The following is a 57,671-nucleotide window of genomic DNA, read 5'->3' on the forward strand; positions in this document are numbered from 1 at the left end:
GTGTCGGGGCGGGTTGCGGCGGGGCCAGAAGAGGCTGACATCGGGGCTTGTCTCGCGGAGGTCCGGTCGCGTCGAGGCGCCGGCTTTTTATGAGCGGATGGACTGAGCCGCTATCGTAGAGTTGTATTATTTTGCAGGCAACTGTTGTGCCGCGCGGTTTCGCAGCTCCGTGTGGGCTAGCGCGTCTTGCGGAAGGTCAGGTTGATGCGTTCGCTGCCAGTGAGTGCGTGATCACCTGCGGCCAGCGGTGCAATGCCATGGAATACCAGCCGCGACGGCCCGCCCCAGACCACCACATCGCCATGCGCCAGCCGCACGCGGTCGGGCCGGTCGGCACGGCGCAAGCCACCCCACAAAAAGATGGCCGGCAACCCCAGCGACACCGACACGATCGGCGCGCGCAGATCCAGTTCATCGCGATCCTGATGCAGGGACAGGCGCGTACCGGGCAGGTAGCGGTTGATCAGGCAGGCATCGGGTGCAAAGCCGGGATACCCTGCCGCCGCCGCCGCACTGGCGGCGAGCTTGCGGAACACCTCCGGCATGGCCGGCCACGGTAGCCCGGAGTCAGGATCGAGCGGGTCATACCGATATCCCGTGCGATCCGACACCCAGCCGCGCTCACCACAGTTGGTCATGGCTACCGACATGCGCAGCCCGCCCGGCGTAATCAGGTGCCGAAACGGTGAGCCGGCACTGACGTCGGCCACCGATGCCAACAACTGGGGGCCGAGGTCGCGGGCAATGCCACGCAACACCATGGCACCGGGCGCCAATGTTTCAGTGGCAAAAGAGGCATCGGGGTCGGCGGGGAGGGCGTCGAAGAGATCGAAGGTCATGGTTGCCGACCGATGATACAAGGTCTGCCTGATTTCGAGGTAATGGCTCGGCGTAAGACCTTGATTTCGTTTATTGCGATTTTCGTTTATTTCGTTTACGCTCGGCGAATCAATCTCGGAGCTTCATCATGAACAACCAGGTTCAGTCCCAGTTTGCGCTCCCGGTGGAGCAGGAAGTCCAGGCTGCGATGCGCGGTCAGCGCGACCTGGCCGCTTATCTTCGGACACACACTGACACACAACGCATCCAGATTTTCGATGAGAAGGATGAGGCGCATCAAATAGAGTTGCCGACCACTGCCCTACGCTTGCTGCTCGATATCCTGGCGGAACTGGCAGCCGGCAATGCCGTGCAGGTCGTGCCGGTCCACGCCGAACTGACGACCCAGGAAGCTGCGGACTTGCTTAACGTGTCAAGACCCTATCTTGTCAAACTGCTCGAAGACGGTGAGTTGCCGTTCCACAAGACCGGCAAGCATCGGCGTGTGCGCGTCGTGGACCTGATGGCCTACAAGGCCGCGCGCGACAAACTCAGCGAGCAGGCGATGGAAGAGTTGGCACGCCAGGCCCAGGCACTGGGCATGGGCTACGAATGAGATGTGGCCCGAGACGCCGAACTACCGCACCTTCCCCATCCCCTCCAGCAACGCCTTGTGAAATCCCTGTGGATCCTGCATCTGCGGCGCGTGGCCCAGTTCCGGGAATTCCACCAGCGTCGTGTTCGGGATGGCCTTGGCCGTGAGTTTGGCCAGCTCGGGGTAATGGCCGAGCTTGGGCTGGATGTCGGCCGGCGCGGCATCCTTGCCGATTGCCGTGGTGTCCTTGTCACCGATCATTAGCAGCGTCGGGGCCTGGATGGCGCCCATTTCGTAGACCACGGGCTGCGTGTAGATCATGTCGTAGAGCAGGGCCGAGTTCCAGGCCACGATCTGCTTGCCCGGGCCGCGATACATGCCGGCCAGCATCTGGACCCATGGCTCGTAGTCGGGCTTCCACTGGTTCACGTAATACGTGGACTTTTCGTAGTTGCGAATCCTGTCGGCGGTGGTATTCAGCTCACGCGCGTACCACTGGTCCACCGAGAGTGATGGCACGCCTTTGGCCTTCCAGTCCTCAAGCCCGATCGGATTCACCAGCACCAGCTGCTTTGTTTCCTGCGGATACATCAGTGCGTAGCGCATGGCCAGCATGCCACCCGTGGAGTGGCCCATCACGGTCACGTCCGTGATGCCGATCGATGCCAGCAGCGCGTGCGTATTGCGGGCCAACTGCTGGAACGTGTACTGGTAATGCGCGGGTTTGGTCGACTTGCAGAAACCGACCTGGTCCGGCGCCACCACGCGGTAGCCGGCGCCGGTGAGCTGGCGGATGGTTTCCTGCCAGGTGGCGCCGCAGAAGTTCTTGCCGTGCAACAGCACCACGGCGCGGCCATTCGGCTTTTCGGGTTTGATATCCATGAAGGCCATGTCGAGCGGTTGGCCTTGCGAAGAGAACTTGTAGCGCTGAACCGGGTAGGGGTAGTCGAAGCCTTCGAGCTCGGGGCCGTAGGCCGGGCCATCATCGGCCGCATGGGCAAGCGAAGTGGTCAGCGCAAGCGCGGTGAAAAGCAGGCGGGAAAGTTTGGGCATGGTCGGGGCGGAGGTGGACGGCGGTGGAAATCGTCCCACAGATGACCGATCCGCGTACGGGAGAGTTCCGGAGCCCGTACGCCCAATATTTCCTCCGCGGCGTTCTACTCGGCCGCCGCCGCGGCGTTTGCGGCCGCGGTAGAACTGCCCCGCAAGGTGGTTTCCTTCAGGCGGATCACAAAGAACGGCGCGATCAGCGATACACCGGCGCTCAGCAGGAACAGGATCCTGAACGCACGCTCGGCGGCCACGCGCACGGCGACGGCATCGGCCTGGTCACCAGCCGAGATGGCGCGACGGAACATGCTCATGAGTACATCTTCGCCGCCACCGGCATTGGCCAGCGACACGCCGCTATGGCGCAACAGCGCGATCAGCACCGTGGTCAGGACGGCTACACCCACCGCGCCACCAAGCATGCGCGAGAACGCGGTCAGTGCAGTGGCAATGCCCACTTGCTGATGCGGTACGGCATTCTGTGTTGCCACCAGGCCGCTAGGCAGTTGCAGGCCGATTGCCAGACCCAGCACGATCATAACCAGCGCTGCCAGCGTCACCGCGTGCGGCGGCGTGAACGCCAACGCCACGATGGCCACCGGTGCCACCAGGCAGCCGATCATCTGCAGTGGCTTGTAGCGGCCACTCCATGTCATCAAGCGGCCCGAGATATAGGCGCCAAACGGAATTGCCAGCGTCAGCGGCACAAGCCGCAGTGCGGCGGTATCGGCATGCGCGCCACCCACTACCTGGAAACGCAGCGGCAGCAGCACCGACATCGCAATCAACTGGAAGAAGCACAGGAACAGCGTCAGGCAGCAGATTGCCACGGTAGGTACGCCGAGCATGCTCAACGGAATCACCGGATCGCTGGCGCGGCGTTCCTGCCAGATAAACAGCACCAGACCCACCAGGCCAGCCACCAGCAGGCCAATCGTCTGGGGCTCCAGCGGCGAGTGGCCCTGGCCCAGTCGTGTCAGGAACACCAGCACGCCCGACAGCCCGCCGCCAAACAGCAGCGAGCCCAGGTAGTCGATCTTGTGCCGACGGCCGCTGACCGGCAGATGCCGCAGCGCGCGTCGCACCACCACCAAGGCAATCAGCGACAGCGGGATGTTGATCCAGAAAATCCAGCGCCATGACAGGAAGTGCGCCAGGTAGCCGCCGATCACCGGACCCGCCATGCTGGCCACGGCCCAGACGCCGCTCACGTAGCCCTGGTACTTGCCGCGCTCGCGCAGCGGCACCACATCGGCAATGGTGGCCTGCGATACCGAGATCAGGCCACCGCCGCCCAGTCCCTGCAGGATGCGGGCAACGATCAGCATCGGCATCGTGGTGGCCATCGCGCACGCAATCGATGCCAGCAGGAACAGCACGATCGAGAATGTCAGCACCGAGCGGCGCCCGAGCACGTCGGACAGCTTGCCGTAGATTGGCGTGACTACGGTGGAGGCCACCAGATAGGCGGAGATCACCCACGCCATGTCTTCGAAGCCGTTGAGCTGTAGCGCGATATCGGGCAGCACCACGGCCACGATCGATTGTTCAAGCGCGCCAAGCAGGATGGCCAGCATCAGGCCAAAGATGACCTGCATGACCGGCACGTCGGCTGGTGCCGCGTCGGGGGAACGCTGGGAGGAGGGCGCTACGGACATGGAGTGGCCTGCATGGCAGATGAAGGCCCCGGACGGGGCTTCGCTGCTCTTTATCGGACAAGGAGAGCCGCCATTTTAGGCGAGCGCTGAAAACCGTGCTTGTCCGATCGCGTCCTGTGCTGCAGGCCACTGCGGGGATGTTACGTTTTGTCTACATGCTCGAACGACGCGGAGGGGGCATGCAGTCGCCGCACTGGGTGCGGCGTCAGCTTAGAACGTCTCCCAATCGCCGGTGTCGGCCATGGCCGGTGCCGGTGCGGCCGAGGGGCGCTTGCGCGCAGGCGTGGCCAGCACGGGCTCCTTGCGCTGATGTGCCACTGGCGCACGCGGCTTTGCAGCTTGGGCTGGCTGCCGCGACAGCAAGGGTTCGGCCTGGGTGCGGCGCTGTACGGGTGGGCGCGCCGCGGCGGGCACTGCCGCCACGCGTGTCTTTGCTGGGGCTGCCACTGCGGTCCTGGCAGGTTTTGCAGCAGGCTTCGGCAGAGCCGGTGCAGGTTTGGCGGTGATCTGGCGCACCGGTTGCGGTGCCGCCAACCTGCCTGCCGGCGCTACGCGGGCCACGGGCATGGCGCGCTCGCTGCTCCCGGCCGCGGTGCCACGGCCAAGGTCGAAACGCGCCACTTCGGTTACCAGTCCGCTGGCCTGTTGCATCAGGCTTTCGGCGGCAGCGCTGGCCTCTTCCACCAGTGCGGCATTCTGTTGCGTCACGCTTTCCATTTGCGTGATGGCCAGGCTTACCTGTTCGATGCCGGCCGTCTGTTCCTCGCTGGCACTCGAGATCTCGCCCATGATGTCCGTCACGCGACGCACTGCGCCAACGATATCGTCCATGGTCTTGCCAGCCACTTCCACCTGCTTGGCGCCGTCCTGTACCTGACGCACGGAACCGTTGATCAGCTCGCCGATTTCCTTGGCCGCCGACGACGAGCGCTGCGCGAGGCTACGCACCTCCGCCGCCACCACGCTGAAGCCGCGACCCTGTTCGCCTGCGCGTGCCGCTTCCACTGCGGCATTCAGCGCCAGGATATTGGTCTGGAATGCGATGCCTTCGATCACGCCAATGATTTCCGCCACGCGTGCCGACGACTTCGAGATGCCGTCCATGGTATCCACCACGCTGCGCACCACGCGGCCGCCTTCGGTAGCCACGTCCGACGCATTGACTGCCAACTGATTGGCCTGGCGTGCATTCTCGGCGTTCTGGCGTACCGTGGACGTCAGTTGCTCCATCGATGCAGCGGTTTGTTCAAGCGAAGCGGCCTGTTCTTCGGTGCGTTGCGAGAGATCGGTGTTGCCAGTGGAGATTTCGCGTGCGGCGGTATCGATCGAACCTGCCGCCTGCTGGATGCCTCGCACCAGCATGCCCAGTTGCCCGAAAGCCCGTTCCAGGGCGCCAAGCATGCGGCCCATCTCGTCCTGGCTGTGCACCTCGATGGCATGACCCAGTTGCCCTTGCGCCAGCGCTTCCGCTGCATCGAGCGCCTGGGTAGCTGGGCGAGTCACCGAGCGCGTCAGGCCGATACCGAGCAGCGACGCGATGATTGCCGCCACGATCGACAGGCCAATCAGCAGGTTACGCGTGAACTGATACTGCTGGCTCGCCGCGTCAACGGCTTCGGTAGCCATCTTGCGGCCCATGTCGGCCATGGCATCGAGCTTGTCGAAATACGCGGCCTGCGCCGCCGGCAAGGTCACCACGAGCCCGGCGCGTGCGCCGTCGAATTCGCCGCCACGCAGTTGCTGCATGACCAGGTCGAGTTGGCCGTTGTAAGCCGCACGCGCCTGCATCAGGTCATCGAAGCTGGTCTTCGCCGCCGGATTGGTGGATGCGCGCATCACCTTGCCAAGATCTTCGAGCGTGGCGCTGACCTTCTCGCGGATCTTGCCAATTTTTTCGGCGTTCTGTGTGGCCAACGCCGGATCCTCGGTCAGGGCCGCGTCGCGGACCATGATGCCGATCGTCAGCACCTGTTCCTTGGCCAGCTTCAGGTCCAGCACGCGCAGCAGACGTTGCTCCACGGCCGAGTGCAACGCGTCGTTCATGCTGCCGAGCGATTTCACGCCCACGGCGGCCACGGCCGCCAGCAGCACGACCACCACAAAAAACGCCAACGACATCCGCGCGCCGATACCCATTTTTCGCAAGCCCATCACTTCGTACCTTTCTTTCGGTCGGTTGTGTTTGTACGACTGGCAACCGCCCGAATCCGGGCGTCGCACGGACCGGCTATCGGCGGGCATTTGCCGGCCTTGAGCGAAAAAATGAAATAGGGGGGAAAGTCGCTGCTCTTTCACAAATTGCCGGGGCAGCGCAAGGTTTCTAATCTGTCCCGTGCACTTTGACCTCGCCAGAACTGGCGGGCGCGGCGGAGCAGTTTGCCGCGAAGGACGCGGGCTCAAAAAAAAGAAGCCCACGCGCGGGGTGCTCGTAGGCTTTCAGGACTGCTGTGAAAGGTCCGGCTGTACCCGGACCCGAATCGCGAAGATAAACCCGCTTACATGAGGTGTAAATCCCGCTTCTATCAGGGGTTACCCTTATGGCGGGTGTAACGATTGCACTACATGAATAACAAAAGTGATCGCAGGCGACACTTTTGTTCTTACCGACGAATAACGGACGATTGCCGGAAACCTTTAGCTGGCGCGGGTTCCAGGGCATGAGCAGAATTTCGTCGGTCACCCGCAGAGGCTATGTGCTACACGAAGCACAAATTCATGGCAATAAAATGAGTAGAGCAATTCCTCTAGCCCAGCCATGCGGTGGACTCGTCAATGCTTGTAAAACTTTGTTACTCTCCCGCCTGAAGTATTCCCCTTCTCTCCTGCGGATGCCAACCACAGTGGCCAGCCGGGCAGCGTCCTTCACTTTTGTGAAGCGCCTGTTTGCTGCAATCATGTGGAGCCACCGCGCCGGTTCCGAGAGCGAATGTTTCAAGTCTCGCCGCGATCAGTTCGCGCTATACGTCACTTTTAGTGCGACACCAACCGAAGTACCTGATCATCGGACCGTTGTCAGCCGCCAGAACCCTCGCGGGCTCTTCCGGAGAAGTTGTGAAGAAGGAAATCAAGGCTCCCAGACCCAGTCGGAAGCTGCAGCACTTGCAGTTCGCCGCGCACAACGCCAGTCGCGTTGCCGTCATTGTTCACCTGTCGAATGGCACGCGGCTGAACGGCATCGTGCTGGCCGCGGACAACTACATGATCCTGCTCGGCCGCGATGCCGACGATCCAACCCCCACGCTGATCTACAAGCGCGCCATTACGGTGGTCACGCCCGCGCACGCATCCGAGGACACAACCGCAATGCTCGACGCGGAAGCCTCGCCGGATTTCGTGCGGCTCTATATTCCGCGCACACGCAAGCGCCGCTGAGCCATGCCAGGTGCGGCGCCCCCGGGGCCCGCGCCGCTATATATAAGGGCGGCCTGGACGCGCCAGGCGCGCGTGATATACCAGATCGCACTGCGCCCGCAACTCTCGCAAAGATCACTCTAAAGTCTTCCTTCCCGAGGTCGATAACCCTTGCAACGGAGGCACTCTCGCCCTGCAAAGCAGGCAGCCAACGTTACGGCACCCGCCGGAATGCCTAAAACATTGCAAATAGGAGTCGTACCATGGCGCAAGTCATTAATACCAATTCGTTGTCGCTGATGACGCAGAACAACCTGACGGCGTCGCAATCGTCGTTGAACACGGCGATTCAGCGCCTGTCGTCGGGTCTGCGTATCAACAGCGCAAAGGACGATGCAGCCGGCCAGGCCATCGCCAACCGCTTCACCGCCAACATCCGCGGCCTGACCCAGGCTCAACGTAACGCCAACGACGGTATCTCGCTGGCGCAAACGACTGAAGGCGCGCTGACCGAAGTCAACAACAACCTGCAACGTATCCGTGAACTGTCGGTGCAGTCGGCAAACGGCTCGAACTCGTCGTCGGACCTGCAATCGATCCAGGACGAAATCGCACAACGTCTGGCAGAAATCGACCGTACGTCGGCCCAGACCGACTTCAACGGCGTGAAGGTCCTGTCGGGCGCCGCCAAGCCGCTGACGATTCAAGTGGGTGCCAACGACGGCGAAACGATCTCGATCAACCTGTCGGAAATCTCCTCGAAGACCCTGGGCCTGAGCGGCTTCAGCGTTGCCGGCAAGGTGAACACGGCTGCTACGCTGACCGACGTGCAGAACTCGCAAACGGCCGCTGACAAGGCTGTTGCCACGCTGCCGGCCAACACGTATCAAGTGACGACGTCGAACACGGCCGCCACGAGCAAGCAAGTGCTGTCGAAGCTGAGCGACGGCGACACCGTTGCAGTCGGCGGCGGCTCCACCTACACGTACGACGCCAAGGCTGGCAACTTCAAGTACACCGCCAACGTCGCTGCTGCTGGCGTTGCTGCTGAAGCTGCCAAGCTGACCCCGGCCTCGGGCAAGAACACGGCTGTCTACACGAACCTGTCGGCTTCTTCGGCTTCGACCAGCTTCGAAATCGATACGGCAGGCAAGATCACCATCGGTGGCCAGGCAGCTTACCTGGATGCAGGTGGCAACCTGACGACGAACAACGCCGGTGGCCTGACGCAGACCACGGTTAGCGCCGTTATGGGTGCAGCCGCTGGTGCAGCCGCTGGTGCAGCCAGCGTTGCAGTGGGTAGCACGACGTACAAGTCGGACGGCGCTGGTGGCTTGAACTACAACGCCACGGCCACCTCTGACCAAGTGGAAACCGCCCTGGCAGCTGCTGCCTCGAACAGCACGGTGACGTTTGCTCCGGGTTCGCTGATGACCGGTACGGCCACGCTGACGCAAGCCACGCAAACGTGGGACGTGTTCACCGATTCGACCGGTTCGCTGACCAAGACCGCCAGCTACACCACGAACTACGCTGTTGACACGACCACCGGCAAGGTGACCGTGGCTGCCGGCGGTACGGCTGCCAACAACGCCGCCAACGTCGGCAAGACGGCCAACATCGATGCCAACGGCAAGCTGACGACCGACGCGATCAGCGCCGGTTCGTCGACGACCGACCCGCTGGCCGTGCTGGACAAGGCCCTGTCGACGGTTGACAAGCTGCGTTCGTCGCTGGGTGCTGTGCAGAACCGTCTGGATTCGACGATCTCGAACCTGGGCACCACGATCACCAACCTGTCCTCGTCGCGTTCGCGCATCCAGGACGCAGACTACGCAACGGAAGTGTCGAACATGACCCGCGCCAACATTCTGCAACAGGCTGGTACGTCGGTTCTGGCTCAAGCCAACCAATCGACGCAAAACGTGCTGTCGCTGCTGCGTTAATCACGCCGCAAGCTCCGCAGGAAACCGGGCCCTCGGGCCCGGTTTTTTGCCGGAGTGCTACGCAAGCGGACACGCCGCTTGCATAGCACTTCTCATATAGAGAGACCGGATCATGAGCATTTCCGCTGCCGCCGCCTCCACCGTTGCCGCTTCCGCGGTGCTTCAGCACGACCCCGTCGTGCCGACCCCGGTCGCGCCCAGGGCCGTGTCCGCTGCCTATGGCACCGGTGCGCCGGCCGACGAGGCGGGCCGCGATGCGCTGCCACAGGATATGACCACGGCGGTACAGGAACTTCGCGATGTGTTGCGTACCACGCCATTCGGTCTCCAGTTCGACATCGACGACGTCACGCACAAGGTCATCACCAAGGTGGTGGACCGCGAAACCGGCGAGATCATCCGCCAGTTGCCGTCGGAGGAAATGGTGCGCATCGCGCATGCCATGAACAAGCTGCAAGGGCTGCTGGTACGGCAGTCCGCCTGACAACAAGACACAAAGTCTCTCCCGTCTGGTACGTAATCCAGCACGTAACTAGTACGCAAAACACAATAAACGAGGTAACAGCATGGCATCCGTCTCCTCTCTCGGCATCGGTTCCGGCATGGACCTGAACACGCTGCTCGACCAGCTGACCACGGCCGAAAGCGCGCCGCTCACGCTGCTGCAGAACCAGCAGACCGCCTACCAGGCCAAGTTGTCGGCCTATGGCACGGTGCAAAGCGTGCTGTCGTCGTTCCAGTCGACCGCCACCAAGCTGGCCAATGCGGACACGTTCTCGGCGGTCAAGGCCAGCGTGAGCAACACGGCGGTGATGAGCGTGGCCACCGGTACCAATGCCGTTGCCGGTACGTATTCGGTCAACGTGACGAGCATGGCGCAAGCCCAGTCCCTGGTCAGCGGTGGCCAGGCCGCACAGGATTCCGCGGTGGTCCACGGCACGCTGCCCGCCACGCTGACCTTCAATTTCGGCACCATTGGCGGCTATGACAGCAGCACGGGCCAGTACAGCAACCCGACCTTCTCGACCTCGTCGGATTCGGCCAAGACGGTCACGATCGACAGCAGCAACAACACGCTGCAAGGCATGCGCGACGCGATCAACAAGGCCAATATCGGCGTGACCGCGAGCATCGTCAACGACGGTGGCACCAAGCCGTACCGCCTGGTGCTGACGTCGAACAGCACGGGCGAGACCAACAGCATGCAGGTGTCGAGCTCCGACTCTGACCTGCAGGCACTGGTTGGTTTCGATCCGGCCAGCATGGACGCTACCGGATCCACGTCGAACGGCGTGCGCGAAGCAGTGCGCGGCACCAACGCCAACCTGACGGTGAACGGCATTTCCATCACCAGCGCCAGCAACACGGTCAAGGACGCCGTGCAGGGCCTGACCATGACGTTGTCGCAGACCGGCACCACCAGCCTCAGCGTGACGCGCGACACCGATTCGATGAAGTCGGCCATCACCTCGTTCGTGTCCGCCTACAACAATATCCAGTCGGCGGCCTCGACGCTGACCGCTTTCGATGCATCGGCCGGTACCAGCTCGGCACTGACCGGCGACGCCGTGCTGCGCAATATCCAGACGCGCTTGCGCAGCGTGCTTACCACGCCTGAGAGCGGCTCGGCCTACAGCACGCTGTCGGCAATCGGCGTGTCGTTCCAGAAGGACGGCACGATCGCCGTGGACGATACCAAGCTGACCAAGGCGCTGAACGACAACCCGGCCGCGGTAAGCCAACTGTTCGGTGGCGATGGCACCACGGGTGGCGTTGCGCGCTCGATCGCCAGCACGATCGACGGTTTCAATGCCACCAGCGGTTCGCTGAAATCCGCCCAGGACGGCCTGACCCAGACGCTGAAGGACCTGAGCACGCAATTCACCGACGAGCAGAGCCGCATCAACGACACGATTGCACGTTACCGCACGCAGTTCACAAACCTTGACCTGATGGTGTCGCAGATGAACTCGACCAGTTCATACCTGACGCAGCAGTTCAATGCACTGAACAGCTCCAGCAGCTCGAAGTAAAGAGAAGGAATTCCACCATGTTCGCGCGCCAAGCCATCAATGCCTATGCCCAGGTCGGTGTTCACACCGGCGCCATGAGCGCCAGCCCGCACAAGCTGATCGTCATGCTCTATGACGGTGCGCGTGGCGCGATTGCGCGCGCGAAGTTCTGCATGGAAGCTGGCGATATCGCCGGCAAGGGCAAGGCCATCTCGAAAGCGATCGACATCGTCGACAACGGTCTGCGCGCGGTGCTGGACCATACCGCGGGCGGAGACATTGCCGCCGATCTCGAACGCCTCTACGAATACATGACGCGCCAACTGATGCTGGCCAACCTGCGCAATAGCGCCGAGATGCTCGGCGAAGTGGACGGCCTGCTGGAAAACCTGTCGTCGGCCTGGGCGTCGATCGATCCGGATGCCCCGGCGGCGCAGGCCGACGCATTCACCGCACAACCCGCCTGAAGCCCACAGGAAACCACTGGAATCCCGCGATGTTTGCCATGTCTCCGATTGTCAGAAGCTACGAGGAACTGCTGGTTCTGTCCGAGCAGATGCTTGAGGCCGCCCGTGCATCAAACTGGGATGCGCTCGCCGACCTGCAGAAGGTCTATATGGCCGAGGTGGACCGCCTGCGCCAGCTCGATCACAGCGCGCAGTTCTCCGATGATGAACGCCTGCGCCGCTTCCATCTGCTGGAACGCATCCTGGCCTTCGATGCACGCATTCGCGACCTGACCATGCCGCGCCTGGCCGAGCTGGGCAACCTGATCAGCAACTCGCGTCGCAAACAGGAACTGTCGGCTGCCTACGGCGCAGCATACTGAATCTACGCAGCTTCCCGTCATGGCGGGACTTCACGCGTATCACGTCCGACCCTTTCCGCTGACACGCGCCCATGACCGGCATCCAGATTCCCTCGGCGCTGATTCCGCATCAGACGCCGGACCCGCAACTCAGCCGCCCCGCGCTGGCCATCGACAAGCTTGCCGCGCTGATGCCGGTGCCCGAGGTCAGCCAGGGCGACGTCCAGTCGTCCACCGGCGGTACCGTACAGGCACGCCAGCCGAACAGCATCTTGCCCGGCGGTGCCGACCCACGGCTGGCCGGCCAGACCGGCTCCACGCGCGAGACGCTGAGCTTTGCGGCACGAGCCATCCTTGACCTGTTCGATGGTGGCGACGCACAGCCGCTGCGCGGCAACACGCCGCTGCTGCCCGGCGCACCCGGTGCGGGCAGCAACGCCACCACGGCGCTGTCGAATGCGCTCGCGTCGCTGGTGGACCAGAGCGGCATGTTCTACGAATCCCATGTGGCCCAGTGGGTCATGGGCCAGCGCCCGCTGAGCAGCCTGCTGCAGGAGCCCCAGGCTACCCTGCGCATGCCGGCACAGGGTACGCCACAGTCGTCAGGCAACCCATCGGCGCCCACACAGACGGCTGGTGCGCCGGTGGCATTGTTGCCCTATGGCGGTCCTGCGGCACAGCCGTCGTCCGCGCCGCCTAGCGCCACGCTGCTGGCCGAACTGACGCGACCGGTCATCTATCCGCTCAGCACCGGTGTACCGGCACCTTCAGCGCAGGCAGGGCAGGGCGCCCAGCCGCATGGCGCGCCGGGCAATCCGCAAACGAACAATGCGCAGTCGAATCATGCGGCGGCGCAAGGCAACGCAGTGCCGGCCACGCCCGCCGAGCAGCGCCGCGCAGCCCACGCCAATGCCGCGGCACATGCCTACCAGGTAACGGCCGAGGTGTCGCAGGACGGCCATCACATCGCGCAAGCCCAGCGCGCGGCCATCATCGCCACCTGGAACGCGCCCGACGCTACCGCGGCACAGACCCGACCGGATGCCGGACCGCCCGTGCATCCGGCCAGCGAAGGGGTGGTGCGCCAGCAGCTGGAATTGCTGGCAACCCAGCAGTTCCGTGCCACGCTCGAAGCGTGGCCGGGTATGCCGTTCGATTGGGAAGTGTCGCGCGATGCCGGCCATGCCGAGACACCGGACGCGGCAGCGCAGTGGAGCACGCGCGTACGGCTGGAACTGCCGCGTCTGGGTAATATCGACGCCGTGCTGACGCTGGGTCCCCAGGGGCTTGACGTGCGCATGGTGGCCGGAGATACCGATACGGCTGCGCAACTGATTCAGGGGCGGATGGATTTTCGCGGCCAGCTCGATGCGCGTGGTATCGCGCTACTCAATGTGTCCGTGCAAACACGCGATGAAGACGGGGGAGCATCGGCATGAGCGACAGCAGCAACGATCGCGGCGTGGCCGTCGCGCTTTCCTACCAGGCCGCCGACAAGGCGCCACGCGTGGTGGCCAAGGGCTATGGCATGTCCGCCGACGCCATCATCACGCGCGCCCGTGAAGCGGGAGTCTATGTGCACGGGTCGCCGGCACTGGTGAACCTGTTGATGCAGGTAGACATGGACAGCCAGATCCCGCCGCAGCTCTATGTTGCGGTGGCCGAATTGCTGGCCTGGCTGCATGCGGTAGAGACGGGCGAGAACACCCAGCTGGCGACGATCTAACTCCCCTCTCCCGCCAGGCGGGAGAGGGGAGCAAATCCAAACATCAAACCGGCATGTTCATCATTTCCTGATACGCGGCGGCCAGGCGATTGCGCACCTGTACTGCGGTCTGGAACGAGATGTTGGCCTTCTGCATGTCGATCATCACGTCATTGAGTGCCACGCCAGGCTTGCCCATTTCAAAGGCCTCGGCCTTGCCGTAGGCACGGTCCTGCGTGGCATTCAGGCGTTGCAGCGAACGCTGCAGTTCACCGGCAAAGCCTTCGGTCGCGGCCGAAGGCGTCTGGGGGGCAGTACCGCCGCCAGCTACCTGCGCGAGGCCGCGCATTTGCTGGAGCATGCCCTCGATGGAAGAAATAGTCATCGCACGTACAGGTTGGTAAGTCGGAGATCAGGGCGAACGCGGCGCAAGCGCCACTTTCGATCCTGTTTCAGCCCTCGCACTGTACTGATCCTCCCGCATCCCCCAAAGCACGAAATCGGCGGGAAAACCTCGCCTATTCAGCCGATTGTTCTTCCACCTTCTGGCTGATCATCGCTACCGTGCCGAATCTGGCGGTCGGTAGCGCGTTGCACCAACCGCCCACGGCTCATGAAATATCAACTATCGCGGGGAGTGCGCGTGTTTTTTCAGCAGCGTAGTGTGAGCCGTGCCGAGATGAATAACGGCAGCAAAGGCCAGAGTGGCAAGGGCAGGGTTTACCCGGCCAAGCCGGAGATGCGCGCATGAACGCGGCCGCCACCCTGCCGAACGGCGCGGCCCTGGTCGACAAACTGAAGGCCAATCCGCGTCTGCCCCTGATGTTGGGCGGCGCGGCGCTGGTTGCCGCGATTGCCGTGGGCGTGATGTGGTCGCGCCAGCCGGACTACAAGGTCCTGTACACGAACCTGTCCGAGCGCGACGGCGGCGCGGTGATCCAGTCGCTGCAGCAGATGAACGTGCCGTACAAGTTCGCCGAAGGTGGCGGTGCGGTGATGGTGCCGTCGGAGAAGGTCCACGAGACCCGCCTGCGCCTGGCCAGCCAGGGCCTGCCCAAGAGCGGTACCACGGGCATGGAACTGATGGACAACCAGAAGTTCGGCATCAGCCAGTTTGCCGAGCAGGTGAACTACCAGCGCGGGCTGGAAGGCGAGCTGGCCCGGTCGATCGAGTCGATCGGGGCCGTGCAGTCGGCACGCGTGCACCTGGCCATCCCCAAGCCCACGCTGTTCGTACGCGAACGCCAGAAGCCGACCGCGTCGGTGGTGCTGCAGCTTTACCCGGGCCGTGCCATCGATGAAGGCCAGGTTGCCGCGATCACGCACCTGGTGTCGTCGAGCGTGCCGGAACTGACCCCGAAGTCGATCTCGATCGTGGACCAGCACGGCAACCTGCTGTCGGGTTCCAGCGACCGCTCGATGGACGCCACGCAGCTCAAGTACGTCCAGCAGGTCGAACAGAATTACGTCAAGCGTGTGGAATCGATCCTCACGCCGATCCTTGGCAAGGACAACGTCCACGCCCAGGTCACTGCCGATGTGGACTTCGCGTCGGTAGAGCACACCGACGAGAGCTTCAAGCCCAACCAGGACCCAACCAAGGCGGCCATCCGCAGCCAGCAGACCAGCGAATCGAACCAGCAAGGTTCGTCGCCGGTGGGCGGCGTGCCGGGCGCGCTGTCGAACCAGCCGCCGGCCGCCGCCGTGGCTCCGGTCACCACGCCGCAGCCGCCGCGCCAGCCCGGCCAGCCGAATCCGCCGGCCCAGGCCAACCAGGCTACGCAGACCGCCGAGAAGACCGGCCCGAGCAGCAACCGCCGCGATGCCACCACCAACTACGAGCTCGATCGTACGGTGCGTCACGTGCAGCAGGCCCCGGGCGGTGTCAAGCGCCTGTCGGTGGCCGTGGTGGTGAACTACCGCAGCAAGGTCGACGCCAAGGGCAAGCCGGTCACTGAAGCGCTGTCGGCCAAGGAACTGGCCCAGATCGAGAACCTGACAAAGGAAGCAATGGGCTTCTCCGCAGATCGCGGCGATTCGCTGAACGTGGTCAACAGCCCGTTCACGGCCGAAAACGAAAAGGAACCGGAACTGCCGCTGTGGAAGCAGCCGCAGATGATCGACCTGGCCAAGACCGGTGTCGGCTACCTGCTGCTGGCCATCCTGGGCATCTTCCTGTGGTTCAAGGTGGCGCGTCCGGTGCTGCGCAAGTACACCGCGCCGCCGCTGCCCGCACCAACGGACGCATCGGAAGCCACCGCGGAAGCCGTCCTGCTGCCGCCGGAAGAGGAAACCAATCCGGAAGTGCTGCGCCTTGCCGCGAAGTACGAAAGCGACCTCGCGCTGGTGCGCGACGCCGCGCAACGCGACCCGCGCCTGGTTGCCAGCGTAATCAAGACTTGGATGGCAAATGACGAAGGCTAACAAGGGAGCCCCCGAGAAGGGCCTGCAGAAGAGCGCCATCCTGATGATGGCGGTTGGCGAAGACGCAGCCGCCGAAGTCTTCAAGCATCTGTCGCCGCGCGAAGTGCAGCAGCTGGGTTCGGCCATGGCCGGCCTGTCGGCGGTGACCCGCGAGGAAATGGCCGAGGTGCTGTCGGAATTCCGTGGCGAGACCGAACAGTACCTGGCACTGAACGTCGATTCGAGCTCGTTCATCAAGAGCGTGCTGAACAAGGCGCTGGGCGAGGAGCGTGCGCTGTCGGTGATCGAGGACATCCTCGAATCGCGCGATCCGGGCGGTGGCATCGATTCGCTGAACTGGATGGATGCAACGTCGGTGGCCGAGCTGATCAAGGACGAACACCCGCAGATCATCGCCACGATCCTGATCCACCTGGACCGCCAGAAGTCTTCGGAAGTGCTGGGCTTCTTCACGGAACGCCTGCGCAACGACGTGATCCTGCGTATCGCCACGTTCGGCGGCGTACAGCCGGGCGCGCTGCAGGAACTGACCGATGTGCTGACCAAGCTGCTGGCAGGCCAGAGCCTGAAGCGCAGCCGCATGGGCGGTGTCCGCACGGCGGCCGAGATCATCAACCTGATGAGCACGGCCCACGAGGAAGCGGTCATCGACGGCGTGCGCACGCACGACGCGGACCTGGCGCAGAAGATCATCGACGAGATGTTCCTGTTCGAGAACCTGCTGGAGATCGACGACCGCGGCATCCAGCGCGTGCTCAAGGAAGTTGCTACCGAATCGCTCATCGTCGCGCTCAAGGGCGCGCAGCAGGAACTGCGCGACAAGTTCATCCGCAACATGTCGACGCGTGCCGGCGAGATGCTGCGCGAAGACCTGGATGCACTGGGTCCGGTACGTGTATCGCAGGTCGAGGCCGAGCAGAAGGCCATCCTGCAGGTGGTGAGACGCCTGGCCGAGGCCGGCGAAATCCAGATTGGCGGAGGAGACGATGCCTACGTTTGAGCGCGGCCTTGCCGCAGGCCGCGGCCCGGGCCGCGGCGATCCCGGGTTCTTTGGTGCGCCCAGCGCGCCTGGCAGCACGCAAGGATCCGGCGGTCTCACGAACCTGCATCAAAGCGACGAAGGCTTCCAGGGCTTCGAGCCCCCTGCGCGCAGCCGCATGGGTGGCGATGCCTGGAAGCGCTGGCAGATGGATTCGCTCGATCCGCGCGAGGCACTGCGCAAGGTACTCGAGGCACAACTGCCGGTCGAGCCGCCGCCCCCGCCGCCAGTCGATTTCGCAGCCCTCGATGCGATGCGCGAAGGCGCACGCAAGGAAGGTTATGCGCAAGGCTATACCCAGGGCCAGACCCAGGGCTACGGTGACGGTCACCGTGAAGGCTATGCGCGCGGTCTGGAATCCGCACGCAATGAAGCCGCTCGCCTGCAGGAACTGGCCGGCAATTTCCGCGAAGCGCTGGGCCGCGTCGATACCGAAATCTCCGAGGCCTTGATCGCGCTGGCACTCGACGTGGCGCGCCAGTTGGTGCGCAAGACGATGGAAATCGATCCGGCCGCGCTGATCCCGGCGGCACGCGAACTGATCAATGCCGAGCCGCCGCTGTCCGGCGCGCCCTGCCTGCTGCTCAATCCCGAAGACATGACGCTGGTGGAAACCCACCTGCAAGGCGAACTCGAAGGCGCCGGCTGGACCCTGCGCGCGGATGCCACCGTGGCACGCGGCGGCTGCATTGCCAGCGCTGCCAGTGGTGAACTCGATGCCACGCTGGGTACGCGCTGGGAACGCGTGATCAAGGCGCTGGGCCGCAACGATCCGTGGGAGCCCCCGCATGCATGAACCCCAGGCCACGGCGCATGACGCCGCATCGGCACATACCGGGCGCTGGCGCGATGCGTTGGCATCGGCGTCGACCAGCATCGCCGAAATCGACAGCAAGCGAACCTGTGGCCGCCTGACCCGCGCCGCTGGCCTGGTGCTGGAAGCCGTGGGCCTGCGCATGCCGGTAGGCAGCGACTGTCTCATCGAACTGCCGGCCGGCCAGCATTCGCATGGCGGTCCGCGCACCGCGGAGGCCGAAGTGGTCGGCTTCGGCGCCGACCGCCTCTACCTGATGCCGCAATCGGACGTGGCCGGCCTGGTGCCCGGCGCGCGTGTTTATCCGCTGGAACCGTCGCCGTTGCCCAAGGGCGTCAGTGCACCGCGCGAGCCAGGTTCGAAGCGATTGCCGGTGGGCGATGGACTGCTGGGCCGCGTGCTCGATGCCGCCGGCCGTCCGCTTGACGGGCTTGGGCCGATCACGGCCGCCAGCGAAGTACCGCTGGCCGGTACGCAGATCAACCCGCTGATGCGTGCCCCGATCGAAACCGTGCTGGACACCGGTGTGCGTGCCATCAACGGCATGCTGACCGTGGGCCGCGGCCAGCGCATGGGCTTGTTCGCAGGCTCCGGCGTGGGTAAATCGGTGCTGCTGGGCATGATGGCCCGCTACACCAACGCCGACGTGATCGTGGTGGGCCTGATTGGCGAGCGCGGTCGCGAAGTGAAGGAATTCATCGAGAACATTCTCGGCGAGGAAGGTCGCAAACGCTCGGTCGTGGTGGCCGCGCCGGCCGACTGCTCGCCGCTGTTGCGCATGCAGGGCGCAGCGTATGCCACGCGCCTGGCCGAGTACTTCCGCGACAAGGGCCAGCACGTGCTGCTGATCATGGATTCGCTGACCCGTTACGCGATGGCCCAGCGTGAAATCGCGCTGGCCATCGGCGAGCCTCCGGCCACCAAGGGCTATCCGCCTTCGGTATTCGCCAAGTTGCCGACGCTGGTGGAACGTACCGGCAATGGTCCGGAAGGCGGTGGCTCGATTACCGCGTTCTACACGGTGCTGACCGAGGGCGACGACCAGCAGGATCCGATCGCCGATTCAGCGCGCGCCATTCTGGACGGCCACATCGTGCTGTCACGCAGTCTTGCCGAGGCTGGTCACTATCCGGCCATCGACGTGGAAGCTTCGATCAGCCGCGCGATGACCGCGCTGATCGAGCCGTCGCAGTTTGCCTCCGTGCGGCGGTTCAAGCAGTTGATGTCGCGCTACCAGCGCAACCGCGACCTGATCAGCGTCGGTGCCTATGTGCCCGGCAACGATCCGGAGCTTGATCTCGCGATTCGCCTGCATCCGCGCATGGAGGCATTCCTGCAGCAGGACATCCACGAACGCGCCGACTATGAGGTGTCGATCGCCCAGTTGCACGCGACCATCGGAGTCACAAACCATGGCTAAGACTTCACCGCTCACCACGCTGGCCGACCTGGCCCAGGACAACACGGAAAAGGCCACGCGCGAACTGGGCCGCCTGCAGGGTCTGCGCACGCAGGCCGAGCAGCAGCTCAACGCGCTGACCGAATACCGTCACGAGTATCGCGCGCGCATGCAGGCGATTGCCGCCGAGGGCATGACGTCGAGCCGCTGGCACGATTTCTCGCGTTTCCTGGATTCGCTCGACCATGCGATTCGCCAGCAGACCAGCGCGCTGGCCAAGGCCGAAGCCGACTTGCTGGCCGGCCGTGCCAACTGGCAGCAACAGAAGCGCCGCCAGAACTCGTTTGAAACACTGATTACCCGCGCCGAAGTGCGCGAGCAGCAGGTTGCCACGCGCCGCGACCAGCGCGCCAACGATGAATATGCAGCCCGTATCGCCCGCCAGCCGGTGAACGGCCAGAACTGACCTGCCAGAACCCACAATGATCGATATCAGCCAGCTAGTCGGCAATGCCGCCGCCCTGAACAACCTGAAATCGCCGGACGCATCGTCCAGCAAGGGCGCCGACGCCAACCTGTTCCACGACGTGCTGTCGCGTGCGCGCGAGGACAACCAGCAGGGCGCGCCGGCCGCCGCCTCGCAAGTCAAGGTCCCGCCGAAAGACAACGGCAAGCAGGCCGATGCCTCGAAGGACACTGCCGCGCAGAAGCCCCAGCAGCCGGCGGCGAACAACGCGCTGCCGCAGAAGGATTCGGCAAAGGTCGCCGCCAAGACGGATAGCGGAGACAGCGACACCAAGGATTGCCCGGACGACGATACCGCATCGAGCGATGCCGCCGCCGTTGCGGCCGCACTGGCCGCTGCCGCATTGCTGCCCCAGTTGCCGGTGAACCCGCAGCAGGCCAACGCCGCCAACGCCGTCAACACCGCTGGCGTGGATCCGCTCAATGGCGGCGCGATCGCCGGCCTGCCCACGCTGCCGACGCAGGCAGCCGCATCGGCGGCAGCCACGACCGCTGCCAGCACCACTACGGACGACGCCGCAGCACTCCAGGCGCAGGTCGACGCCCAACTGCCGGCCGCGACGGTTGCTACGGCCGCCAAGGGCACTACGCCGAGCCCCACCGACACACTGGCGCTGATCGCCCAGCAACGCGCCGCGCTGCAGAACAACACGCCGACCACCGCGGACAAGATCGCCGCCGCGGTGACCACGCCGGCCCAGGCCGCCGCGCAGGATACGCGCGGGCAGGGCAGTGCTGGCCAGCAGCACGCAAATCTCGGCCAATCAAACCAGCCGGCGCTGACCCAGACCGACAACACCCAGGCTGCGCAGACCGCGCAACCGGTCACGCCATTCGCCGCCGCGCAAGCCAGCGCGCGTACTGGCGAGGCCGTGGATACCGGCGCCACCAATTCCAGCAGCGCCGCGACGCTGGCATCGGCAATGGCCGCGCAAGCGCCGATTCATACCGCGCAGGCTACCGCTGCTGCAGCGGCAGCCCGCCCGGTCATCGCGCCTAACGTCAATGACAGCCAATGGTCGCAGGCCCTGGGCCAGCAGATGGTGCGCATGTCCACGCAAGGCAACCAGACTGCCGAGCTGGATTTGAACCCGCCCAACCTGGGTCCGCTGAAGGTCGTGCTGAATGTGGTCAACGACCAGGCGCAAGCCCAGTTCGTGTCACCACACCAGGCCGTACGCGCCGCCGTGGAAGCCGCACTGCCGCATCTGCGCACGTCGATGGCCGAAGCCGGCATCCAGCTGGGCCAGACCTCGGTGGGCGCCGACAGCTTTGCCCAGGCCGGCAACGGTGGCCAACAGCAACAGCAACGTCAGGCCAGCAACGGCAACAGCTTCGGCCAGTCGACGGGCTTCGGCAACGATACGGCAGCTCCGGCCGCTCCCGCCACGCCACGCGCACCACGCACGCTGGCACGCGGCGAAGTAGACACGTTTGCGTAACGCGTGAGTGTCTTTGTTCCCCTCTCCCGCTGTGCGGGAGAGGGGCTGGGGGAGAGGGCGTGAGGTTCAAATTGCGACTTGTTCCAGCTTGAACCGCTGGCCCTCTCCCCCGCCCCTCTCCCGCCAGCGGGCGAGGGGAGACCACCGACAGCTTTTCTAAGGCTTGTCGTTCGCCGGAACAGCCGCCACCCTGCGCCGCGCACGCGCCGCCAGGCCTGGTCCAAGTGCCCAGCGCAACGTTGGTGCAAGACCACGCATGCCGGCAAGCGCCAGTGAACGGCGCAAGGATGGACGGTGCAGCCCAAGCATCTGGCGCGCCCAGGGCGGCAATAGCGCCACACCCGCATCTGCCATGGTCCTGACCGCTGGCACCAGCAGTGGATTGGCTACAGGCATTGTCATCACCAGCCGTACGACTTCGCGCGTGCGTTCGCTATTGACCAGACCAGGTCGCTGCGCATCCAGATAGGCATCCACCTGGGCACGTGAGCGCGGCACGTCGGGTGCGCCCAGCAATGCGGCCACGCGCGCTTCTTCCTCGAAATACCGATCCTGCTCCGCCACGGATAGCGGCCCTACATAGCGCAGATACCCGGCCATGAAGCTCGATACCTCCGCCACATGTACCCATGTCAGCAGGTCAGGATCATCGGCCGCGTACGGTTGTCCATCGGGCGCAGTGCCCTTGATCGATGCATGAATGCGACGCACGCGTTCGATCAGCTGCATGGCGTCGGCGCGGCTGCCATAGGTGGTGCCGGCGATGAACTGCGCGGTACGGCCCAGGCGGCCCTGCATGTCGGTTCGGAAAGAAGAGTGGTCCCACACGCCAGCCAGCGCGCGCGGATGAAGCGCCTGCAAGAGCAAGGCGCTGACGCCGCCGGCCAGCATGGCCGGGAAATCGGCGTGGACGCGCCAGCAAACTGCGTCCGGGCCGAACAACCCAGGGTCGCCGGGTGGGTTGTCGTAGTCGAGCGTCAGCCCGGAGTTGCTGCGGGTCAGCGCGCGTACGTGCGCGCCGGCGTGGCTTCGCAGACGCTGCAGCAGCGGGCCGGAGGCGGTAGAAGACGTTTTGTTGGGAGATTCCGGAGCAGCGGACAAGGTCGGTTACAGGGCGATAACTGGCTTCCGCCAGCATACACCCTGATGCACTCCAGGCCGCACTGCTGCGTCAGGCTCCGACGACGGCTTCTGCCTTGCGCACGGTACGGCGCACGCGCGGCTTGGGCGTGGCAACCACTTCCAGTGGCACAGCACTTTCCTCGGCGCTTGCCTCGGCGACTGCCTTGGGCTTGCGCACGGTGCGGCGTGCCTTGGGTTTGGCGGCAGGCGCGGCGACAAACTGGGCCGGGGGCGGCGCCAGCTGTGCAACCTGCCACGTGAATGCCTCGCTGTTGATGCCGCGCTTCTGCGCAATATTGACGGCGATCCAGGCCGATGCCGAGTGGCCCAGCAAGTCCAGCGCGCGAATATAGTTGACCCAGCAATCCGCATTGTCCGGATTCACGTCCAGTGCAGCTTCGAAGTGCGGCAGCGCTTCAGTCGGCTGGTCCATCTGCACCAGCAGCATGGCCAGGCCGAAGCGGGCGTCCGCCTGTTCCGGAGCGGCGTTGACGATGACCTCGTACAGCGCCTGGGCGTCGGCATGGGCGCCGGTCGCGTGCTGGGCAATGGCAGCCTGCAGGACCAGCGCGATATCCTGCTCGCGCTGCTGGGCTTCGGTAAGAGGTTTTGAGGCGGCTTGGGTGGACTTTGGCATGGTGGCTCGTCAGTGCAAGATACTCCAGCATCATGCATGACCCGCCACCACGCCAATTTCGTGAGTAGACGCCCAAAGCCGAGCCTATTCGGCGGCAAGCGCAGGCGTCCGACGCCGGATGGTTAGTCGTACCGCAGGTCCGTGGCCTTGCCCCAGAACACCCGGTAGGCGTACGCCGTATAGCCCAGGATGGTGGGCAGCACGATCACCGCGCCCACCAAAATCGCCATCAGCGACTCCGGTGCGCTGGCCGCCTGCCAGATATCGATCCGATCCACTACCAGGTACGGGAACAGGCTATAGGCCAGGCCATTGAATGCCATCAGGAAGATCACGGCCGTACCCGCAAACGGCACCCAGCACCAGCGATCGTTACCGCTCGCATGCAGGTCGCGCATGCGGCGCAGGAATCGCTCGATGACCACGAACAGCCCCATCGTCAATAGCGGAATCGGTGCCAGCAGGATGATGTTCGGCAGTTCGAACCACTTGTCGAAGATGCGCTGGCTGACCAGCGGGGTGGCCACCGAGATGGCGGCCACGCCGATCGCGGTCAGCCACAGGCTGCGCCGTGCCCAGTAGATCGCGCGCAACTGCAGGGAGCCGGTGGTCTTCATGATCAGCCAGGAGGCACCCAGCAGGCAGTAGCCGGCCACCAGGCACAAACCTACCGCCACGGCGAACAGCAGGTTGGGCAGGTCATAGCGGAAGCCCGTGATGTACAGCCCCAGCATCAGCCCTTGCGAGAAACTCGCCAGCAGCGAACCGGCATAGAACGCGAAGTTCCACCATGGCTTGTGCGGATCGCGCGCCTTGACACGGAAGTCGAACGCCACGCCACGAATGATCAGCCCTGCCAACATCATTGCCACGGGCAAGTACAGGTTGGTCAGGATCACGCCGTGCGCCAGCGGGAATGCCGTAAGCAACAGCCCCACGCCAAGCACCAGCCAGGTTTCATTGGCATCCCAGAACGGCCCGATCGACGCGATCATGGTGTCCTTGTCCGCATCGTCGGCACGGCGCAGCAGCACGCCAACGCCGAGGTCATAGCCATCGAGGATCACGTAGATCAGCATCGACAGGCCCATCAACGCCAGGAACACCAGCGGCATCCAGCCGGCCGGCTGGGTCAGGTCATGAATCGTGGCCGGGTTCATTGTGCGCTCCTGGGTGCGCCGGCAAGGGCGGGTTGCATGTCGTGGTCCTTGTTCTTGCCGGCCTTGCGTGCCAGATGGAATACCACCGAGATATACGCCACGATCAGCAGCAGATAGAGCGACAGGTACATCGCCAGCGTGGTGCCGATCATCGTGGCCGGCACCTTCGATGCAGCCTGCGCGGTGGTCAGTACGCCGTAGACCAGATAGGGCTGCCGGCCGATCTCGGTGACATACCAGCCGGCCACCAGCGCGATCCAGCCCGAGAACGTCATCGCCACCAGCACACGTGCCAGCCACGGCGATGGCGCACCGTTCCTGCGCAACTGCCATGTGCCGAGCCACGAGACGGCCAGCATCAGCAGGCCCACGCCCACCATGATGCGGAACGCGAAAAACAGCGGCGCCACGGGCGGATGACGATCACCGAATGCGTCGATACCCTTGATCTCGCCATCGATCTCGTGGGTCAGGTAGAGCGAGGCCAGCTTCGGGATCGCGATCTCGAAATCGTTCGATTGCGTGGTTGCATTGGGCAGGCCGAACAGCACGGCAGGCGCACCTTTTTCGGTCTTCCAGATGCCTTCCATCGCCGCGATCTTGGCGGGCTGATGATGCAGCGTATTGAGACCATGCAGGTCGCCGGCCACGATCTGCAGCGGGATCAGCATTGCCGCCAGCATCACGCCGGTACGCAGCGAATGCATGACCTCGCGGCTGCGGTCGTTGTTCAGCCACCGATAGGCCGAGATACCCGCAAGCAGGAACGACACGGTCAGGCCCGAAGCCAGCAGCATATGCACCAGCCGGTACGGGAACGACGGATTGAAGATGACCGCGATCCAGCTGACCACATGCGCGCGGCCGTCGATCATCTCGAAGCCTGCCGGGGTTTGCATCCACGAGTTCAAAGCCAGGATCCAGAACGCCGACAACGTGGTACCGCCGGCCACCAGCAGCGTGGCGATGGTGTGCGTGCGATTGCTGACGCGACGCATGCCGAACAGCATGATGCCCAGGAACGTGGCCTCCAGGAAGAATGCCGTCAGCACTTCATAGGCCAGCAACGGGCCGGCGATATTGCCAACGGTCTCCATATAGCCGGGCCAGTTGGTACCGAACTGGAAGCTCATGGTGATGCCGCTGACCACACCTAGCGCGAACGTCAGCGCAAAGATCTTGACCCAGACGCGATATGCATCCATCCAGCTTTCGTCGCCGGTCTTGTTGTAGCGCAGCTTGAAGAACAGCAACACCCACGCCAGCGAGATGCTGATGGTGGGGAACAGGATATGGAACGTGATATTCGCGGCGAACTGGATGCGCGCCAGTATCACCGGATCGACACTTGCAAACACGGATTACTCCTTGCGGGGGCGGGCAGACTTTGCGGGGGCTTTGCTGGTGGCGGTCTTGGCGGGGGCCTTGGCGGCCTTGACGGACTTGTCTCCGCCCAAGCCAATGGCTGACGTGAGCCGGTCCTTGACATCCAGCAGCTTGGTGACGCGCGAGCCCAGGCGCATCAACTTTTCCAGTGTGGCGACGTCAAGCTTCTGCATGTCGCCAAACCATGTAGTCACCAGCAGGATCAGCCCGTACATTTCCTTCATGCGGGCTTGCGCGTGCCGGTCCTCGTCGGACAGCGGCGTTTCCAGCTGGACTTCGCGCAGCATCGACAAGGTCGGATCGATCTCGCGCCGGCGCCGTTCCTCGGCCAGCGTGCGGAAGATCGCCCAGACATCGTCCGGCGCAGAGAAGTATTCGCGACGATCGCCCGGCTGGTGCGACAGCTTCACCAGGTTCCAGGACTCCAGTTCCTTGAGCCCGATGCTGACGTTCGAGCGCGAAAAGCCCAGTGACTCGGCAATCTCGTCGGCGTTCAGCGGACGTGCCGCAGTGAAGAGCAGGGCATAGATCTGACCAACCGTTCGGTTGATCCCCCAGCGGCTGCCCATCTCACCGAAGTGGAGGACAAAGCGCTGGATCAGGGGCGAGAGCTGCATTGTCTGTTTTGAATTTTCAAGAATTTCTGAAAGTTTAAAACAAAACGCAGGGTTTTGCTGGGGTGCGGGTGCGGCGTGTTGTCTCAGGTGGTGTTGTCACGTTTCCAAGTCGGTCGTGGTGCATGCGCCATGAGTTTTCGAGATACCGGCAGCTTGAATTACTGATTGTGCGTTGGCCGACGGATTCATACAGTGGTCGGACACCAGGCCATTCAGAGCCAGACAGTCAGGAGACAACATGCACCGCACCCAACGATGCCACCGGTTCGCCTCTGCGGTCCTAGGCATCCTATTGTCCATAACCATGCACGGGACACGCGCGGAAGCGCACGATACTCCGATGAAGCTAGTCGTCATCGTTTCGCCTGGGGGCAGTGGCGACGCAGTCGCCCGACTGGTTGCCGCGAAACTGACCGGACAATTGGGACGGTCTGTGATTGTGGAGAACAAGCCGGGCGCAGGAGGCAACCTGGCGACGCAAGCCGTTGCGCGCTCTGCTCCGGATGGGGCATCTCTGCTCGTTACGTCGAATAACCATACGATCAATCCGACGCTATATCCGGACGCTGGTTACAAGCTCGAGGACTTGAAGCCCGTTGCAATCCTCATGCGCGGACCTTCGGTCATCGTCGTCCCCGCAAACTCACCTTACACGTCGCTCCAGGCACTGATAGAGGCGGCAAAGGCCAAGCCTGAGTCAATAGCGTATGGCAGCGCAGGCATTGGAACGCCCAGCCATATCTCGGGTGAGCTATTTGCACGAGCAGCGGGAATCAAGCTCGTACATGCGCCTTATCGCGGCTCTGGCCCCTCGCTGAGCGACGTGGCAGGGGGGCAGATTCCCGTAGCCATTGCGACGCTCGTTGCTGCGACCCCACTCATCAAAGCGGGCAAAGTCAGAGCGCTCGCCGTGACCTCGAAGCAGAGATGGCCAAGCGCGGAAGGCATTCCAGCTGCCGCAGAGTTTGGCATACCCGGATACGAGCATCTCACATGGCTCGCGCTGTTCGCTCCGAAGGGCACCCCCAATGACGTCGTCAATCGGTTGAACAAGGCCACCAACGAGGCGCTCACCGATGCGGAGGTGCGGCGCAAGATCGCGGACCTCGGCGGCCAGGTTGACCCCGTCGATACAAAGGCCATGAAAGCCTTCATCGATGCAGATTACGCAGTGTCCACTCAACTGGTTCGCAGTGCTGGACTGCGGGCAGACTAAATCAAGAAGGAGTTAGTGATGTCGAATGCAAGCGCCATGGCCGTTGAAACGAACGTCAAGTCGACTGGAGGGCTGCCCTCGCTTGAGATCTTCGGGCCCCGAGCAGAAATCCGCTTCCGTCGCCCGGACGTCCACAATCGTGTTCAGCCAGAGGATATCGCGGAGTTGCACCGGCACTTCGACCGTATCGAAGCGGATCCGTCTGTCCGAGTGGTGGTGTTCTCTGGCTCCGAGAAAGCATTCAGCTCCGGTTTCCATCTTGGAATTCTGCGAGGGTCCGCTGATGGTGCAAGGCAGTTTGAAGTCCTCACCGACCGCTTGGAAAGTCTTCGCGCCATCACCATTGCAAAGGTGAATGGTCCCGTCTACGGTGGTGCGACCGACCTGGTCATGTCTTGCGATTTCCGCTTGGCACGCGTGGGCGTTCAGATGTTCATGCCCGCGGCGAAGCTCGGACTTCACTACTATCCCCACGGAATCCGGCGCTGGGTAAGCCGTCTTGGTTTGGCAGGCGCGAAGAAGCTCTTCTTGACGTCGAGCACGATCGGCTATGCCGAAATGCTGGAAATTGGCTACCTCGACGAGGTGCATGATGGCGAACGCCTGGACCACGCGGTAGACACGCTTGTTGAGAAGCTCCTGGCCCAAGCGCCCACGGTGTCCGCGCGAATGAAGCAAGTGCTCAACGCCGCCGCTCGCGCGGAGTACGACGACGTCTATGCCAGGGAAGGCTTTGACATGAGCCTCCAGAGCCAGGACCTGCGCGAAGGTCTCTCGGCTTGGGCCGAAAAACGCGCACCGAACTTCAAGGGTGCATGATGATGGAGAATCTTCAGTTGACTGCGCAGCGCCCGCTCGCGGGCGTCAGAGTTCTCGAACTGTCGCAGATCATGGCCGGTCCAATCTGCGGCCTCATGCTCGCGGATCTTGGAGCTGAGGTCATCAAGATCGAGAAGATCAAAGGTGGCGATGATGCGCGTGCCTTTAATAACTCGGGTAAGCCGAACGAGATGCCGGCATCTTTCCAGATGATTAATCGAGGAAAGAAGTCAGTCGCGATGGATATTCGAACAAAAAAGGGGCGAGAGCTGCTGCTGAAGCTGGTAGAGGCCGCGGACATTCTGACCGAGAACTTCAGGCCTGGTACGCTGCAACGCCTTGGACTGGGACCGGAGGTCCTCAGAAAGGCGAATCCACAGCTCATCTGCTTGTCTGTGAGCGGATACGGGCTCAAGGGCCCTATGTCCGACCATGGGGGCTTCGACCTCGTGCTGCAAGCTTTCGCAGGACTAATCAGCGTTACCGGGGAGGCAGACCGACCGCCGGTGAAGCCAGGTGTACCCATCGCGGACATCAATGCGGGCGTCATGGCGGCCCTGGGTGCGCTGGCGGCATACGTTCATCGACTGCGGACAGGGAAGGGGCAGTGGGTCCAGACGTCACTGTTGCAGGTTTCTATCCAACAGCTGTACTGGTATGCCGCACTCTTCTTTTCGGCAGGGAAGCTGCCCGAACGTTTGGGCACGGCTCATCCAATCATCGCGCCTTACCAAACTTATCGATGTTCGGATGGCGACCTTGCCATCGGGGGTGGTAACGACACGAACTGGAAGAGAATCTGCAAGGTTGTGGGAAAGCCAGAGTGGGAGGTGGACGACCGGTTTGCGACGCCGAAGTCTCGATTGGAAAATCGTGGTGCGTTGGAAAGGGTGCTTAACGGCGCTCTTGCTGAGCGCACTCGCGCCGAGTGGGAGGAGGCCTTTATCGCGGCGGGCGTACCTGCTGGCCCGGTGCAAACCGTCGATGAGGCTCTGAATCATGAGCAGACCCGAGCCGTTGACATGGTAATCGACGTGGCTGATTCCAACGGTGGGAAGGCAAAGGCGATCGGACTGCCCTTGCACTTCGACGGGGAAAACGAGCCGGCGCGTACAGCGGCCCCGTTCCTCGGTGAACACACCAAGGAACTGCTTGGCAGCATCGGGGTAGAGTCAGACGACTATGCCGCCCTTTGTGCTGAAGGCGTATGCCTGGGATACGACGGCACTTTAACGGTGGCGGACCATGCCCGCGACGAATGCGCGGCGGGTCTCACCGCGCAAACCGCCTGACGCCAGGCCAGGCGCCCCCTTCAACGAGGTCATCGATTACCTCCACGATCAGGTCGCGGATGGCAAGTTGAAGGGGTTCTTGAGGAACGTCCACCGCTCGACATAAAGCGAGCTTGCGCGAGAGCGGAGGATTGATGTGAACTGCCGGCGTCGTATCGATGTCATTGGGCAGGAGCACTGAGAGCGGAAGGACGGTTCCGCCCAGACCCGCGCGTACCAATCTCAACAATGTCTGCGGGTTCGAGCCCTCAGCGACGATGTTTGGCCGAATGCCTGCTTCTTCGCAAGCCTTCTCCACAATCGTTCGAACATTGTTTGGGAGTGCCGGCATGACCATCGGATGGTCATGCATAAGCGTGATGCTGCTCGCGCCTCCCTCCGGCGATCCCGGGATACCAACCAGGTAGAAATCCTCAATGAGCAAAGGCATTGCTTCGATGCCGCGCGCGAGGTCTTCCATGAACAGAAGCGCCTGGTCGAGACGATGGTTGACCAATAGCTCGGCGAGGTATGAGCTTGGATACTCGAAGATGCAAGGTGTAACCGCAGGGTGGCGAGTCTTGGCCCGAGTGATGAACTCCACTGAGATCGCCTGGGCAACGCTGGCGGGAAGTCCAATGGTTACGGTGCCTCTCAATCCAGTGGCACTGTGAGGCGCCTTCTCCTTCATCAGACTGATCTGCTGCAGGACGCCGCGTGCTCGGCGGCAGAAATCCGTTCCCGCTTCGGTTGGCACCACTCCGCGCGAACTGCGAGCCAATAGTTGCGTCCCAAGCTCGTCCTCCAGCCTGGCGATCTGAAGGCTTAGAGCCGACTGGGAGACGTGTACGGCATCCGCCGCCTTGGACAAGCTGCCCAGTTCGACGACGGCGACGAAGTAGCGCAATTGCCGAAGTTCCATTCCTGTATGAGATCGGTTTTCGGGAAATATTGCCCGGTTTCGACGCACCGCGCTACTCGGGTTGGCCCGCGCTTTAGGACAGGTCCTCGCCCGCGAGTGCCTATCTACCGGGGCAGGAAACGATAGTTCCGATGGCTCAGACGAGAGGTAGATGGGATCAGGGAGGTTCGACCGAGCCCGCGCCTGGCATGGGGATGGTTGTGCTTAACCGTTGCCGTGCATGTGGCATTGAGCTGCAATGTCTAAAGGAGGGGCAACGAAAACGTCGAGCTCCGCGGCGGATGCTCGGCATCGGCGTCGCTGCCCGTGGTTGCGGGTAACGATTGCAGGTGTTCTGTTCCAAGCGCGCCAAGAGGGTGGTTTCCCTGGCTTCCCCATAAGTTGGAAAAGAACGCGTCCACAGTCGTTGAAGCGATCGAACTTGCATCCGTCACTCGCCATCCGGGGGCAGAATCCTTGTCAATGATGAGGGCGCGCACGCCTTCGATGAAGTCTCCGTCCGTGAAGGCGTGACAGGCGACGTTCAACTCCATTTGGAAGCAGGCAGCCAGGTCGAGTCTCCGACCGCGCCGAAGCATTTCCCGCGTTACTTCGGTCATAAGTGGGGACCGAGACCGTAACGTTCGGAGCGTCTGCTCTTCCCACGAGCCACCGTCGGCCTGCAACCGATCCATGACGTCAGCGAGAGAGCGCTCCGCGTTGAAGTGGCGAACGATTTTCGGGAGATTCTGGAGTAAAGCCGGCGCGGCTTCTGTTCCGAGCGCCTGCGTGGGGATGAATGCCCGTTTCAGGTCGCCCAGCGGGTCGCCTTGCCATTGGATCTCCGCTAGACGCGGCACGACGTCGTCGACTACTGCGACGTCGACGACCGCATCTGCCAAACCGCACAGCACAGCATCAGCACCGCCGATTGTCGAGCCAGTCATCCCAAGATAGAGAGAAATCTCGACTGGCATCTTCGACAGGAACCAGCTTGCGCCGACATCCGGGACCAAACCAATCCCGGTCTCAGGCATGGCAATCTTCGACCGGTGGGTAACGAGGCGAAGGTGGGCGCCCTGTGAAAGCCCCATTCCACCCCCCATGACAATCCCGTCCATGAGTGCGACGACTGGCTTGGGGTAGCGGTGGATTGCGAAGTCCAGGCGATACTCGTCAATGAAGAACCGCTGATAGTCAGCTGTTCCCGACACATAGCTGTCGTAGAGAGCCTTGATGTCTCCACCGGCGCAGAACCCCTTTTCTCCAGAACCCCGAAGCAGAACCGCGACGATGTCGGGCTGCGTCTTCCACGCGCTGAGACGCGTCGATATCTGCAGGACCATGGCGTGAGTCAGCGAGTTCAGCTTGCGAGGCCGATTCAGTGTGACAATACCGACGCCATTCACGACGTCAAAAAGTACGTCGGAATTGGATGCACCGTCACTACCGACGGAGTGTTGGCGTAAGGGATCTCTCATTGTCGTTTCCTTTAGTCGCCTTTCCAGGTTGGAGAACGCTTCTGCAGGAATGCGGCTACTCCCTCCCGCTGATCGCTTCCCTCAAACAGGTCGACAAATCGTTCGCGTTCCACGGCGAGTGCAGGTCCCCTGGATACCCCCTCGCGCGCCTGGTGAATCAGTCGTTTGCTGTAGGCAGTTCTGCCAGTCCTTCTGCATTGAACGCGTTCGCAGGCGGGCGATTCAGTACGAGAACCGCGGTGTGTCCCTCAAAGTTCAGGTCGATCATTCCTTGGCCTCGTACTGTCGAATAACTGCGGAGAAGTCAAGCTGTGCATCACCACGCTGGGCCATCATCTGATACATCTGTTGGGCTTGGCTGCCCATAAGAAGCGCCTGATCGACGCCGCGTGCGGCATCAACGGCCAATCCGAGATCTTTGAGCATGAGGGCCGCGCCGAAGCCACCGGAGTAGCCGCGAGACGCGGGCGCTCCTTCAAGAACGCCAGGGTAGGGGTTACACGTGTCGGATGCCCAGCAACGACCGGTGGATGTGTTGATGATCCCGGCGAGCTTTTGGGCATCGATTCCCAGTTTGGCGCCGAGTGACATGGCTTCTGCGACGCCCACCATTGAGATGCCTAGCACCAGGTTGTTGCACAGCTTTGCCGTCTGCCCGGTACCGACGTCCCCGCAGTGGACCACATTTCTGCCCATTGCTCCCAGGACAGGTTTGATCGTGTCGAACAACTGGCTGTCCGCACCAACCATGAATGTCAGCGTCCCAGCCTCCGCACCAACTGTCCCTCCTGAGACTGGGGCGTCTGCCACGGGATTCCCTTTGGCCGCAGCGGCGCCGGCCAGTTCGCGAATCGCCTCGGGACCTATCGTGCTGGAATCGATAAGGGGGACACCTGGTGACGCGCCGGCCAGTACGCCATTGGTCCCCATGTACACGCTGCGAACGTGTGCTGCAGCAGGAAGCATGGACACGACCAGATCCGCGCCCGTCGCTGCCTGCCGTGGACTCTCGGCGGATTTGGCACCAGCATCCCGCAGCTGTGCCATGGCTTGTTCGCTGAGATCGAAGACGGTCACAGCATAGCCGGCCTTGAGGAGATTGCGCGCCATTGGCGCGCCCATGTTTCCCAATCCAATGAACGCGATACGCATACTATTGCTCCGAAGTCGATAGCGAATTACTTGAGGCTGATAGTCGTATTCACACCCTCATTCACCGTCTTGTCGTCGAACCATCGGGCCGTGACCGTCTTGGTTTGGGTATAAAACTGCACAACCTGCTTGCCGTACGGACCAAGGTCGCCCAGCTTGGAGCCCCGAGACCCGGTGAAGCTGAAGTACGGAACGGGCACGGGAATGGGGATGTTGATGCCGACTTGACCCACATCGATTTCCGCCTGGAACTTGCGGGCAGCTGCACCGCTCTGTGTAAAGATGCCCGTGCCGTTACCAAAAGGGTTGTCGTTCACGAGTGAAATTGCCTCATCGAGGGAGTCGGCACCCATGACCAGCAGTACAGGCCCGAAGATCTCGTTCGTGTAGATCTCCATTTCCGGCGTAACTGCGCTGAACACCGTGGGTCCGACGAAGTTCCCTTCGGGATAGCCGTCCACCTTGATGTCGCGCCCATCCAGGAGCAACTCTGCGCCTTCGCTAACGCCGGCGGCGATGAGCGATAGGATGCGTTCCTTTGCCTTTATCGAGATGACGGGACCGACGTCGGTTCCCGGTTCGTTCCCGGCGCCCACCTTGAGGGTACGGGCTTTCTCCACGAGTTCGGGCAGCCAATCACGAGCGGCTCCGACGAGCACGGCAACAGAACTGGCCATGCAGCGCTGTCCAGCTGCACCGAAGGAAGCTCCCAAGATTGCATTCAGTGTCTGTTCCTTGTGCGCATCGGGAAGGATTACTACATGATTCTTCGCGCCCATCATGCTTTGCGCGCGCTTGCCATGTTGGCTTGCCAGGTTGTAGACATGGGTTCCGACTGATGTCGAGCCGACGAACGAGATCGCCTTGATATGGGTATGCGTGCAGAGATCATCCACCACCGGCTTCCCGCCGTGTACGACGTTGAGAACGCCCGCTGGGACGCCCGCCTCGATTGCGAGCTTCACGAGCTCGATGGTCGATAGTGGATCTTGTTCCGATGGCTTGAGAACGAAGGTGTTCCCGCAGACAATGGCCATAGGGAACATCCACAACGGAATCATCGCGGGGAAATTGAACGGCGTAATGCCTGCACATACGCCAATTGGCTGCTGGAGGGTGTACGTATCCACTGCGGAGGCGACGTTCTCGGCGAACCCACCTTGTTGAAGGGTTCCGATGGAGCAAGCGTGCTCCACCACTTCCAATCCGCGGTGGATGTCGCCTTCGGCATCGGCCAGGGTCTTGCCTTGTTCAGCCGTCAGAATCCTCGCGATTCGCTTGCTGTTTTCCCGAATCAGCGCTTGGAAGCGCAACATGACGCGGACGCGGGCGCCGATTGGGGTGTGACGCCAGGTGGCGAAAGCATGGTGAGCGGCTTCAATGGCAGCATGCACCTCCTGGACGGTGGCCTGAGGAACCCGCGCCAGCACTTCCTGTGTAGCGGGGTTGACGACGTTCGTGAATTCCTTCGCCTGAGATTCCACCCATTCTCCCTGGATCAGGAGAGGTACGGTCGGGATGGCTTGACTTTCGTGCGCGTGAGTGGTCATGGGAGATTCCTGTTTCAGGATGGAACGTCAATGGGGCTGGGAGTAAGTAGAACGGTGCTCGTCAAAGGTCTCGGGCGATGACCATCCGCTGGACTTCGCTCGTGCCTTCGTAGATTTGGGTGATGCGGGCGTCTCGGTAGTGGCGTTCGACACCGTAGTCCGCCAAGTAGCCATAACCACCGTGAATCTGGATGGCATCCGAGCACACGGACTCCGCCATTTCAGAGGCGAACAGCTTCGCTTGGGACGCTTCGGACAGGCACGGTTGCGAGGCGCTTCGCAGGCTAGCTGCACGGTAGACGAGTAGTCGGGCGGCATTCAGCTGCGTCGCCATGTTCGCGAGTTTCTGGGCGACTGCTTGATGTTCGGAAAGGGGCTTTCCGAACTGGATTCGCTCCTTCGAATAGAGCCGTGCCTTGTCAAAGGCCGCTCTCGCGATTCCGACCGCTTGGGCTGCGATGCCAATGCGCCCGCCTTCGAGATTGGATAGAGCGATCCTCAGGCCATCGCCGGGTTTTCCCAAGAGCGCTTCATGGGGTACCTGACAGTCCTCAAGGACGATGGGGCAGGTGTCGGAGGCGCGGATTCCCATCTTCTTTTCCGGCTTTCCGACATGGAGGCCTGGTGTGTCGGTCGGGACCAGGAAGGCGGACAGGCCACGCTTTCCTGCGTTCGGCTCGGTACAGGCGAATACGATAGCCAGGCCTGCGCGGGAGGCATTGGTGACGAATTGCTTTCCGCCGTTGAGGGTCCATCCATGTTCGGTGGCATTCGCTCTGGTCTTGAGGTTGTGAGCCTCCGAGCCCGCTTGCGGCTCTGTCAGGCAGAAGGCGCCAATCATTTCGCCGGTCGCAAGCAAGGGGAGGTAGTGGGATTTCTGCTGGTGGGTGCCGTAGCGGATGATGGGGCCGCAGCCAACCGAGCTGTGTACGCTCATGAGCGTTGCACAGGCCGCACAACCTGCGGCAATCTCCTCGACAGCAAGGGCGTACGCGACGTAGTCGGTGTAGGTACCCCCCCATTGCTCAGGAACAATCATTCCCAGCAAGCCCAAGGCACCCATCTCGGCAATGATGCCCTCCGGGAGATCTCCCGCCACATCCCAGTCTGATGCGTTGGGGGCTAGCCTTTCCACTGCAAATGCGCGGGCAGCATCCCGAATCATCGTCTGCTCTTCGGTGAGTTCCATGTCTGAAAGGCCGGTGGGTCATCGTAGGCGCAGTCTAGGTAGTACAACTCCCGCGGGCTATGCCAAAATCCGCCAAAGTTGCTGAACTCTTTTGTCGCTAGCGCGCGCAGAATCTCTCGCACATGGAAAAAGGAACCGTCGCAATTTGCTTCGTACGTCAAGCCGTTTCTGAGCTCATCTCACGCGGGGTAAGCCCGGATACGGTTTTACAAGAGGCTGGAATCTCGCCCTCTCTACTGCGCGTCGAGCAGGCTCGTGTTTCCGCCGACAGCTACGCGGCTCTGTGGCTAGGCGTAGCGCAGGCATTGGACGACGAGTTTTTTGGGCAAGACTCTGGACGTTTGAGATGCGGTAGCTTCACCATGCTTTGTCACGCAATCTCCAGCTGTCAAACGGTGGGGCAAGGATTGGAGCGAGCAGGGCGCTTCCTCGGTCTGCTACTTAACGATGTTCAGGTCCGAGTCGAGCGATCTTCAAAGGAGCGGGGCAGAGGCGGGGCCGCTCTGGTGCTTTCGCATCCTGGCGCCAGGGCCCCGAGCACATTTGCGCAAGAGACGATGCTGGTTTTGCTTCAGGGGGTTATGTGCTGGCTAGCACGTCGTCGTGTCCCGATCATGTATGCCTCGTTCAACTACGCAGAACCTGACCACAGCGCAGAGTATCTTGCGATGTATTCGAGGGATCTGCGGTTTGATCAACCTCGGACGGAACTTGGCTTTGACGATTCTGTACTCGATCGCTTGGTCCACCACGATGAAGGAAGTGTCAAAGCCTTTCTGCGGCGTGCTCCTTACAACTTCATCGTGAAGTATGCCGATGAGAGCTCAGTGGCCGCCAGAATTCGAAAGCTGCTGCGAGGTAGCCCGCCTGCGGCTTGGCCGGGTTTCGAAGAGCTAAGCAGCAAAGTTCACCTATCGGAGTCATCGCTTCGCCGGAGGTTGATGGACGAGGGGAGCTCGTATCAGGAAATCAAGGACAGGCTCAGGCGGGACTTGGCCATAGAGATGCTCACCCATACCGACACGCCGGTGGCCGAAATCGCAGATCAGCTTGGATTTGCGGAGACAGCGGCATTTCATCGGGCGTTTCGGCGATGGACGGGATCGCCGGTAGGCTCATACAGGGTGCGCTGAGGAAATGCCTGCTTCCCCATGGCGCGTTGCACACTAGCTTTCGCCTGCGACGTCACCTTGGCGTGACAAATGCCCGACGAGGAGGCGCGCAGCGGGCGACAGAGAGTTGAAGTTGCGGAAACAAAGCGAGAAGCCTCGCGTGGCCCAGTCGTCGTTCAGCGGGATTACCTTGGTTCCGAAGGCTCCGGCAATAGGCAGCACCGTTTCGGCGGGAATGATGCAGATTCCAAGGTTTGCCTGTACGCATCGCAAAGCTCCATCGAACGTAGAGACAACGGCTCTATAGAGCATCCTTTTTCCAAGGATGGCGGCTTGCCTGCCCAACAGCGCTTGAATCGCGGACTGCGCCGGCATACCGACATGGTCGAAAGCAAGCGTTTGTTCAAACGTGCAACGGCTTCCACTTGCGAGTGGGTGTCCTACAGGGACAACGGCCGCTAAATGATCGCTGCGATACGGTCGTGTCTGAAATCCTTCAAGGCCGGCTGCATTCCAACATATGCCGAGGGGAACGGTGCCCTCTCGCAAAGCTTGGACGATGTCATTGCTCAATCCCTCATCGACTGTTACTGCAATGTCGCGATGTTCCGGGACCCTCAGGAACGAAGCAATATCCTGGGGTAGCGATTCCGCCATCGATGACACGGTAGCAATCAAGCGCACATGTCCCCGGATCCCGCTTCCGAAATCCGCCAGGTCGCGGGCTGCGCGGTCAGCGGCCGCAATCAACCCCCGCGCATGAGCCAGCAGTACCTCTCCGGCCGCAGTTGGAATGACGCCGCGCCGGCCTCGTTCGAAGAGCTTGGCTCCGACCGAGTCCTCCAATTGTGCAAGCCGCTTGCTAACGCCAGACGCAACCACGTGGGATTGTTCCGCAGCGCGAGCGATGTTCTGGTTCTCGTATGCGGCAACGAAAAGGCGCAGTGTTGTTAAGTCGAAGTCTCTCATCGTGTGAACCGCAATAACTGCCGAATAATCAACTTAGGCATTCCCCTAGGTGGTGGCTGGTTGCTGTATGACTGCTCAGCCGTTCCATTTCGTCACGATAGCCTACACGAAAGATCGCTGTTCCTTCTGCTGTTAACACCATAAATTTCAGGCCAACCACGCAATTTCATCGAAACTACATATGGTTGCCACGTTCCCACCGCGCGCTGTGATCCGTGAAGTTGGCCTACGCGACGGTCTTCAGAGCATTCAGACAATTCTGCCCACCGACCGAAAAAAGGACTGGATCCGGGCGGCCTACGGCGCGGGACTCAGAGAGTTGGAGGTCGGGTCCTTTGTGCCAGCTCGCCTGCTACCCCAACTCGCCGATACGGCAGAAGTCGTAAGTTTCGCCCGCACTTTCCCGGGTCTTTTTGTTTCGGTTCTCGTGCCAAATCTCCGCGGGGCGGAGAACGCTATCGCTAGTGGTGCGGACTTGATGATTGTGCCCTTGTCTGCAAGTCACGAGCACAGCCTGGCAAACCTGAGAAAGTCGCCCGATGAAGTGGTGGCAGACGTCGGCAGAATTCGGGCCGCACGAGATGCTGCTGGTTCGAAGACGATTATCGAAGGAGGAGTTGGGACAGCATTCGGCTGCACGATTCAAGGGGAAGTGCGACCCGAGGAAGTACTTCGGCTGATGAAAGCGCTGCTCGATGTAGGCGCTGATCGCGTCTGTCTTGCCGATACGGTCGGCTATGCGGATCCATTGATGGTCATGGACTTGTTCGAGCGAGCCCGTGATATCGCTGGTGACAGGCTTTGGTGTGGTCACTTTCACGATACTCGGGGTCTGGGACTCGCCAATGTGTTTGCCGCTCTTCAGGCAGGCATCACTCGCTTCGATGCTTGTCTGACTGGCATTGGTGGCTGCCCGCACGCACCTGGCGCCAGCGGAAATGTGGCCACCGAGGATCTGGCCTACATGCTTGAAAGCATGGGCATTCAGACCGGAGTCGACATCCCCGCGTTGTTGGCACTGCGCGAGCAGATTGCTGGCTGGCTGGCAGGCGAATGCATGCATGGAGCCTTGTGGAAAGCTGGTCTTCCGAAAACCTTTGGTGCAACCAGAATCACCGCAGTAGCTTGAGAGACGAAATGGATTACGAAGCGAAGCAGTCTGACGGAAAGGGTCTTCCGTTGGCCGGTGTGCGTGTGCTGGAGTTTTCGCACATGGTCATGGGCCCAACATGCGGGATGATCCTTGCCGACCTTGGCGCGGAGGTTATCAAGATCGAACCGCCTGGCGGAGACAAGACGCGGAACCTCCTCGGCGTCGGCATTGGGTTCTTCCGGACGTTCAACCGCAACAAGATGAGTGTTGTACTCGACATTCAGACTGAAGAGGGACGAGCCGCCGCGGCGGAGCTTGCGGAGCAGTGCGACGTTCTGATCGAGAACTTCCGCCCGGGTCTGATGCAGAAGTTCGGCCTCGACTATCAAACGCTTTCCAGGAAAAACGCTCGGCTGATTTACGTAACCCACAAAGGTTTCTTGCCGGGCCCCTACGAACACCGGTTGGCCCTGGACGAAGTGGTGCAGATGATGGCTGGCTTGTCCTACATGACAGGACCCGTAGGTCAGCCACTGCGGGCCGGCACGTCCGTAAACGACATCATGGGTGGGATGTTCGGCGCGATTGGCGTCCTTGCCGCGTTGCGTGAACGAGACCAAACGGGGCGTGGCCAGGAAATTCAGAGTGCACTGTTTGAAAATTGCGTGTTCCTGTCGGCGCAGCACATGCAGCAGTACGCGATGACGGGCGAAGCTCCGCCACCGATGCCCGCTAGAGCGCAAGCCTGGAGCATCTACGACATCTTTACGCTAGCAGAAGGTGAGCAACTTTTCATCGGTGCTGTCAGCGACAAACAGTTTGTCGCACTGTGCAACGTGCTGGGTCATCCTGAACTGATAGCCCGGCCCGAGTACGCAGACAACTCGCTTCGCGTCGCAGCACGTCCCATGATGCTCCAGGAACTTGGCGAAATCCTGAGTGGAATGTCTGTAGCGGACCTGGCGCCCAAGCTTGAGGCTGCCGGAGTGCCATATGCGCCCATTGTTCGTCCAGATCAGTTGATCGAGGATCCGCATCTGAAGGAAAGCGGCGGCCTGGTTCCAATGCAGGTCGAGGACGGCACTACGGCGCCGGTTGTTCTTTTGCCTTTGACCATGGACGGACGCCGCCCCGGTGTACGCAGGCCGCTACCAAGTGCTGGCCAGCACAACGACGAAATCTTGTCGCGCCTGCGCTCGAGAGTCTAGGTCTGGCTTAGCCCCCACCACACAAAATAAAATCAGGAGACAACCAATGCTTTCGCGTTCTACGTGGCGGCCGTCCCTCGGCCGTCGCAAAATGCTCTCGGCTATCGCCGCAGGCTCCCTTGCGGCACTGCTGGCGGGCATGTTCAGCTTTCCGGCCGCTGCACAGAGCGGCAAGCCCGTGCGCCTCATCTTGCCTTTGAGCGCGGGGTCCGGCACCGATACGATTGCGAGAGCTGCAGGGCCTGCACTCAGCAAGGCCATGGGACAGCCGGTCGTAATCGAGAATCTGCCGGGCGCAGGTGGCGTTACTGGAACTGCCCAAGTTGCCAAGGCTCCGCCCGATGGCGCAACGCTGGGCCTGGTGTCCAACAATCACGTCATAAATCCGAGCGTCTACAAGTCGATGCCGTTCGATGCGTTGAAGGACATCACTCCTATCAGCATCATCGGGGCTGTGCCATTTGTTCTGGTGGTCAATCCAAAGGTACCCGCGAAAAACATGAAAGAGCTTGTCGCTCTCATGAAGGGAAAACCCGATGGATTCAACATTGGCTCGTCAGGAAACGGGACCATTCTGCACCTGGCAGGCGAAATGTTCTTGTTTGAGGCTGGCGTTAAGGCGCGTCACATCCCTTACAAGGGAACCGGCCCAATGATCACCGACATCATGGGCGGGCAGGTCGAGATGGGCGTTGTTGCACTAAACGCGGTACTGCCGTTTCTCAAGGCAGGAAGCTTGCGCGCGATTGGGCTGCTAAGCGATAAGCGCTCTGCCGCGGCTCCCGATCTTCCTACGCTCGCGGAACAAGGACTTCGGAACTTCAACGTTGAAGGATGGATTGCAGTGATTGGGCCTGGCGGAATGAAGCCGGCCGACGTGAAGCGCGTTCATGACGCCTTTGCAGCGGCCTTCTCGAGCCCCGAGGTCTTGGAAGCAATGGAGAAGCAAGCAACCAGCGTTAATCCGAGCACTCCGGAAGCCGCGGCCAAATACTTCAAGTCCGAAGCTGAGCGCTATGCCGCGCTTGTCAAGAAAGCCAACGTGACCATCGAGTAGCACAGTTGTTGTCTCATTACCAGAAACAGGAAATCAGCATGTCCCTATATCAGCTCGGCGAAAACTCGCCTTCCGTCTCCGAATCGGCGTTTGTTGCCGGCGAGGCCACCGTCATTGGCCGCGCGGAGATCGCAGAGCAAGTTACCGTCTGGCCGGGCGCTGTCATTCGAGCTGACAATGAACCCATCACGGTCGGACAAGGTAGCAACATTCAGGAAGGCGCTGTTCTGCACACAGATCCTGGTATTCCCCTCGTCGTGGGCGCGAACGTCAGCATCGGGCATCAGGCAATGCTTCACGGTTGCACCATTGGGAGTGGCTCTCTAGTCGGCATCCAGGCCGTCATTCTGAACAAGGCGGTAATCGGCGAGGACTCGCTGGTAGCGGCTGGGGCCCTCGTAACGGAAGGCAAAAGCTTTCCTCCCCGGTCACTCATTCTCGGCTCACCTGCAAAGGCAGTACGAGAGCTTTCGGACGAGGAGGTTGCCAACCTCCGTGCCAACGCTGCTGACTACGTCAAACGCGGCGCCACCTACAAGACTTCTCTGAAGAAGATCGTATAGGCCGGTCCGCTTTCCATTAGCTCCTTTACTCGACTTCGGTTCGGAACCTCCCGAACCGAAGCGCCCCCGCCTGCGCGTCGCGGTCTCAAGTTCTTCCAGAATCATTCGTTTTGTAAAACAAGGGCACTCGCAAACGTGCCCGTAACAGGAGGAGACATGAAGAAAGGGTTGTCGTTTTTCGCAATACTCGTTGCATCCGCGCCAGCAGCATGGGCCCAGTCGTCTGTAACGCTATATGGCGTCGCCGATGCGGGCCTGGAGTACCTGACGCACACGAATGCTGCTGGCAATAGCCTCGCGCGCGTGACGTCGGGCACCATGTCAGGGTCGCGCTGGGGCTTGCGCGGTACCGAGGATCTGGGTGGCGGGCTCCGCGCGGTATTTGCACTGGAAAGCGGATTTGAGCTCGATACTGGCGTATCGTCGCAGGGTGGCCGGCTCTTCGGGCGCCAAGCCCTTGTTGGTCTCGAAAACCAGTGGGGACGCCTGACATTCGGTCGGCAACAGAATGCTTTCTACGATCTGCTGATCAACTATGACCCAATGGTGCTGGGCGGCAAATACTCCGCGCAACTCGTTGAGCCAAATTTCGTTGGTCGATACGACAATTCTGTGAAGTACGCTGGCAAGTTTGGTCCAGTGTCCACCGTTGCCGTTTATAGCGCTGCACGTGGCACCTCACTTTCTACGGGTGGGTTTGCTAGCGAAGTCCCCGGCGACCCCCAAAGCGACCGTGCATTCAGTGCCGGCGTGGAATATGCCACGGGTCCATTCGGCGTAGTGGCTATTTTTGAGCAACAAGATGGTACCGCAGGCGTAGCTGGACAAAACTCTAGTCAGCGCGACCGACGGTTTGCTACCGCCGCAAATGCTGCGTTCGGAAACTCGAACGTCTATGTCGGTTATCGGTGGTTGAATGGCGGTATCGCAGCGCCCAAGCGTAGCGACGTGTACTGGCTCGGGTATCGCTATCAACTGCTTCCTGCGCTCGCTCTTACTGCTGCCGGTTACTACTTCAATGACAAGGACTCGGCTCGGGATCCCTGGGCGGCCGTTGCTTCGGCAAATTATGTCTTCTCGAAGCGTACGGACGCGTTCCTGACCGTAGGCTATGTGAAGAACAAGGCCGGCTCGAATCTTGGCCTCAACGGCTTCGGTAATACCATCGGTACGGGGCAAAACCAGACTGGTGTGTCCATGAGCATTCGGCACAAGTTCTAAACTGACTGCTTCCCTGCCACCTGGAAACGGCGCTCTCGGGGCAGGGATTTTTCAGGTTGGCGTTGGGCCCGCATGTTCAAGCAATTGGCGAAAGCCTGCCAGGCGCGCATCGTTCCCGGGTTCGTCGGTGAAAATGCTCGTCGTGGTTAAATTCACACGCGACGAGCGTGCCAATTCCGCGAGCGCGAATCAACTCGTTCGAACTTGCCGCTGTTCCGGTTGGCTGCTGGTGCCCGAGTCTGGCGCGGGTACCGTAGAGATTCCTTGGGCTTTGGCAGCATTGGTTTGTGCGAGCAAAGCGCTGCGATAGCCATCTCGCGTTTGAAGGCGTTCCCAGTAGGCTGCAACTCCGGGCGTGAACTGGGATGCCAGACCAAGATGCTGCGCCAACAGCAACGCGTAGCCGACGGATATGTCCGCGGCGGTAAAGCGGCCGGCGCTTAGGTACGGTCGCTCGCAGAGCAACGGTTCGAGGGTGCGAAGTCTCGCCAGAAACCACTTTGCGTAGTCATTTGCGACTGCTGGTTGACGCCTCTCTACGGGCTCGAAGCGGGAATAGCGGAGCACCAGGGTTTGGGGGAAGGTCAGGGTGGCCTCACCAAAATGCAAAAAATTGAGGTAGTCAGCGTAGCCTTCCTCATTGGGGTCAACATGGAGGCTTGTCGGCCCTGCCAAAGTACATAGGTACTGGCATATTCCCGCCGATTCCGTCATCCGTACGGCGTCATTGACTAGTAGCGGAACGGTGCCCAGGGCATTCACATCCAGGTATGAGCGGGCAAAGACGCGGGGCGGGAAAGGCAGCATTATCAATTCGTACGGCAAGCCGAGTTCCTCCAGGGTCCACAACGGTCGGAAGGATCTGGCACTCACGCAGTGATACAGCTTTATCATCGTTGAACTTGTGGAGGTGAGTCTCAGTACTGGCTGTCTGTAGGCAACAAGCAAGGCGTGCAGCAAGATTGAGGCTCGCCTAGTCCCGCGCTTCAGCAATCCCAGGGGGGGTCATGAACCTGATGGACCTAGGCGGAGCGTGTTCATTGAGATTCGTCGGCTTGCTGCTGCAGTTGCTGGAACGACAGGAGCCTGCCTGCTATGGCGCTGGCGGCGACCGTAGGGGGACTAGCCAGCCAGACCTGGCCGGGTCCAGATCGACCAGGGAAGTTTCTATTGATTGAGCTGACGGTTACTTGATCCGGACTTACGGACGAACCGGGGCCGCAGTTTCCGCATGCTCCACACGATGGCTGCAAAATGCGAGCACCGACGGCGTCGAATGCCTGCAGATAGCCTCTTTTCTGACAGTAGTCTCGTACGTCCGTAGTGCCAAACTGAAGGTAGAGGGTTACGTGGTCGGGAACTCTCAGGCCGCGCTTGGCCGCCCACTGGAATACGGCATGATACTGATCGAAGTCCTCGCGTTTTCCGGCAGTGCAGGAGCCTCCATAGGCGATATCGACCTTCACCGTTTCATTGATCTGGGCGAGAGGTAAGCCATTGCCCGGGTCCCCGGGGCGCGCAACCATGGGCGCGAGGGTACTGCAGTCAATCTCTATCAAGCTGGCGTACACTGCATCTTCGTCGCTGGACATCCAATCTTCCAGCAAGAACGCGATGCCACGGCGTTCCTGGAGGAACCGCACTGTTTCTCTGTCGGGCGCCACAATTCCTGTAAAGCCGCCGAGTTCCGCACACATATTTGTGAGTGTCGCGCGCTCGTCTATGCTCATGGCCGAGACAACCGGCCCCGCGAACTCGAATACCTTCCCTATACCTGCGCCCGCCTTGATTGCTTGTTGAGCAAGCAGTTGCAAGACGACATCCTTTGCTGTGACACCGAGAGGCAGAACACCGATAAGTTCGACGCGGATGGACTCGGGTAGCGTCATTCGCACGGCACCGGTCACAAAGGCATTGGCCATGTCAGTGGTGCCGACGCCGAAGGCGACGCATCCCAGCGCACCACTATGCGGAGTATGGGAATCTGTTCCTACGACGATCTGGCCTGGCAAGGCGTATCGCTCCGCCATCATGGCGTGAGAGATACCAGCAACGTTGCTCCCATCATCTTCAAGGACCTCCTCTTCGGTCAGGGTCCGATGGAATTTCAAACCATGTTCCCGAGCGAAATTGCGCTGCGCCGAACGCATGCGGATCACGTTTTCGACAAGGCCATTGCTGAGATGCGCAGGACTCTCGGTCACATACGACGTATGGTCCTCGAAAACGACGATGTGATCCGCGTTCTTCAGTTCAAGATTGGGGCCGATCGTTGCGTTAAGCATGTGGCTGCACATGCCGGTGTAGTACTCATGGATGAAGCGCCAGTTGGCTTGCACGAAGATGCCGTCGCCAGGTTTGGGGTTGGTCGGCGTGACTGGCGTCGAGAGTAGATGGCGGAACACAATCTTCTCAAACAGCGTCCGAGGGCGCGGGTCATCAGTAACGGCTGCTGGCGTGACATTTTTCAGATACCGTTGCCCAAACCTGAGTAGACCGCCATGCTGGAGGATAGCGGCCGCCAACGCGTCACGTCCGACCGTGAGCTCATCAACGGGAATGGGTTCCCCAGCTTCCATGCGTGCAACGAGACCGAAATCAGTGGAAGTGTAGATCCCAATATTGTCGGCATTCTGGCGGTAAATCCGTTCGAAGCTCTCTGCCACGATGAGACGGATGCCTGCAAGCTTTTCAGCAGCTGGACTGTGTTCACGCGATGACCCTTTGCCGTATCGCTTACCAGCTACCGTAACCGAGAACTTGCCATTTCGGGCAGACTCTCGCCCAAAAGGCAGAGTGCTACCGCTCTTATAGCCCGTGTACGCATAACCTCCCAGGGTATCGTCGTAGTGGCTCAGAATCGAGACAGGAGTGATTTCATCCGTCGACACATCATCGCGCAACGGTACGGCGTCAGACAGGGTTACGACCTGACCCTGCAGTTGCCTCTCCATTACCGCCGCCGAGTTGGCCAAATACAAGATGCGGCCGTGAGGCGCGAGGACGTTCATGGAGTTCTCCTGTGGGATTTCCTTGGACTTTACGTCGGTCTGTTCCGGAGGATGAAGCGCTGATGTAGCATTCCCCATATCGCGGCAGGGTATAGCGGGTAAACCCTCTAAATCACCAATCGTTGGTCGCTGAACTTACGCCCACAGAAAACATGCACCGTATCGACCCGGTCAGTATTCAATTGTTCCTTTCCGTCGCGCGGGAAGGCTCCATCAAGCGTGCGGCCGAACGCGAGCATATCGCACAGTCTGCCTTGAGCCGACGCATGGCGGAACTGGAGCGCAACCTCGGCGTGGGCCTGTTTATCCGCTCGAACACTGGCGTGGCGCTGACCGACGCAGGTGAGCGTGCGCTGGAGTTGGGCAGGAAGCTGAACGCGGATATCGTTGCCTTCACGCGCGAGGTGCAGGATCTCGGGGAGAAGGTTGCGGGAGTCGTCAGGCTATCCGCGAGTCCTTCGGCCATTATCGGTTTTCTTCCCGAACGCCTGCATAGATTCAAGCAAGCACATCCGCTTGTTGAGATCGCCTTGTTCGAACGGTCGACGGCCGAGTCGATTCGCGCCTGTTTGGACGATGTCGTAGATGTCGGTATTGGCGTCGCCGCTGATGTTCCCCCTGGCCTTGAATCGTGGCCATTCGCCATAGATCCGCTCAATGTTGTGGTGCCAGTCAATCACCCTCTAGCAAGTCGCGATCGACTCCGGTATGCCGAGATTCTCGACCATCCGTTGGTGGTGGTGCAGCCTGGTGGCGCCTTGGCCCAGGAACTACAGGAACAGGCAACCAATCTTCGGGTGCCATTCAACCAGAGTGTAGCTGTCTCCAGTTTTGAGGCTGGCTGTAGGATGGTGGAGGCTGGTTTGGGTATTGCCGTCCTGCCAACTAGCGCCAGTGCGGCCTATGCCGGCTCTGACCGTTTCGTGCGCATTCCGCTTAAAGAAACGTGGAGCAATCGCCGCTTGAAGATCTATGCTCCCTACAAGAATCCGCGACTGCGAGCGGTGACAGCGCTAATCGAAGCCCTGAGTCAGCCAGAGTGACAGCGGATATGCTGGAGTGCGATATCGGGTCTACCGGATTAGCACTCTGCGGCGGCAAACGCCCGCACTACACTCCGTCCCATAGGTCATCGCCTCGACATGCGGTGCCACACAATAGACGGAGACATGAATGCCCACCTCACTTCTGAAGCAAGTGCGCCATGCATTGGTTGTGCTGACATCGTGCGCGCTCGCTACAGGGATCCTCGCTCCGGCGCTTGCGCAAACTCCCATCCGCCTGATTGTTCCTACACAGGCTGGTTCACAGGCAGATGCCGTGGCTCGCGCCATGAGCCAGTCACTGTCCAAAAATGTGGGTCACTCCGTCGTGGTCGAGAATCTGCCTGGAGCTGGAGGCGTACCAGGGACGCAGCAAATTGTTCGCGCGCCGAAGGACGGCTCGACGCTAGGGCTGATCTCCTCGAATCACGTCATCAACCCGTTCATCTATAAGAACATGCCGTATGACGCATTGAAGGACATCACACCCATCACCGTCATTGGCACGCTGCCTCTGGTCCTCGTTGTGAATTCGTCGGTGCGCGCGAACAACACCAAGGAACTGATTGCGCTCCTGAAATCCAAGCCGGGCGAATACAACTATGGTTCGTCGGGCAACGGGACGGTCCTGCACCTTGCCGGGCAATTGTTCGCGAGCGAGGCGAAGGTCAATGTCAGCCACGTTCCGTACAAGGGTGCTGGCAACTATACGACTGATTTGGTTGGTGGTCAGATCCAGTTCGGCTTCTTGACGCTTCAGACCGTCCTTCCTTTAGTCAAGGGCGGCAAGCTGAAGGCGATTGCCGTGTCGACGGCTCAGCGTGTTCCTGGCTTGCCCGACGTGCCGACGCTCGCAGAGTCTGGACTGCCTCAGTACAACTTTGATGCGTGGCTTGCGATTGTAGGTCCGGCCGGCATGCAAGCCCAAAACGTTGCGCAGTTGCAGTCGAAGATCAAGGCGACCCTGCAGGACAAGGACGTCCAGGAACAGCTTGCTCAACAGGGCGTGATCGTCTCCACGTCGAGTGCCGAGGGTGCGACCTCCTTCTTCAAGGCGGAACTGGACAAGCACGCCAAGATCGTGAAGCAGGCGGGCGCGACCCTCAACTGATTGACTTCTCATCGGTGGGCCAGCGCCCAGATGCTCATGAATTCATCCATTCTCCCGTCCACCAGCGACTTGGCGGATAGCAACCCGGGTCGAGTGCAGGGATTTTTCTCTCCCTTCAAGAGCTACGGCGGGCATCGAGCCTTTCACGGAAGGATTGAGACCGTTCAGTGTTTCGAAGATGCCGGAGCAATCCGGGCATGTTTGGCCGAAGCAGGCTTGGGAAGAGTGCTGGTCGTCGACGCAGGTGGCTCCTGTCGCGTTGCGGTACTGGGCGACAAGATGGCACGCTTGGGGGTAAGCAACGGATGGGCCGGTGTTATTGTGAATGGTGCGGTCCGCGACTGCGCTACGCTGAGTCAGCTGGAGTTTGGCGTGCTGGCCTTAGGTGCCGTGCCTGTCCGGGGTGGACTGCAAGGCGAAGGAATGCGGGGCGCAAATATAGTCATCGCTGATATCCCGTTCCTTGCAGGAACCCATGTGTATGTCGATGCAGATGGAATCCTTATCGCCAGAGAAGCGTTGAAGGATGAAGCCACTGCCGATGGCAGTGGTTGCATCCCCTCTTGAGCCCCTCTTGATCCCATTTTGAGCCAGGTCCGGTAAACGCTGGTTGCTCCTGCTTCATCGACTGCAAGCGTAAATAAGAAAGTCTCGAACAGCGGTCGCAGAAGGAGAAAGCTCGGCGTCCTTGCGCCAGAGCACTCCAACTTCCATATCCGGAGCAGGTGAGCCGAGCGGCCTGGCCTCAATCTCCTTGCCTTCCAGCGACCATGGGCGGAACACCATGTCCGACAAAACCGTGACGCCGAAGCCATGTGCAACCAGGCCACGGAGGCCTTCCATCGAGGTAGTCCGAAATGCGATGTTTGGCGAAATCCGCTTCGCTTGCCAGTAGCGCATGGTGGACTCCTCGCCTTCGTCAACGGTAAGGAGGATGTATGGGTACTCGGCGATTTGCTTAAGCGTTGGAGCCGGACCCTGAAGCAGGGGGTGACCGGGCGCAGCCCAGAGCTGGCGGCGCGATCGGATCAGCGAGCGATGGCCAAAGCGACCCGGATCGTCAACGTTTGAAAGCAGAACAATGCCAAGCTCGATTTGCCCGCGCAGAACGCGTTGCTCGATCGCGGCGCGGTCAAGGTCGCGTAGATCCAGTTCGACGTTAGGGTAGTTGTTTCGAAAGCGTGCCAACAATCCTGGCAAGAAATACCCGAGGACCGTGTACGTGGCGGCAATGCTCACGGTCCCTTCAAGGGTGTCCAGACGAATGCGCGGTTGCCGTAGGGCATCGTCGACGGATTCCAGAATGCGGCTCACGTGCTGGTAAAGGTGATTCCCTTCCGCAGTGAGCGCAACGCCATGCGGAAGGCGGTCGAACAGGCGGACACCCAAAAGTTGCTCAAGTGCGATGACTGCGTTGGTGATAGCCGACTGGGAGACATGCTCTTCCGTGGCGGCCATGGAGAACTGACCGGTAGCGGCGGCTGCTCGAAAGTAGCGCATCTGCCGCAAGGTAATTTCTTTTGCAGCGGGGAAGGCACTGTCGACACCTGATTTCTTCCTGCGACCGATCTGTGGTTTCTGTGCGCTCATTGGTATCCGACAAACGAATAGCTGTTGTCTGAATTCGTGATTTTACGATACGAACCCGGATGCCTACACTGGGGCAAACCTATAGAAAGGGTCTCGTTGCCCTGGAGACTGTACCGTGAATAGTCCGCTTTCCCCCCAATCGCAAAAAGCCCTCGAAGGCGCGCTGGCATCGACGACCATTGACGACAAGTACACGTTGTCGAAGGGGCGCGTCTATATGAGTGGCACGCAAGCGCTCGTGCGGCTGCCGCTCCTGCAGAAGGCTCGAGATACCGCGGCTGGCCTGAACACCGCAGGCTTCGTCTCGGGCTATCGGGGATCGCCGCTGGGTGCACTCGATATGGCACTCTGGAAGGCAAAGAAGCACCTCGCAGGCAGCGACGTCGTCTTCCAGCCTGGTGTCAATGAAGACCTGGCTGCCACTGCAGTCTGGGGGACGCAACAGCTGAATCTCTTCCCGAAGGCGAATCGGGATGGCGTGTTTTCGATGTGGTACGGCAAAGGGCCTGGCGTTGACCGCTCCATGGACGTGCTCAAGCACGGAAATGCCGCTGGCTCGGCGCAGCATGGCGGCGTGCTCGTTCTCGCGGGCGATGATCATGCTGCCAAGTCCTCGTCGGTTGCGCACCAATCCGAGCACGTGCTGCTCTCCGCGGGCATCCCGGTCCTGTATCCGTCCAACGTGCAGGAATACCTCGACTACGGGCTGCACGGCTGGGCCATGAGCCGCTACTCGGGCCTGTGGGTCGCGATGAAGTGCGTGACCGATGTGGTCGAGTCGACGGCGTCAGTGGAAATTGACCCGGACCGCGTCCAGGTCCAATTGCCCACCGATTTCACATTGCCACCTGAGGGCCTGAATATCCGCTGGCCAGATTCACCGCTCGCGCAGGAGGCGCGGCTGCTGGACCACAAGCTGTACGCAGCCCTGGCCTATATCCGGGCCAACAAGCTCAATCGCATCGTCCTCGATTCGGACAAGCCGCGCTTCGGCATCATGGCCGCCGGCAAAGCCTATCTGGACGTGCGGCAGGCGCTTCGCGATCTCGGCCTCGATGACGATGCGTGCAAGAGCCTTGGCATCCGTCTCTTCAAAGTCGGCTGCGTGTGGCCGCTCGACGCCCAGGACGCGCGCGAGTTTGCCACAGGCCTTGAGGAAATCCTCGTCGTGGAGGAGAAGCGCCAGATTCTCGAATACGCCCTGAAAGAGGAGCTGTATAACTGGCGGGAGGACGTTCGCCCCAAGGTGTTCGGCAAGTTCGACGAAAGGGGCAACCAGGGCGGGGAGTGGTCGGTGCCGCAAGGGCCGTACCTGCTTCCCGCGCACTACGAGTTGTCGCCGGCGTTGATTGCGAAAGCCATTGCCAAGCGACTGGACAAGTTCGACTTGCCCGCGGACGTGCGAAGCCGCATCGCCGCACGGGTCGCACTCATCGAGGCGAAAGAGCGCGAAGCCGCGAAGCCGCGCCTGTCTGTCGAGCGCAAGCCCTGGTTCTGCTCGGGCTGCCCGCACAATACATCGACGCGCGTCCCGGACGGTTCTCGCGCCATGGCCGGCATCGGCTGCCACTATATGGCCATGTGGATGGACCGGAACACCGATACCTTCAGCCAGATGGGTGGGGAAGGTGTCGCGTGGATTGGTCAGACACCCTTTACCGATGAAAAGCACGTCTTCGTGAATCTTGGCGACGGCACCTATTTCCACTCAGGATTGCTTGCCATTCGCGCGTCCGTCGCGGCCAAGGTGAACATCACCTACAAGATCCTGTTCAACGACGCGGTCGCCATGACTGGCGGCCAGCCGGTCGACGGCGTGTTGACCGTGCCGCAGATTACGCATCAGGTAAAGGCCGAAGGCGTCCGGGAGATCGTCATCGTGACGGACGAGCCGGAAAAGTACGCCAAGACCGATGCCCTGGCGCCAGCAGTCACCGTCTACCATCGTGACGAGTTGGACGCTGTGCAAAAACGCCTGCGGACGGTCGAAGGCGTGACGATTCTGGTTTATGACCAGACATGTGCGACGGAGAAGCGACGCCGTCGCAAGCAGGGCAAGTACCCCGATCCGGCTCGGCGCGCGTTCATCAACGACGCGGTCTGCGAAGGATGCGGTGATTGCTCCGTCAAGTCGAACTGCTTGTCGGTAGAACCGCTTGATACACCGCTCGGCACCAAGCGGGTTATCAATCAGTCTTCCTGCAACAAGGACTTTTCCTGCGTGAATGGCTTCTGCCCCAGCTTTGTGACTGCCGAGGGCGCTCAGCTGCGCAAGCCGGCTGCGCAAGGCGGCAAGGATGATGGTGGGCTGGAGAGCAAGCTTCCGCTGCCAAACATCCCCGAGCTCAGTGATAACTACGGCATCCTGGTCACCGGCATCGGAGGGACGGGCGTTGTCACCATCGGCGGTCTGCTTGGCATGGCGGCCCATCTCGAACATAAGGGTGTGACCGTGCTGGATATGGCGGGCCTGGCGCAGAAGGGCGGCGCGGTGTTAAGCCACGTCCAGATCGCCCCGTCTCCGGCAGAACTGCACGCGACGCGCATCGCCACTGGCGAAGCTCGACTCATCATCGGCTGCGATGCCATAGTGTCCGCATCTGCTGAAGTCCTCTCCAAGGTGCAGATCGGACGGACGACTGCTGCCATCAACAGCGCACGGACGCCTACTGCGGAGTTCCTGGCGAATCCAAAATGGTCGTTCCCGGGAACGTCGGCCGAGAACGATATCCGGACGAGTGTTGGGGACGCGTGCAACTTCATCGATGCGAACGAATGGGCATTGAAGCTGCTGGGCGATGCCATCTATTCCAATCCGCTGCTTCTCGGCTACGCGTGGCAGCAGGGATGGGTACCGCTGACTTTGGAAAGCCTGACACGCGCCATCGAGCTCAACGGTGTTGCGGTGGAGCGGAACAAGCAGGCATTCATTTGGGGGCGCGCGCTCGCTCACCTCGGTGAAGCGGCGATCCAGGCAATGTTGGGGCAGCCCTCAGCGGGCCAAAAGGTGGTCTCAATGCCGGAAACGCTGGATGGGATTGTCCGTCGACGCGAGGCGCTGCTGACTGACTACCAGAATTCAGCCTATGCGAAGCGCTACACCGACGCCGTGGCGAAAGTCCGAGCTGCCGAGGACCAGGTCAGCCAGAACAAGAAGCGTCCTCTGACGGAAGCCGTCGCCAGGAACCTGGCCAAGCTGATGGCCTACAAGGATGAGTACGAAGTCGCGCGCCTCTACGCGGAGCCGGCTTTCGTGGAGAAGCTCCGTGCCCAGTTTGAAGGGGAACCGGGGAAGGACTACAGGCTCAATTTCTGGCTGGCGCCGCCGAGCCTGACTAAGGGTGACCAGGAGCAGCCGAAGAAGCGGCGCTTCGGCCCGAGCATGATGCCTGCCTTCAAGGTGCTCGCAAAACTCAAATGGCTGCGTGGCACTGGGTTGGATCCGTTCGGCCGTACGGAAGAGCGGCGCAGCGAACGGCGACTCGTCGAGGATTACTTCGGTCTGGCCAACGAAATCGCCTACTCGCTGACCGCGGGTCGCCTCGACACCGCCATTGAACTGGCAAGCCTGCCAGACGACATCCGTGGTTATGGGCACGTCAAGGAAGCCGCCATCAAGAAGGCGGAACTGAAGCGAGCCGACCTGATGAATGTCTACAAGGCTGGCGGTGCGACAGCCGTCTCCAATGCGAAAGCGATCGAGACGGCGTGACCTCGGAGCCGGGGGAAGTTGATGTGGAGCGCAGGCGGAGGACATATGGAAGCGAACGAAAAACTTTGCACGACGCAGCTCTTTCATTTGATACGCGCATCCGCTATCCGCATCCGGAAAGCTGCGGGGCCTAACGGCGCAACGTACGAATCTGAGCTTGGGATGATTCTGGCCTCTTTGCTCGTCGGTGCGCTGTCGGTCCGCTCAGCCACCGATGTGGCCGTCATTTTGGGTAGCGCAGCGGAGCTACAGATGTATCCGGACAACGACCTCTTTGATTGGTCCAACGAGGTGTTGGAACGGGAGGATCTTCACTTGCGTGGAATCTATTGGACGGTCCGCCATCGGTGCAACCGCAGTAGCGCGCAGGCGAAGAGGTTCAGCATGCCAGAGCACGCACGCCAAGGCTTCGAAGCACCGGTGCCTTGGGCAGACAAACTCGTCGGCAATTCGGCGGCGATAGCAGCATAGACAAAAATGCAGAACTGATCTCGCGGTCAGGTAGGAGGAGAGATGAGCATGGAAACGCACGGATCCGCAATTCCGGATACGGTCAGGATTGTCGAGGTCGGCCCACGAGACGGCCTGCAGAACGAAAAGACGCTGGTACCTGCGGCTGTCAAGATCGAACTTATTGAGCGGTTGGCTAACGCTGGTCTACCGACAGTAGAGGCGACGGCTTTTGTCTCTGCCAAGTGGGTACCTCAAATGGCGGACAGCGCTGAAGTCTTGAAGGGTATCCAGCGCAAACCAGGAGTCAGCTATGCGGCTCTGACCCCGAACCTGAAGGGATACGAAGCAGCCAGGAACTGTGGAGCGAATGAGGTCGCAATCTTTGCCGCAGCCTCCGAGGCGTTCTCCCAGAAGAACATCAACTGCTCAATCGCAGAGAGCCTGGCTCGCTTCGAGCCGGTTCTGGCCACCGCACGAGCCGACGGAATCAAAGTACGCGGCTATGTGTCGTGCGTGGTCGGCTGCCCGTACGAAGGAGATGTGGCGCCTGAAAAGGTGGCGTCGGTAGCTAGTGCCCTCTTGGAGATGGGGTGCTATGAAGTGTCCCTCGGGGACACTATCGGCGTCGGCACGCCAGCAACGGTCCAACGGATGCTGCAACGCGTGGCTCAAAGCGTGCCAATGTCGAAACTGGCGGGCCATTTCCACGATACCTATGGCATGGCGATCGCGAATATCTATGCATCGCTTCAGCTCGGCATGGCCGTTTTCGACTCATCCGTAGCAGGCCTTGGTGGATGCCCGTACGCGAAGGGGGCATCAGGAAACGTCGCCACGGAGGACGTCATTTACCTGCTCGATTCGCTCGGTGTCAAAACAGGCGTCGATTTGGCGCCCCTGCTTGCCGCAAGCGAGTTCATTTCTGCCCGCCTTGGGCGTAGCCCGTCTTCGAAAGTGGCACTGGCATTGAACGCCTTGCGTACGTGCAAACCGAACTGAGCTTCTGAGCCTGTTCGCACCGTCCAATTTGTGGAAAACAGGTGCGCTCGACGATATCCGAATTTTAGATACCAGATCTCTGAAATGATGATTTTACGATAGCGATTTGTGTTCCTAGACTAGCTGAAACACCCCCATTTGGCACGTTGACGTGCCGAAGCGGAAACAACAGATTTGGAGACCCACTTCATGTACGAACTCCCCGGCCTGAAATTCAATCTCGGTGAAGACATTGAGATGCTGCGCGAATCGGTGCGCAATTGGGCTCAGGCCGAACTGGCTCCCCGCGCCGCCGAAATCGATCATACAGACCAGTTTCCGATGGACGCCTGGAAGAAAATGGGCGACCTGGGCGTGCTAGGTATCACCGTCGACGAAGAATACGGCGGCGCCAATATGGGTTATCTCGCTCATATGGTGGCGATGGAGGAGATCAGCCGGGCCTCTGCATCGGTGGGCCTGTCATACGGCGCCCATTCGAACCTGTGTGTGAATCAGCTCCACCGCAACGGCACGGCCGCGCAGAAGGCGAAGTACCTGCCCAAGCTGGTGTCGGGCGAATGGATCGGCGCCCTGGCCATGAGCGAGCCGAACGCCGGGTCGGACGTGGTCAGTATGAAGTTGCGCGCCGAGCGGAAGGGCGACCGTTTCGTGCTGAATGGCACCAAGATGTGGATTACCAACGGTCCGGATTGCGATGTTCTGGTGGTGTACGCCAAGACCGAGCCCGACCTGGGCGCCCGTGGCATGACCGCCTTCATCGTCGAAAAAGGCATGAAGGGGTTCTCGGTGGCACAGAAGCTGGACAAGCTCGGCATGCGCGGCTCGCACACCGGCGAACTGGTGTTCCAGGACGTGGAAGTGCCGGTGGAGAACATCCTCGGCGCCGAGAACGGCGGCGCCAAGGTGCTGATGAGCGGGCTGGACTATGAACGCGCCGTGCTGTCGGGTGGCCCCATCGGCATCATGCAAGCTTGTATGGATGTGGTGACGCCGTATATCCACGATCGCAAGCAGTTTGGACAGAGCATCGGCGAGTTCCAGCTGATCCAGGGCAAGGTGGCGGACATGTACACGACTTTGCAGGCGGCCCGCAGCTACCTGTACACGGTGGGCAAGAACCTGGATGCGCTGGGCACCGACCATGTGCGCCAGGTGCGCAAGGACTGCGCCGCTGTGATCCTCTACACGGCCGAGAAGGCAACCTGGATGGCCGGCGAATCGGTGCAGATTCTCGGCGGCAACGGCTACATCAACGAATTCCCGGTCGGTCGCCTGTGGCGCGATGCCAAGCTGTACGAGATTGGCGCCGGGACCTCGGAGATCCGCCGCATGCTGATTGGCCGCGAACTGTTCGCGGAAACGATGTAAGCCGCGGAAGACTGTCATGCCGAAAATCGATACCAAGCTGAACGCTCGCTCTGAGTCTTTCAAATCCAATGCCGAAGCGATGCAGGCTTTGGTAAGGGACCTCGAGGAAAAGGTCTCAAAGCTTGCAGAAGGCGGCGGGGCCGCTGCCCGCGATAAGCACTTGGGACGCGGGAAACTGCTGCCGCGCGATCGCGTGCAGCAGCTTCTCGACCCCGGTACGCCATTCCTGGAACTGTCGCAGCTGGCCGCGTACGACATGTACGACAATGCGGCCCCCGGCGCCGGCGTCATCACCGGTATCGGCCGGGTGGCTGGCCAGGAATGCGTGATCGTCTGCAATGACGCGACGGTCAAGGGCGGCACGTACTATCCGATGACGGTCAAGAAGCACGTGCGCGCGCAGGAAATTGCCGAGCAGAACAACCTGCCATGTATCTACCTGGTGGATTCCGGCGGCGCGAACCTGCCGAACCAGGATGATGTGTTTCCCGACCGCGACCACTTCGGCCGCATCTTCTACAACCAGGCCAACCTGTCGGCCAAGGGCATCCCCCAAATCGCCGTGGTGATGGGCTCATGCACGGCCGGTGGTGCTTACGTGCCGGCGATGAGCGACGAGTCGATTATCGTCAAGAACCAGGGCACCATCTTCTTGGGCGGCCCACCGCTGGTGAAGGCGGCAACGGGCGAGGAAGTCAGTGCCGAAGACCTCGGCGGTGCCGACGTGCATACGCGGTTGTCCGGCGTGGCCGACTATTTCGCGCAGAATGACCATCATGCGCTCTCCCTGGCCCGCAATATCGTGCAGCACCTGAATCGTCGCAAGCCGGACCAGATTCGCTTGCACGAACCGCAGGAGCCGCTGTATCCGGTGGAGGAGCTCTATGGCGTGATTCCCACCGACACGCGCAAGCCCTATGACGTACGCGAGGTCATCGCCCGTATTGTCGATGGATCGGAATTCGACGAGTTCAAGGCCCGCTACGGGACCACGCTGGTCTGTGGCTTCGCTCGGATCTGGGGCTACCCGGTGGGCATCATCGCCAACAATGGGATTTTGTTCTCTGAAG

Annotated in this window: 51 protein-coding genes and 1 pseudogene (1 of these 52 running past the window's edge); 32 read left to right on the top strand and 20 right to left on the bottom strand. The window is 61.3% G+C overall.

The genetic code is table 11. The features are described from left to right. Positions 1–176: 176 nt before the first annotated feature. On the bottom strand, positions 177–839 hold the full coding sequence (gene alkB, locus ACO550_RS06500) for a DNA oxidative demethylase AlkB (protein WP_315591658.1): 663 nt from the start codon (positions 837–839) through the stop codon (positions 177–179). 128 nt (positions 840–967) lie between these two features. On the opposite strand from alkB, the gene ACO550_RS06505 reads away from it, so the two are divergent. Next, entirely contained in the window at positions 968–1,435 is a 468-nt protein-coding gene (locus tag ACO550_RS06505; RefSeq protein ID WP_315591657.1) for an excisionase family DNA-binding protein, read from the top strand. A 21-nt stretch (positions 1,436–1,456) separates the two neighbouring features. Here the strand turns inward: ACO550_RS06505 and ACO550_RS06510 are convergent, their stop codons facing one another. From ACO550_RS06510 to ACO550_RS06520, 3 genes are all read right to left on the bottom strand, one after another. Beyond that, positions 1,457–2,467: an alpha/beta fold hydrolase gene (locus tag ACO550_RS06510; RefSeq protein ID WP_315591656.1), complete on the bottom strand. Its 1,011-nt coding sequence runs from the start codon at positions 2,465–2,467 to the stop codon at positions 1,457–1,459. A gap of 104 nt (positions 2,468–2,571) precedes the next feature. Next, entirely contained in the window at positions 2,572–4,122 is a 1,551-nt protein-coding gene (locus tag ACO550_RS06515) for an MFS transporter (protein WP_315591655.1), read from the bottom strand. Between the two features lie 210 nt (positions 4,123–4,332). Then, entirely contained in the window at positions 4,333–6,273 is a 1,941-nt protein-coding gene (locus ACO550_RS06520; RefSeq protein WP_315591654.1) for a methyl-accepting chemotaxis protein, read from the bottom strand. A gap of 900 nt (positions 6,274–7,173) precedes the next feature. Between ACO550_RS06520 and ACO550_RS06525 the strand changes: the two genes are divergently transcribed. The 8 genes from ACO550_RS06525 to ACO550_RS06560 all read left to right on the top strand — a co-directional run bounded on the left by ACO550_RS06525 (position 7,174) and on the right by ACO550_RS06560 (position 13,965). Beyond that, positions 7,174–7,494, top strand: a complete 321-nt coding sequence (locus ACO550_RS06525; protein WP_315591653.1) for an RNA chaperone Hfq — start codon at positions 7,174–7,176, stop codon at positions 7,492–7,494. A 242-nt stretch (positions 7,495–7,736) separates the two neighbouring features. Beyond that, positions 7,737–9,419, top strand: a complete 1,683-nt coding sequence (locus tag ACO550_RS06530; RefSeq protein ID WP_315591652.1) for a flagellin N-terminal helical domain-containing protein — start codon at positions 7,737–7,739, stop codon at positions 9,417–9,419. A 112-nt stretch (positions 9,420–9,531) separates the two neighbouring features. Beyond that, the gene (locus ACO550_RS06535; RefSeq protein WP_315591651.1) at positions 9,532–9,903 is read left to right on the top strand and encodes a flagellar protein FlaG; all 372 of its coding nucleotides are present in this window, start codon (positions 9,532–9,534) and stop codon (positions 9,901–9,903) included. An 82-nt stretch (positions 9,904–9,985) separates the two neighbouring features. Continuing rightward, the gene (fliD, locus tag ACO550_RS06540; protein WP_315591650.1) at positions 9,986–11,452 is read left to right on the top strand and encodes a flagellar filament capping protein FliD; all 1,467 of its coding nucleotides are present in this window, start codon (positions 9,986–9,988) and stop codon (positions 11,450–11,452) included. A 17-nt stretch (positions 11,453–11,469) separates the two neighbouring features. After that, the gene (fliS, locus tag ACO550_RS06545) at positions 11,470–11,898 is read left to right on the top strand and encodes a flagellar export chaperone FliS (protein WP_315591649.1); all 429 of its coding nucleotides are present in this window, start codon (positions 11,470–11,472) and stop codon (positions 11,896–11,898) included. 29 nt (positions 11,899–11,927) lie between these two features. Further along, positions 11,928–12,260: a flagellar protein FliT gene (locus ACO550_RS06550; protein WP_315591648.1), complete on the top strand. Its 333-nt coding sequence runs from the start codon at positions 11,928–11,930 to the stop codon at positions 12,258–12,260. Between the two features lie 71 nt (positions 12,261–12,331). Beyond that, positions 12,332–13,678 carry a flagellar hook-length control protein FliK gene (gene fliK, locus ACO550_RS06555; RefSeq protein WP_315591647.1) on the top strand — a complete coding sequence of 449 codons (1,347 nt, stop codon included), beginning with the start codon at positions 12,332–12,334 and terminating at the stop codon, positions 13,676–13,678. Then, on the top strand, positions 13,675–13,965 hold the full coding sequence (locus ACO550_RS06560; RefSeq protein ID WP_315591646.1) for an EscU/YscU/HrcU family type III secretion system export apparatus switch protein: 291 nt from the start codon (positions 13,675–13,677) through the stop codon (positions 13,963–13,965). Before fliK ends, ACO550_RS06560 begins: the two co-directional genes overlap by 4 nt. A gap of 43 nt (positions 13,966–14,008) precedes the next feature. Here ACO550_RS06560 and fliE read toward each other — a convergent pair whose 3' ends face one another. Further along, on the bottom strand, positions 14,009–14,329 hold the full coding sequence (fliE, locus tag ACO550_RS06565) for a flagellar hook-basal body complex protein FliE (protein WP_315591645.1): 321 nt from the start codon (positions 14,327–14,329) through the stop codon (positions 14,009–14,011). Positions 14,330–14,691: 362 nt separating this feature from the next. Here fliE and fliF point away from each other — a divergent pair, with 362 nt between their 5' ends. Genes fliF through ACO550_RS06595 form a run of 6 tightly spaced genes read left to right on the top strand, consistent with a single transcriptional unit; the run spans position 14,692 to position 21,587 of the window. Further along, the gene (fliF, locus tag ACO550_RS06570; RefSeq protein WP_315591644.1) at positions 14,692–16,368 is read left to right on the top strand and encodes a flagellar basal-body MS-ring/collar protein FliF; all 1,677 of its coding nucleotides are present in this window, start codon (positions 14,692–14,694) and stop codon (positions 16,366–16,368) included. Continuing rightward, entirely contained in the window at positions 16,355–17,368 is a 1,014-nt protein-coding gene (gene fliG / locus ACO550_RS06575) for a flagellar motor switch protein FliG (RefSeq protein ID WP_315591643.1), read from the top strand. The genes fliF and fliG overlap by 14 nt, the downstream gene beginning before the upstream one ends. After that, positions 17,355–18,203, top strand: coding sequence for a flagellar assembly protein FliH (gene fliH, locus ACO550_RS06580; protein ID WP_315591642.1), 849 nt, complete (start codon positions 17,355–17,357; stop codon positions 18,201–18,203). The genes fliG and fliH overlap by 14 nt, the downstream gene beginning before the upstream one ends. After that, the gene (fliI, locus tag ACO550_RS06585) at positions 18,196–19,641 is read left to right on the top strand and encodes a flagellar protein export ATPase FliI (RefSeq protein ID WP_315591641.1); all 1,446 of its coding nucleotides are present in this window, start codon (positions 18,196–18,198) and stop codon (positions 19,639–19,641) included. The genes fliH and fliI overlap by 8 nt, the downstream gene beginning before the upstream one ends. Further along, entirely contained in the window at positions 19,634–20,086 is a 453-nt protein-coding gene (fliJ, locus tag ACO550_RS06590; RefSeq protein ID WP_315591640.1) for a flagellar export protein FliJ, read from the top strand. Before fliI ends, fliJ begins: the two co-directional genes overlap by 8 nt. 16 nt (positions 20,087–20,102) lie before the next feature. Then, positions 20,103–21,587: a flagellar hook-length control protein FliK gene (locus ACO550_RS06595; protein ID WP_315591639.1), complete on the top strand. Its 1,485-nt coding sequence runs from the start codon at positions 20,103–20,105 to the stop codon at positions 21,585–21,587. Between the two features lie 156 nt (positions 21,588–21,743). On the opposite strand, the gene ACO550_RS06600 is transcribed toward ACO550_RS06595, so the two are convergent. The 5 genes from ACO550_RS06600 to ACO550_RS06620 all read right to left on the bottom strand — a co-directional run bounded on the left by ACO550_RS06600 (position 21,744) and on the right by ACO550_RS06620 (position 26,509). Then, positions 21,744–22,688: an oxygenase MpaB family protein gene (locus ACO550_RS06600; protein ID WP_315591638.1), complete on the bottom strand. Its 945-nt coding sequence runs from the start codon at positions 22,686–22,688 to the stop codon at positions 21,744–21,746. Between the two features lie 70 nt (positions 22,689–22,758). Continuing rightward, positions 22,759–23,346 (bottom strand): tetratricopeptide repeat protein, encoded by a 588-nt coding sequence (locus tag ACO550_RS06605; RefSeq protein ID WP_315591637.1) that lies wholly within the window; start codon positions 23,344–23,346, stop codon positions 22,759–22,761. A 122-nt stretch (positions 23,347–23,468) separates the two neighbouring features. After that, positions 23,469–24,506, bottom strand: a complete 1,038-nt coding sequence (locus ACO550_RS06610; RefSeq protein WP_315591636.1) for a cytochrome d ubiquinol oxidase subunit II — start codon at positions 24,504–24,506, stop codon at positions 23,469–23,471. Next, on the bottom strand, positions 24,503–25,864 hold the full coding sequence (locus ACO550_RS06615; RefSeq protein WP_315591635.1) for a cytochrome ubiquinol oxidase subunit I: 1,362 nt from the start codon (positions 25,862–25,864) through the stop codon (positions 24,503–24,505). The genes ACO550_RS06610 and ACO550_RS06615 overlap by 4 nt, the downstream gene beginning before the upstream one ends. Before the next feature lie 3 nt (positions 25,865–25,867). Beyond that, positions 25,868–26,509 (bottom strand): GbsR/MarR family transcriptional regulator, encoded by a 642-nt coding sequence (locus ACO550_RS06620; RefSeq protein WP_315591634.1) that lies wholly within the window; start codon positions 26,507–26,509, stop codon positions 25,868–25,870. A 340-nt stretch (positions 26,510–26,849) separates the two neighbouring features. Here ACO550_RS06620 and ACO550_RS06625 point away from each other — a divergent pair, with 340 nt between their 5' ends. Genes ACO550_RS06625 through ACO550_RS06635 form a run of 3 tightly spaced genes read left to right on the top strand, consistent with a single transcriptional unit; the run spans position 26,850 to position 29,836 of the window. Further along, positions 26,850–27,725: a tripartite tricarboxylate transporter substrate-binding protein gene (locus ACO550_RS06625; protein ID WP_315591633.1), complete on the top strand. Its 876-nt coding sequence runs from the start codon at positions 26,850–26,852 to the stop codon at positions 27,723–27,725. Positions 27,726–27,743: 18 nt separating this feature from the next. Then, positions 27,744–28,544: an enoyl-CoA hydratase-related protein gene (locus tag ACO550_RS06630; RefSeq protein ID WP_315591632.1), complete on the top strand. Its 801-nt coding sequence runs from the start codon at positions 27,744–27,746 to the stop codon at positions 28,542–28,544. Then, the gene (locus ACO550_RS06635; RefSeq protein ID WP_315591631.1) at positions 28,541–29,836 is read left to right on the top strand and encodes a CoA transferase; all 1,296 of its coding nucleotides are present in this window, start codon (positions 28,541–28,543) and stop codon (positions 29,834–29,836) included. Before ACO550_RS06630 ends, ACO550_RS06635 begins: the two co-directional genes overlap by 4 nt. Here the strand turns inward: ACO550_RS06635 and ACO550_RS06640 are convergent. The 6 genes and pseudogenes from ACO550_RS06640 to ACO550_RS06665 all read right to left on the bottom strand — a co-directional run bounded on the left by ACO550_RS06640 (position 29,817) and on the right by ACO550_RS06665 (position 36,088). Continuing rightward, positions 29,817–30,737 (bottom strand): LysR substrate-binding domain-containing protein, encoded by a 921-nt coding sequence (locus ACO550_RS06640; protein ID WP_315591630.1) that lies wholly within the window; start codon positions 30,735–30,737, stop codon positions 29,817–29,819. The genes ACO550_RS06635 and ACO550_RS06640 overlap by 20 nt on opposite strands. A gap of 242 nt (positions 30,738–30,979) precedes the next feature. Further along, on the bottom strand, positions 30,980–32,197 hold the full coding sequence (locus tag ACO550_RS06645) for a 3-hydroxyisobutyryl-CoA hydrolase (RefSeq protein ID WP_315591629.1): 1,218 nt from the start codon (positions 32,195–32,197) through the stop codon (positions 30,980–30,982). Between the two features lie 11 nt (positions 32,198–32,208). Next, positions 32,209–32,370, bottom strand: a pseudogene (locus ACO550_RS06650) (enoyl-CoA hydratase); the annotation flags it as partial. Positions 32,371–32,461: 91 nt separating this feature from the next. After that, positions 32,462–33,349: a 3-hydroxyisobutyrate dehydrogenase gene (gene mmsB, locus ACO550_RS06655; protein WP_315591628.1), complete on the bottom strand. Its 888-nt coding sequence runs from the start codon at positions 33,347–33,349 to the stop codon at positions 32,462–32,464. 26 nt (positions 33,350–33,375) lie between these two features. Continuing rightward, positions 33,376–34,899 (bottom strand): CoA-acylating methylmalonate-semialdehyde dehydrogenase, encoded by a 1,524-nt coding sequence (locus ACO550_RS06660; protein ID WP_315591627.1) that lies wholly within the window; start codon positions 34,897–34,899, stop codon positions 33,376–33,378. 61 nt (positions 34,900–34,960) lie between these two features. Beyond that, positions 34,961–36,088, bottom strand: a complete 1,128-nt coding sequence (locus ACO550_RS06665) for an acyl-CoA dehydrogenase family protein (RefSeq protein WP_315591626.1) — start codon at positions 36,086–36,088, stop codon at positions 34,961–34,963. A gap of 122 nt (positions 36,089–36,210) precedes the next feature. Here ACO550_RS06665 and ACO550_RS06670 point away from each other — a divergent pair, with 122 nt between their 5' ends. Continuing rightward, positions 36,211–37,221, top strand: a complete 1,011-nt coding sequence (locus ACO550_RS06670) for an AraC family transcriptional regulator ligand-binding domain-containing protein (protein WP_315591625.1) — start codon at positions 36,211–36,213, stop codon at positions 37,219–37,221. Positions 37,222–37,254: 33 nt separating this feature from the next. Here ACO550_RS06670 and ACO550_RS06675 read toward each other — a convergent pair whose 3' ends face one another. Then, positions 37,255–38,169, bottom strand: coding sequence for a LysR substrate-binding domain-containing protein (locus tag ACO550_RS06675; RefSeq protein ID WP_315591624.1), 915 nt, complete (start codon positions 38,167–38,169; stop codon positions 37,255–37,257). A 181-nt stretch (positions 38,170–38,350) separates the two neighbouring features. Between ACO550_RS06675 and ACO550_RS06680 the strand changes: the two genes are divergently transcribed. The 5 genes from ACO550_RS06680 to ACO550_RS06700 all read left to right on the top strand — a co-directional run bounded on the left by ACO550_RS06680 (position 38,351) and on the right by ACO550_RS06700 (position 43,311). After that, positions 38,351–39,298 (top strand): hydroxymethylglutaryl-CoA lyase, encoded by a 948-nt coding sequence (locus ACO550_RS06680; protein WP_315591623.1) that lies wholly within the window; start codon positions 38,351–38,353, stop codon positions 39,296–39,298. A gap of 8 nt (positions 39,299–39,306) precedes the next feature. Then, positions 39,307–40,470, top strand: coding sequence for a CoA transferase (locus ACO550_RS06685; protein ID WP_315591622.1), 1,164 nt, complete (start codon positions 39,307–39,309; stop codon positions 40,468–40,470). 46 nt (positions 40,471–40,516) lie between these two features. Continuing rightward, positions 40,517–41,527, top strand: a complete 1,011-nt coding sequence (locus tag ACO550_RS06690) for a tripartite tricarboxylate transporter substrate-binding protein (RefSeq protein ID WP_315591621.1) — start codon at positions 40,517–40,519, stop codon at positions 41,525–41,527. Positions 41,528–41,565: 38 nt separating this feature from the next. Continuing rightward, entirely contained in the window at positions 41,566–42,090 is a 525-nt protein-coding gene (locus ACO550_RS06695; protein ID WP_315591620.1) for a gamma carbonic anhydrase family protein, read from the top strand. Between the two features lie 156 nt (positions 42,091–42,246). After that, positions 42,247–43,311 carry a porin gene (locus tag ACO550_RS06700; RefSeq protein ID WP_315591619.1) on the top strand — a complete coding sequence of 355 codons (1,065 nt, stop codon included), beginning with the start codon at positions 42,247–42,249 and terminating at the stop codon, positions 43,309–43,311. A gap of 189 nt (positions 43,312–43,500) precedes the next feature. Here ACO550_RS06700 and ACO550_RS06705 read toward each other — a convergent pair whose 3' ends face one another. Beyond that, positions 43,501–44,205 carry a glutathione S-transferase family protein gene (locus ACO550_RS06705; RefSeq protein WP_315591618.1) on the bottom strand — a complete coding sequence of 235 codons (705 nt, stop codon included), beginning with the start codon at positions 44,203–44,205 and terminating at the stop codon, positions 43,501–43,503. A gap of 143 nt (positions 44,206–44,348) precedes the next feature. After that, positions 44,349–46,322, bottom strand: a complete 1,974-nt coding sequence (locus ACO550_RS06710; protein WP_315591617.1) for an aconitase family protein — start codon at positions 46,320–46,322, stop codon at positions 44,349–44,351. Positions 46,323–46,474: 152 nt separating this feature from the next. Here ACO550_RS06710 and ACO550_RS06715 point away from each other — a divergent pair, with 152 nt between their 5' ends. From ACO550_RS06715 to rraA, 3 genes are all read left to right on the top strand, one after another. Further along, positions 46,475–47,365, top strand: coding sequence for a LysR substrate-binding domain-containing protein (locus ACO550_RS06715; protein ID WP_315591616.1), 891 nt, complete (start codon positions 46,475–46,477; stop codon positions 47,363–47,365). 130 nt (positions 47,366–47,495) lie between these two features. After that, on the top strand, positions 47,496–48,476 hold the full coding sequence (locus tag ACO550_RS06720; RefSeq protein WP_315591615.1) for a tripartite tricarboxylate transporter substrate-binding protein: 981 nt from the start codon (positions 47,496–47,498) through the stop codon (positions 48,474–48,476). A gap of 36 nt (positions 48,477–48,512) precedes the next feature. Beyond that, complete coding sequence (gene rraA, locus ACO550_RS06725; RefSeq protein ID WP_315591614.1) at positions 48,513–49,043, top strand: ribonuclease E activity regulator RraA; 531 nt, start codon at positions 48,513–48,515, stop codon at positions 49,041–49,043. Between the two features lie 54 nt (positions 49,044–49,097). On the opposite strand, the gene ACO550_RS06730 is transcribed toward rraA, so the two are convergent. Next, positions 49,098–49,976 (bottom strand): LysR substrate-binding domain-containing protein, encoded by an 879-nt coding sequence (locus tag ACO550_RS06730; RefSeq protein WP_315591678.1) that lies wholly within the window; start codon positions 49,974–49,976, stop codon positions 49,098–49,100. A 205-nt stretch (positions 49,977–50,181) separates the two neighbouring features. Here ACO550_RS06730 and ACO550_RS06735 point away from each other — a divergent pair, with 205 nt between their 5' ends. From ACO550_RS06735 to ACO550_RS06755, 5 genes are all read left to right on the top strand, one after another. Then, positions 50,182–53,778 carry an indolepyruvate ferredoxin oxidoreductase family protein gene (locus ACO550_RS06735; RefSeq protein WP_315591613.1) on the top strand — a complete coding sequence of 1,199 codons (3,597 nt, stop codon included), beginning with the start codon at positions 50,182–50,184 and terminating at the stop codon, positions 53,776–53,778. Between the two features lie 45 nt (positions 53,779–53,823). After that, entirely contained in the window at positions 53,824–54,249 is a 426-nt protein-coding gene (locus tag ACO550_RS06740) for a hypothetical protein (RefSeq protein ID WP_315591612.1), read from the top strand. 42 nt (positions 54,250–54,291) lie between these two features. After that, positions 54,292–55,230 (top strand): hydroxymethylglutaryl-CoA lyase, encoded by a 939-nt coding sequence (locus tag ACO550_RS06745; RefSeq protein WP_315591611.1) that lies wholly within the window; start codon positions 54,292–54,294, stop codon positions 55,228–55,230. Positions 55,231–55,419: 189 nt separating this feature from the next. Continuing rightward, entirely contained in the window at positions 55,420–56,601 is a 1,182-nt protein-coding gene (locus tag ACO550_RS06750) for an acyl-CoA dehydrogenase family protein (RefSeq protein WP_315591610.1), read from the top strand. A 16-nt stretch (positions 56,602–56,617) separates the two neighbouring features. Beyond that, on the top strand, positions 56,618–57,671 hold the 5' portion of the coding sequence (locus ACO550_RS06755) for a carboxyl transferase domain-containing protein (RefSeq protein WP_315591609.1). 554 nt of this gene lie beyond the right edge of the window; 1,054 of the gene's 1,608 nt are visible here — the first part of the coding sequence; the start codon lies at positions 56,618–56,620; the stop codon falls past the right edge of the window.

This window comes from Cupriavidus sp., from assembly GCF_057315035.1.

Coding starts and splice junctions, on each gene's coding strand:
- ACO550_RS06715 (WP_315591616.1), top strand. CDS start 46,475: ATGCACCGTATCGACCCGGTCAGTATTCAATTGTTCCTTTCCGTCGCG.
- mmsB (WP_315591628.1), bottom strand. CDS start 33,349: ATGCGTATCGCGTTCATTGGATTGGGAAACATGGGCGCGCCAATGGCG.
- alkB (WP_315591658.1), bottom strand. CDS start 839: ATGACCTTCGATCTCTTCGACGCCCTCCCCGCCGACCCCGATGCCTCT.
- ACO550_RS06705 (WP_315591618.1), bottom strand. CDS start 44,205: ATGATAAAGCTGTATCACTGCGTGAGTGCCAGATCCTTCCGACCGTTG.
- ACO550_RS06730 (WP_315591678.1), bottom strand. CDS start 49,976: ATGCGCTACTTTCGAGCAGCCGCCGCTACCGGTCAGTTCTCCATGGCC.
- ACO550_RS06515 (WP_315591655.1), bottom strand. CDS start 4,122: ATGTCCGTAGCGCCCTCCTCCCAGCGTTCCCCCGACGCGGCACCAGCC.
- ACO550_RS06595 (WP_315591639.1), top strand. CDS start 20,103: ATGATCGATATCAGCCAGCTAGTCGGCAATGCCGCCGCCCTGAACAAC.
- ACO550_RS06750 (WP_315591610.1), top strand. CDS start 55,420: ATGTACGAACTCCCCGGCCTGAAATTCAATCTCGGTGAAGACATTGAG.
- ACO550_RS06695 (WP_315591620.1), top strand. CDS start 41,566: ATGTCCCTATATCAGCTCGGCGAAAACTCGCCTTCCGTCTCCGAATCG.
- ACO550_RS06520 (WP_315591654.1), bottom strand. CDS start 6,273: ATGGGCTTGCGAAAAATGGGTATCGGCGCGCGGATGTCGTTGGCGTTT.
- fliG (WP_315591643.1), top strand. CDS start 16,355: ATGACGAAGGCTAACAAGGGAGCCCCCGAGAAGGGCCTGCAGAAGAGC.
- ACO550_RS06605 (WP_315591637.1), bottom strand. CDS start 23,346: ATGCCAAAGTCCACCCAAGCCGCCTCAAAACCTCTTACCGAAGCCCAG.
- fliE (WP_315591645.1), bottom strand. CDS start 14,329: ATGACTATTTCTTCCATCGAGGGCATGCTCCAGCAAATGCGCGGCCTC.
- ACO550_RS06635 (WP_315591631.1), top strand. CDS start 28,541: ATGATGATGGAGAATCTTCAGTTGACTGCGCAGCGCCCGCTCGCGGGC.
- ACO550_RS06645 (WP_315591629.1), bottom strand. CDS start 32,197: ATGAGAGATCCCTTACGCCAACACTCCGTCGGTAGTGACGGTGCATCC.
- ACO550_RS06710 (WP_315591617.1), bottom strand. CDS start 46,322: ATGAACGTCCTCGCGCCTCACGGCCGCATCTTGTATTTGGCCAACTCG.
- ACO550_RS06510 (WP_315591656.1), bottom strand. CDS start 2,467: ATGCCCAAACTTTCCCGCCTGCTTTTCACCGCGCTTGCGCTGACCACT.
- ACO550_RS06550 (WP_315591648.1), top strand. CDS start 11,928: ATGTTTGCCATGTCTCCGATTGTCAGAAGCTACGAGGAACTGCTGGTT.
- ACO550_RS06630 (WP_315591632.1), top strand. CDS start 27,744: ATGTCGAATGCAAGCGCCATGGCCGTTGAAACGAACGTCAAGTCGACT.
- ACO550_RS06560 (WP_315591646.1), top strand. CDS start 13,675: ATGAGCGACAGCAGCAACGATCGCGGCGTGGCCGTCGCGCTTTCCTAC.
- ACO550_RS06680 (WP_315591623.1), top strand. CDS start 38,351: ATGGTTGCCACGTTCCCACCGCGCGCTGTGATCCGTGAAGTTGGCCTA.
- ACO550_RS06625 (WP_315591633.1), top strand. CDS start 26,850: ATGAAGCTAGTCGTCATCGTTTCGCCTGGGGGCAGTGGCGACGCAGTC.
- fliD (WP_315591650.1), top strand. CDS start 9,986: ATGGCATCCGTCTCCTCTCTCGGCATCGGTTCCGGCATGGACCTGAAC.
- fliJ (WP_315591640.1), top strand. CDS start 19,634: ATGGCTAAGACTTCACCGCTCACCACGCTGGCCGACCTGGCCCAGGAC.
- fliF (WP_315591644.1), top strand. CDS start 14,692: ATGAACGCGGCCGCCACCCTGCCGAACGGCGCGGCCCTGGTCGACAAA.
- ACO550_RS06740 (WP_315591612.1), top strand. CDS start 53,824: ATGGAAGCGAACGAAAAACTTTGCACGACGCAGCTCTTTCATTTGATA.
- ACO550_RS06670 (WP_315591625.1), top strand. CDS start 36,211: ATGGAAAAAGGAACCGTCGCAATTTGCTTCGTACGTCAAGCCGTTTCT.
- ACO550_RS06690 (WP_315591621.1), top strand. CDS start 40,517: ATGCTTTCGCGTTCTACGTGGCGGCCGTCCCTCGGCCGTCGCAAAATG.
- fliI (WP_315591641.1), top strand. CDS start 18,196: ATGCATGAACCCCAGGCCACGGCGCATGACGCCGCATCGGCACATACC.
- ACO550_RS06640 (WP_315591630.1), bottom strand. CDS start 30,737: ATGGAACTTCGGCAATTGCGCTACTTCGTCGCCGTCGTCGAACTGGGC.
- ACO550_RS06505 (WP_315591657.1), top strand. CDS start 968: ATGAACAACCAGGTTCAGTCCCAGTTTGCGCTCCCGGTGGAGCAGGAA.
- ACO550_RS06745 (WP_315591611.1), top strand. CDS start 54,292: ATGAGCATGGAAACGCACGGATCCGCAATTCCGGATACGGTCAGGATT.
- ACO550_RS06700 (WP_315591619.1), top strand. CDS start 42,247: ATGAAGAAAGGGTTGTCGTTTTTCGCAATACTCGTTGCATCCGCGCCA.
- ACO550_RS06610 (WP_315591636.1), bottom strand. CDS start 24,506: ATGAACCCGGCCACGATTCATGACCTGACCCAGCCGGCCGGCTGGATG.
- ACO550_RS06535 (WP_315591651.1), top strand. CDS start 9,532: ATGAGCATTTCCGCTGCCGCCGCCTCCACCGTTGCCGCTTCCGCGGTG.
- rraA (WP_315591614.1), top strand. CDS start 48,513: ATGAATTCATCCATTCTCCCGTCCACCAGCGACTTGGCGGATAGCAAC.
- ACO550_RS06685 (WP_315591622.1), top strand. CDS start 39,307: ATGGATTACGAAGCGAAGCAGTCTGACGGAAAGGGTCTTCCGTTGGCC.
- ACO550_RS06675 (WP_315591624.1), bottom strand. CDS start 38,169: ATGAGAGACTTCGACTTAACAACACTGCGCCTTTTCGTTGCCGCATAC.
- fliK (WP_315591647.1), top strand. CDS start 12,332: ATGACCGGCATCCAGATTCCCTCGGCGCTGATTCCGCATCAGACGCCG.
- ACO550_RS06660 (WP_315591627.1), bottom strand. CDS start 34,899: ATGACCACTCACGCGCACGAAAGTCAAGCCATCCCGACCGTACCTCTC.
- fliS (WP_315591649.1), top strand. CDS start 11,470: ATGTTCGCGCGCCAAGCCATCAATGCCTATGCCCAGGTCGGTGTTCAC.
- ACO550_RS06720 (WP_315591615.1), top strand. CDS start 47,496: ATGCCCACCTCACTTCTGAAGCAAGTGCGCCATGCATTGGTTGTGCTG.
- ACO550_RS06530 (WP_315591652.1), top strand. CDS start 7,737: ATGGCGCAAGTCATTAATACCAATTCGTTGTCGCTGATGACGCAGAAC.
- ACO550_RS06620 (WP_315591634.1), bottom strand. CDS start 26,509: ATGCAGCTCTCGCCCCTGATCCAGCGCTTTGTCCTCCACTTCGGTGAG.
- ACO550_RS06665 (WP_315591626.1), bottom strand. CDS start 36,088: ATGGAACTCACCGAAGAGCAGACGATGATTCGGGATGCTGCCCGCGCA.
- fliH (WP_315591642.1), top strand. CDS start 17,355: ATGCCTACGTTTGAGCGCGGCCTTGCCGCAGGCCGCGGCCCGGGCCGC.